The 57671-nt window shown below is 42.7% G+C and carries 61 protein-coding genes (1 of these 61 running past the window's edge); 36 read left to right on the top strand and 25 right to left on the bottom strand.

The window, feature by feature from the left end; translation table 11 throughout:
- From FTU42_RS06530 to FTU42_RS06520, 3 genes are all read left to right on the top strand, one after another.
- On the top strand, positions 1–2091 hold the final stretch of the coding sequence (locus FTU42_RS06530; RefSeq protein WP_180083187.1) for a translocation/assembly module TamB domain-containing protein. Its footprint begins 2433 nt before the window's first position; 2091 of the gene's 4524 nt are visible here — the last part of the coding sequence; the start codon falls outside the window, past its left edge; its stop codon occupies positions 2089–2091.
- Positions 2092–2426: 335 nt separating this feature from the next.
- Complete coding sequence (locus FTU42_RS06525) at positions 2427–2627, top strand: hypothetical protein (RefSeq protein ID WP_005170554.1); 201 nt, start codon at positions 2427–2429, stop codon at positions 2625–2627.
- Between the two features lie 313 nt (positions 2628–2940).
- Positions 2941–3144 (top strand): hypothetical protein, encoded by a 204-nt coding sequence (locus tag FTU42_RS06520; RefSeq protein WP_005097198.1) that lies wholly within the window; start codon positions 2941–2943, stop codon positions 3142–3144.
- Between the two features lie 88 nt (positions 3145–3232).
- Here FTU42_RS06520 and xseB read toward each other — a convergent pair whose 3' ends face one another.
- Together xseB and xseA are read right to left on the bottom strand one after the other, a co-directional pair.
- Positions 3233–3427, bottom strand: a complete 195-nt coding sequence (gene xseB, locus FTU42_RS06515) for an exodeoxyribonuclease VII small subunit (RefSeq protein WP_005170556.1) — start codon at positions 3425–3427, stop codon at positions 3233–3235.
- The gene (gene xseA / locus FTU42_RS06510) at positions 3417–4688 is read right to left on the bottom strand and encodes an exodeoxyribonuclease VII large subunit (protein WP_180078538.1); all 1272 of its coding nucleotides are present in this window, start codon (positions 4686–4688) and stop codon (positions 3417–3419) included. The genes xseB and xseA overlap by 11 nt, the downstream gene beginning before the upstream one ends.
- 395 nt (positions 4689–5083) lie before the next feature.
- On the opposite strand from xseA, the gene FTU42_RS06505 reads away from it, so the two are divergent.
- The 6 genes from FTU42_RS06505 (at position 5084) to gltS (ending at position 11446) form a co-directional block, all read left to right on the top strand.
- A complete protein-coding gene (locus FTU42_RS06505; protein WP_005170565.1) occupies positions 5084–5518 on the top strand; it encodes an I78 family peptidase inhibitor in 435 nt (144 codons plus the stop codon).
- 114 nt (positions 5519–5632) lie between these two features.
- A complete protein-coding gene (locus FTU42_RS06500; protein ID WP_005097193.1) occupies positions 5633–5992 on the top strand; it encodes a hypothetical protein in 360 nt (119 codons plus the stop codon).
- Positions 5993–6207: 215 nt separating this feature from the next.
- Positions 6208–6477 carry a hypothetical protein gene (locus tag FTU42_RS06495; protein ID WP_005097192.1) on the top strand — a complete coding sequence of 90 codons (270 nt, stop codon included), beginning with the start codon at positions 6208–6210 and terminating at the stop codon, positions 6475–6477.
- Between the two features lie 297 nt (positions 6478–6774).
- Entirely contained in the window at positions 6775–9414 is a 2640-nt protein-coding gene (locus FTU42_RS06490; RefSeq protein WP_074383209.1) for a bifunctional aconitate hydratase 2/2-methylisocitrate dehydratase, read from the top strand.
- 462 nt (positions 9415–9876) lie between these two features.
- On the top strand, positions 9877–10098 hold the full coding sequence (locus FTU42_RS06485; RefSeq protein ID WP_180083186.1) for a hypothetical protein: 222 nt from the start codon (positions 9877–9879) through the stop codon (positions 10096–10098).
- 124 nt (positions 10099–10222) lie between these two features.
- Positions 10223–11446 (top strand): sodium/glutamate symporter, encoded by a 1224-nt coding sequence (gltS, locus tag FTU42_RS06480; RefSeq protein ID WP_100357037.1) that lies wholly within the window; start codon positions 10223–10225, stop codon positions 11444–11446.
- 152 nt (positions 11447–11598) lie between these two features.
- Here the strand turns inward: gltS and FTU42_RS06475 are convergent, their stop codons facing one another.
- Complete coding sequence (locus FTU42_RS06475; RefSeq protein ID WP_074383206.1) at positions 11599–12462, bottom strand: alpha/beta fold hydrolase; 864 nt, start codon at positions 12460–12462, stop codon at positions 11599–11601.
- 117 nt (positions 12463–12579) lie between these two features.
- On the opposite strand from FTU42_RS06475, the gene FTU42_RS06470 reads away from it, so the two are divergent.
- Positions 12580–13038, top strand: coding sequence for a hypothetical protein (locus FTU42_RS06470; RefSeq protein WP_005097113.1), 459 nt, complete (start codon positions 12580–12582; stop codon positions 13036–13038).
- An 82-nt stretch (positions 13039–13120) separates the two neighbouring features.
- Here FTU42_RS06470 and FTU42_RS06465 read toward each other — a convergent pair whose 3' ends face one another.
- Complete coding sequence (locus FTU42_RS06465) at positions 13121–13339, bottom strand: hypothetical protein (protein WP_005097112.1); 219 nt, start codon at positions 13337–13339, stop codon at positions 13121–13123.
- A 584-nt stretch (positions 13340–13923) separates the two neighbouring features.
- Positions 13924–15210 (bottom strand): branched-chain amino acid transport system II carrier protein, encoded by a 1287-nt coding sequence (gene brnQ, locus FTU42_RS06460; RefSeq protein WP_100535316.1) that lies wholly within the window; start codon positions 15208–15210, stop codon positions 13924–13926.
- A 350-nt stretch (positions 15211–15560) separates the two neighbouring features.
- On the opposite strand from brnQ, the gene map reads away from it, so the two are divergent.
- Positions 15561–16355, top strand: a complete 795-nt coding sequence (map, locus tag FTU42_RS06455) for a type I methionyl aminopeptidase (protein ID WP_074383204.1) — start codon at positions 15561–15563, stop codon at positions 16353–16355.
- A gap of 232 nt (positions 16356–16587) precedes the next feature.
- Here the strand turns inward: map and FTU42_RS06450 are convergent, their stop codons facing one another.
- Positions 16588–17487: a LysR substrate-binding domain-containing protein gene (locus FTU42_RS06450; RefSeq protein WP_005097107.1), complete on the bottom strand. Its 900-nt coding sequence runs from the start codon at positions 17485–17487 to the stop codon at positions 16588–16590.
- Between the two features lie 310 nt (positions 17488–17797).
- Between FTU42_RS06450 and FTU42_RS06445 the strand changes: the two genes are divergently transcribed.
- A complete protein-coding gene (locus FTU42_RS06445) occupies positions 17798–18706 on the top strand; it encodes a polysaccharide deacetylase family protein (protein ID WP_180083185.1) in 909 nt (302 codons plus the stop codon).
- Positions 18707–18866: 160 nt separating this feature from the next.
- Here the strand turns inward: FTU42_RS06445 and FTU42_RS06440 are convergent, their stop codons facing one another.
- The 3 genes from FTU42_RS06440 to FTU42_RS06430 are packed head-to-tail and all read right to left on the bottom strand — an operon-like array spanning position 18867 to position 21083.
- The gene (locus tag FTU42_RS06440) at positions 18867–19565 is read right to left on the bottom strand and encodes an NAD-dependent deacylase (RefSeq protein WP_180083184.1); all 699 of its coding nucleotides are present in this window, start codon (positions 19563–19565) and stop codon (positions 18867–18869) included.
- An 18-nt stretch (positions 19566–19583) separates the two neighbouring features.
- Positions 19584–20516, bottom strand: a complete 933-nt coding sequence (locus FTU42_RS06435; RefSeq protein WP_180083183.1) for an alpha/beta fold hydrolase — start codon at positions 20514–20516, stop codon at positions 19584–19586.
- A gap of 30 nt (positions 20517–20546) precedes the next feature.
- Complete coding sequence (locus FTU42_RS06430; RefSeq protein WP_100329579.1) at positions 20547–21083, bottom strand: PadR family transcriptional regulator; 537 nt, start codon at positions 21081–21083, stop codon at positions 20547–20549.
- 164 nt (positions 21084–21247) lie between these two features.
- Between FTU42_RS06430 and FTU42_RS06425 the strand changes: the two genes are divergently transcribed.
- From FTU42_RS06425 to FTU42_RS06415, 3 genes are all read left to right on the top strand, one after another.
- Positions 21248–23272, top strand: coding sequence for an NADPH-dependent 2,4-dienoyl-CoA reductase (locus FTU42_RS06425; RefSeq protein ID WP_005097099.1), 2025 nt, complete (start codon positions 21248–21250; stop codon positions 23270–23272).
- Between the two features lie 146 nt (positions 23273–23418).
- Positions 23419–23829 (top strand): nuclear transport factor 2 family protein, encoded by a 411-nt coding sequence (locus tag FTU42_RS06420; RefSeq protein ID WP_005097098.1) that lies wholly within the window; start codon positions 23419–23421, stop codon positions 23827–23829.
- A gap of 69 nt (positions 23830–23898) precedes the next feature.
- Positions 23899–25011 carry a YheT family hydrolase gene (locus tag FTU42_RS06415; RefSeq protein WP_005097097.1) on the top strand — a complete coding sequence of 371 codons (1113 nt, stop codon included), beginning with the start codon at positions 23899–23901 and terminating at the stop codon, positions 25009–25011.
- Between the two features lie 57 nt (positions 25012–25068).
- Here FTU42_RS06415 and FTU42_RS06410 read toward each other — a convergent pair whose 3' ends face one another.
- On the bottom strand, positions 25069–25503 hold the full coding sequence (locus tag FTU42_RS06410) for a hypothetical protein (protein WP_005097096.1): 435 nt from the start codon (positions 25501–25503) through the stop codon (positions 25069–25071).
- A gap of 226 nt (positions 25504–25729) precedes the next feature.
- On the opposite strand from FTU42_RS06410, the gene FTU42_RS06405 reads away from it, so the two are divergent.
- From FTU42_RS06405 to rodA, 6 genes are all read left to right on the top strand, one after another.
- Positions 25730–27370, top strand: coding sequence for a CTP synthase (locus FTU42_RS06405; protein ID WP_005097095.1), 1641 nt, complete (start codon positions 25730–25732; stop codon positions 27368–27370).
- A gap of 31 nt (positions 27371–27401) precedes the next feature.
- Positions 27402–28259 carry a 3-deoxy-8-phosphooctulonate synthase gene (gene kdsA, locus FTU42_RS06400; protein ID WP_005106657.1) on the top strand — a complete coding sequence of 286 codons (858 nt, stop codon included), beginning with the start codon at positions 27402–27404 and terminating at the stop codon, positions 28257–28259.
- Between the two features lie 59 nt (positions 28260–28318).
- Positions 28319–29608 (top strand): phosphopyruvate hydratase, encoded by a 1290-nt coding sequence (gene eno / locus FTU42_RS06395; protein WP_005097093.1) that lies wholly within the window; start codon positions 28319–28321, stop codon positions 29606–29608.
- A 7-nt stretch (positions 29609–29615) separates the two neighbouring features.
- A complete protein-coding gene (locus FTU42_RS06390) occupies positions 29616–30008 on the top strand; it encodes a septum formation initiator family protein (RefSeq protein WP_005097092.1) in 393 nt (130 codons plus the stop codon).
- Positions 29977–30690 (top strand): 2-C-methyl-D-erythritol 4-phosphate cytidylyltransferase, encoded by a 714-nt coding sequence (ispD, locus tag FTU42_RS06385; RefSeq protein ID WP_180072845.1) that lies wholly within the window; start codon positions 29977–29979, stop codon positions 30688–30690. Before FTU42_RS06390 ends, ispD begins: the two co-directional genes overlap by 32 nt.
- A gap of 111 nt (positions 30691–30801) precedes the next feature.
- Positions 30802–31941, top strand: a complete 1140-nt coding sequence (gene rodA / locus FTU42_RS06380) for a rod shape-determining protein RodA (protein ID WP_180083182.1) — start codon at positions 30802–30804, stop codon at positions 31939–31941.
- Between the two features lie 198 nt (positions 31942–32139).
- On the opposite strand, the gene FTU42_RS06375 is transcribed toward rodA, so the two are convergent.
- From FTU42_RS06375 to FTU42_RS06330, 10 genes are all read right to left on the bottom strand, one after another.
- On the bottom strand, positions 32140–32442 hold the full coding sequence (locus FTU42_RS06375) for a cyd operon YbgE family protein (protein WP_005170606.1): 303 nt from the start codon (positions 32440–32442) through the stop codon (positions 32140–32142).
- Positions 32443–32445: 3 nt separating this feature from the next.
- On the bottom strand, positions 32446–32547 hold the full coding sequence (cydX, locus tag FTU42_RS06370; RefSeq protein WP_004278713.1) for a cytochrome bd-I oxidase subunit CydX: 102 nt from the start codon (positions 32545–32547) through the stop codon (positions 32446–32448).
- Positions 32548–32572: 25 nt separating this feature from the next.
- Positions 32573–33718, bottom strand: a complete 1146-nt coding sequence (cydB, locus tag FTU42_RS06365; protein ID WP_074383199.1) for a cytochrome d ubiquinol oxidase subunit II — start codon at positions 33716–33718, stop codon at positions 32573–32575.
- Positions 33715–35298, bottom strand: a complete 1584-nt coding sequence (locus FTU42_RS06360; RefSeq protein WP_180083181.1) for a cytochrome ubiquinol oxidase subunit I — start codon at positions 35296–35298, stop codon at positions 33715–33717. The genes cydB and FTU42_RS06360 overlap by 4 nt, the downstream gene beginning before the upstream one ends.
- Positions 35298–35489 (bottom strand): cytochrome oxidase putative small subunit CydP, encoded by a 192-nt coding sequence (cydP, locus tag FTU42_RS06355; RefSeq protein ID WP_100329574.1) that lies wholly within the window; start codon positions 35487–35489, stop codon positions 35298–35300. The genes FTU42_RS06360 and cydP overlap by 1 nt, the downstream gene beginning before the upstream one ends.
- A gap of 435 nt (positions 35490–35924) precedes the next feature.
- Positions 35925–37040, bottom strand: coding sequence for a porin (locus tag FTU42_RS06350; RefSeq protein WP_180083216.1), 1116 nt, complete (start codon positions 37038–37040; stop codon positions 35925–35927).
- Positions 37041–37344: 304 nt separating this feature from the next.
- Positions 37345–37758, bottom strand: coding sequence for an HIT family protein (locus tag FTU42_RS06345; protein ID WP_180083180.1), 414 nt, complete (start codon positions 37756–37758; stop codon positions 37345–37347).
- A 31-nt stretch (positions 37759–37789) separates the two neighbouring features.
- On the bottom strand, positions 37790–38059 hold the full coding sequence (locus tag FTU42_RS06340; protein ID WP_005170626.1) for a YARHG domain-containing protein: 270 nt from the start codon (positions 38057–38059) through the stop codon (positions 37790–37792).
- Between the two features lie 86 nt (positions 38060–38145).
- Positions 38146–39018, bottom strand: a complete 873-nt coding sequence (locus FTU42_RS06335; RefSeq protein WP_005097081.1) for an NAD(P)-dependent oxidoreductase — start codon at positions 39016–39018, stop codon at positions 38146–38148.
- A 62-nt stretch (positions 39019–39080) separates the two neighbouring features.
- The gene (locus tag FTU42_RS06330) at positions 39081–40178 is read right to left on the bottom strand and encodes an alpha/beta fold hydrolase (protein WP_180083179.1); all 1098 of its coding nucleotides are present in this window, start codon (positions 40176–40178) and stop codon (positions 39081–39083) included.
- Between the two features lie 142 nt (positions 40179–40320).
- Here FTU42_RS06330 and FTU42_RS06325 point away from each other — a divergent pair, with 142 nt between their 5' ends.
- The 9 genes from FTU42_RS06325 (at position 40321) to trpB (ending at position 48024) form a co-directional block, all read left to right on the top strand.
- Positions 40321–41508 (top strand): O-succinylhomoserine sulfhydrylase, encoded by a 1188-nt coding sequence (locus FTU42_RS06325; RefSeq protein ID WP_074383193.1) that lies wholly within the window; start codon positions 40321–40323, stop codon positions 41506–41508.
- Between the two features lie 28 nt (positions 41509–41536).
- Entirely contained in the window at positions 41537–41866 is a 330-nt protein-coding gene (locus tag FTU42_RS06320) for a YbaB/EbfC family nucleoid-associated protein (RefSeq protein ID WP_004731251.1), read from the top strand.
- A 13-nt stretch (positions 41867–41879) separates the two neighbouring features.
- On the top strand, positions 41880–42476 hold the full coding sequence (gene recR / locus FTU42_RS06315) for a recombination mediator RecR (RefSeq protein WP_180083178.1): 597 nt from the start codon (positions 41880–41882) through the stop codon (positions 42474–42476).
- A 178-nt stretch (positions 42477–42654) separates the two neighbouring features.
- Entirely contained in the window at positions 42655–43797 is a 1143-nt protein-coding gene (locus tag FTU42_RS06310) for an HRDC domain-containing protein (protein WP_005097077.1), read from the top strand.
- A 130-nt stretch (positions 43798–43927) separates the two neighbouring features.
- Complete coding sequence (locus FTU42_RS06305; protein WP_100355325.1) at positions 43928–44233, top strand: YcgL domain-containing protein; 306 nt, start codon at positions 43928–43930, stop codon at positions 44231–44233.
- 21 nt (positions 44234–44254) lie between these two features.
- Positions 44255–44638 carry a hypothetical protein gene (locus FTU42_RS06300; RefSeq protein WP_074383190.1) on the top strand — a complete coding sequence of 128 codons (384 nt, stop codon included), beginning with the start codon at positions 44255–44257 and terminating at the stop codon, positions 44636–44638.
- 21 nt (positions 44639–44659) lie between these two features.
- Positions 44660–45511: a MoxR family ATPase gene (locus FTU42_RS06295; RefSeq protein ID WP_005097074.1), complete on the top strand. Its 852-nt coding sequence runs from the start codon at positions 44660–44662 to the stop codon at positions 45509–45511.
- A 13-nt stretch (positions 45512–45524) separates the two neighbouring features.
- On the top strand, positions 45525–46712 hold the full coding sequence (locus FTU42_RS06290; protein WP_159138293.1) for a VWA domain-containing protein: 1188 nt from the start codon (positions 45525–45527) through the stop codon (positions 46710–46712).
- A 103-nt stretch (positions 46713–46815) separates the two neighbouring features.
- On the top strand, positions 46816–48024 hold the full coding sequence (gene trpB, locus FTU42_RS06285; RefSeq protein ID WP_180083177.1) for a tryptophan synthase subunit beta: 1209 nt from the start codon (positions 46816–46818) through the stop codon (positions 48022–48024).
- A 156-nt stretch (positions 48025–48180) separates the two neighbouring features.
- Here the strand turns inward: trpB and FTU42_RS06280 are convergent, their stop codons facing one another.
- The 3 genes from FTU42_RS06280 to FTU42_RS06270 all read right to left on the bottom strand — a co-directional run bounded on the left by FTU42_RS06280 (position 48181) and on the right by FTU42_RS06270 (position 49483).
- Positions 48181–48612: a CBS domain-containing protein gene (locus FTU42_RS06280; RefSeq protein ID WP_005097071.1), complete on the bottom strand. Its 432-nt coding sequence runs from the start codon at positions 48610–48612 to the stop codon at positions 48181–48183.
- Positions 48613–48716: 104 nt separating this feature from the next.
- Positions 48717–49097 carry a DUF2750 domain-containing protein gene (locus FTU42_RS06275; RefSeq protein WP_180001733.1) on the bottom strand — a complete coding sequence of 127 codons (381 nt, stop codon included), beginning with the start codon at positions 49095–49097 and terminating at the stop codon, positions 48717–48719.
- Between the two features lie 152 nt (positions 49098–49249).
- Positions 49250–49483 (bottom strand): hypothetical protein, encoded by a 234-nt coding sequence (locus FTU42_RS06270; protein ID WP_005097069.1) that lies wholly within the window; start codon positions 49481–49483, stop codon positions 49250–49252.
- Between the two features lie 224 nt (positions 49484–49707).
- Here FTU42_RS06270 and FTU42_RS06265 point away from each other — a divergent pair, with 224 nt between their 5' ends.
- Positions 49708–50067, top strand: a complete 360-nt coding sequence (locus FTU42_RS06265; RefSeq protein WP_035337940.1) for a hypothetical protein — start codon at positions 49708–49710, stop codon at positions 50065–50067.
- A gap of 97 nt (positions 50068–50164) precedes the next feature.
- Complete coding sequence (locus FTU42_RS06260; RefSeq protein WP_005097067.1) at positions 50165–50488, top strand: hypothetical protein; 324 nt, start codon at positions 50165–50167, stop codon at positions 50486–50488.
- On the opposite strand, the gene FTU42_RS06255 is transcribed toward FTU42_RS06260, so the two are convergent.
- Entirely contained in the window at positions 50412–51989 is a 1578-nt protein-coding gene (locus tag FTU42_RS06255) for a pitrilysin family protein (protein ID WP_180083176.1), read from the bottom strand. The genes FTU42_RS06260 and FTU42_RS06255 overlap by 77 nt on opposite strands.
- An 11-nt stretch (positions 51990–52000) precedes the next feature.
- Positions 52001–53395 carry a pitrilysin family protein gene (locus tag FTU42_RS06250; RefSeq protein ID WP_180083175.1) on the bottom strand — a complete coding sequence of 465 codons (1395 nt, stop codon included), beginning with the start codon at positions 53393–53395 and terminating at the stop codon, positions 52001–52003.
- Between the two features lie 179 nt (positions 53396–53574).
- Between FTU42_RS06250 and ftsY the strand changes: the two genes are divergently transcribed.
- The 4 genes from ftsY to FTU42_RS06230 all read left to right on the top strand — a co-directional run bounded on the left by ftsY (position 53575) and on the right by FTU42_RS06230 (position 57182).
- Positions 53575–54681 carry a signal recognition particle-docking protein FtsY gene (ftsY, locus tag FTU42_RS06245; protein ID WP_005097061.1) on the top strand — a complete coding sequence of 369 codons (1107 nt, stop codon included), beginning with the start codon at positions 53575–53577 and terminating at the stop codon, positions 54679–54681.
- A gap of 173 nt (positions 54682–54854) precedes the next feature.
- On the top strand, positions 54855–55544 hold the full coding sequence (locus FTU42_RS06240; protein ID WP_100355321.1) for a nitroreductase family protein: 690 nt from the start codon (positions 54855–54857) through the stop codon (positions 55542–55544).
- Positions 55545–55735: 191 nt separating this feature from the next.
- Positions 55736–56329: a nitroreductase family protein gene (locus FTU42_RS06235; protein ID WP_005097059.1), complete on the top strand. Its 594-nt coding sequence runs from the start codon at positions 55736–55738 to the stop codon at positions 56327–56329.
- A gap of 199 nt (positions 56330–56528) precedes the next feature.
- The gene (locus FTU42_RS06230; RefSeq protein WP_074383185.1) at positions 56529–57182 is read left to right on the top strand and encodes a DUF2057 domain-containing protein; all 654 of its coding nucleotides are present in this window, start codon (positions 56529–56531) and stop codon (positions 57180–57182) included.
- Positions 57183–57671 lie beyond the last annotated feature (489 nt).

The raw sequence follows: 57671 nt of genomic DNA, 5'->3' as shown, positions 1-57671 counted from the left end.
GCAAATCTTTCGATTGATAATTTTGCCTTTAAAAACCTGATGAGTGTGCAAAAAATTCGTGTCCGCGGGCAGTTGCCGACCTCGCAGACCACAGCAACCTTATTAACTGCCACAATGGATCGCTTGCGTAGCGGTTCACGGGAAATTGTACGCGGGGAAATATCACTTGCCGGTACTCGTGCGGCGCATATCCTTAAAGTTCAGGCAGAAAATAAACTGTCAAAATTCTTTGTGCAGCTGGCCGGTGGCTTTAATGCACAAAATAACTGGCTGGGTCAGATTCAAAAAGGTGATTTTGACTCTTTGCGTGCTCATTTAGTACAGCGTCAAAATGCGGCAGTGATTTATAATGCGGCCCAGTCTGATCTGTTTGTCGGTGCACATTGCTGGATGAGTCAGCAAAGCCAGTTGTGTTTTGATCAACCGATTCGGGTCAATAAAACCCGTGGCAGCGTATCCTTTGTGACCCAAAACCTGGATCTGGATGATTTCAGTGCATTCCTGCCTGAAGGGCTGGCATTGACCGGTAAAGTGAACGGTTATGCCAAGGCAGCCTGGGCGCAAGGTGCTAAACCAAAAATCGATGCGCGTCTGGTCACCCGAAGTGGTGTGGTCGGCTTATCTTCGGAAGACCCGGATTATTTAGGTTCTACCCTAAAATATGATGAAGTGGGTCTGGTGGCAAAAAGTGTCGCAGAAGGCTTACAAGTTCGACTGGATGTAAAAACTCCGGATATCGGGACAGGGTATGCCAATGTCATTATTGATCCATATCGGGACAGTAAACCGATGCGTGGCGAAATTGCCTTTAATCAGGTACAGCTTAAAGTCTTTAAACCCTTTATTCAGGACATCCGTAATCTGGATGGCACCTTGTCCTATGCCGGAAAAGTGAGTGGAACCTTAACTGATCCTTTGCTGGAAGGTGAGGTTCGAGTCAAAGATGCTTCGATCAGCATGATCTCCTTGCCGGTGAATCTGACCAATGTGCAGTTGTATTCATCGATACGTCAGAATTCTGCCAGTATTAATGGTGCATTTAACAGTGGTCGTGGCGTGGGTAAATTGACCGGTTCAGTCGACTGGAAAGGTGATCCGCGAGTGCAGTTAAAACTGCAAGGTGAAAATCTGCTGATTCGTCAGGCACCTTTAATTACTGCCGTGGTTACGCCCGATTTAACTTTGGACATGTATCCATTCAATAAAAAGCTGAGTCTAAGTGGTACGGTTGATGTGCCACGTGCACTAATTTCTATGCCTGAAGCCTCAGAACCTGTGGTTGGACTTTCTTCAGATGTACGTGTCGTGCGTGAAGGTGATGACCAGCTGGCTATTCTCAAATCTGCCCGTCCTTGGGATATTCGGGCTGATGTGGCGGTTTCTCTGGGCAATCAAGTGATATTCCAGGGCTTTGATAGCCGTATTCCGCTATTGGGCCGGGTCAATCTGTCACAGCGGGGTCTGGAAACTGCGATGCGTGCCAATGGTGCGATCGGGGTATCACAGCGGGTGAAAATCGAAGCTTATGGTCAGAGTCTGGATCTGAATCGTGCCATTGCCCGTTTTAATGGTGAGTTGACCAATCCGACGCTGGATGTTGATGCCAATAAGTCGGTTCAGGGAAGTACGGTCGGGGTACGGGTGACGGGCACTGCTTCAAGCCCAAATATTCAGATTTATAATGATGCTGGCTTGTCAGAGCAGGAAGCTTTAAATGCCTTGATTACTGGTCGTATCAACGAAGGTGCATCCGGTTTAAGTCAGGCTGAAGGATTCAGATCTGATGTGAATAATACCATTGCCGCAGCAGGTATCAGTCTGGGCCTGGGTGGAACCCGCGCGCTGACCAACCAGATTGGACGGACGTTTGGCTTGAGTGGTTTGGCACTAGATGCACAAGGAACAGGGGATGATACCCAGGTGTCGGTGACCGGCTATATTACCCCTGATTTATATCTTCGTTATGGCGTCGGAGTTTTTACCCCGGTGAACAAACTGACTTTACGTTATCAGGTGAATCAGCGTCTTTACTTGGAAGCGAGTCAGTCCTTAGAACGTGCAATTGACTTGTTCTATAATTGGCGTTTCTAATCATAAGGACAGATAAATATTTTTAAATGATTGCTAGATTTCATTAGATATCTTTAATTGATCAAGAAATGGTCAATTTATTCATATTTAAATAGATGCTGAAAATACCCTCATCCTTCTGGGATGAGAAGCACTGCTTCGCAAGAGGATGAGGGTATTTTATTTATAATGATTAAAAAATGACTTATCAAAGAACGCTATTATTTATTGATATGTATCTGGCTTGAACACCGCAATATAGATCCGGTTACACAAATGATCATGCTTGACCCTTGAATGAAACGATCAAATGTTTGAGCATGATATTTTCTGGGTTATAAAAGTGATGGATCGCCATGATAGATGAAGAAAAGCCGTTAAACTTCGATGATGACAATGAGCCTCAAGATTTCGAAGATGAAGAGTTTATCGATGATAAGAAAGAGGATGAGCTGTACAACACGATTACCAAAGATGGTTCAAGTGTTGATCCTGCAGATGATGGCACGCGGCATATTCACCCTGAAGATGGTGATCCCATAGAAGTTGAAGAGTAAAGACAAAAGCCCAATTCAATATTGGGCTTTTTATGTTCGTGATTTTCTTTGTCATGAAGTACAGTGCTTTTGGTATACACCTGTAGAAGCAATGAATATCAGAATTTAAGCGCAATGGGCTGCAAAAAAGTTGTGAAATATGGCTGAAATTATGTTTCTGTTACATCCTTAAGAAAAATGAATGAAGCAATAAATCAGCGCTAAAATATAAAAAATCAATCAAATCAGATCATAATAAATTGAAAATCAATAAAGCCTTAATAAAATTAGGTGTATATTGAAAGTACAATTTCACTCATCAGAGTATGTTCGCATGGCGACTAAATTTATAATCCGTTTTGCAATGATTCTATTCGCTGTACTTATTTTGACTGCGCTTTCGATTCAATTTTTCTTTGATCCAGAAGTGACTGTGGTTTTATGGATCTTCGCTGTACCCTTTATTCTGGGGGTGCCAATTTTAGCCTCTGTCGTATTGGCAAGTAATGAGGAACTGGATATTCATAGCGTAAATTAAATTGAAAAAAGCCCTCATTTTTTGAGGGTTTTTTATGATATAAAGATGCTTAAATAGCCTAAGCTACTCAACTAGAGTCATTCAATCACTAATCTTTAAATGTGTCATTTAGCGCACTTTGCACCGCTTCAACACGTGCCTTACAGGCTTTATAGGCGCTCATGGATTCTTCCACGATTTTCATCAGATTATCAATGTCCGGTTCTTGCTGAGATTCGAGCAATTCTGCATTCTTTTTCAGGATGTCATAGCCTTGCTGGAAGCTTAAAGTATCATGAGTCATGGGGAAGTACCTGTATAAGTTGTGCTGAAAAAATGCCATCCTGCAGTTCTACCTGAACCGGATCGCTGGGCTGAATCTGGTTGATAGAACCCACCACATGTTCTTGCTGACGTACGATGGCATAACCTTTCGATAAAACATGTCGTGGATTTTGCAATAGCGTTTCCCGCATTAGGGCATCTAGCTGCTGATTGATTAGTTGGGTATGTTGCTGAGCCAGACTGGAGGTATTGGCCTTGATCTGTTGCAGACGTTGCAGGGCATCCATAATCTGGCTGTTGGCCAGACTTTGAATGAGTTTTAAGAATTGATCATTCTGATTTTGGTAGGCCTGAATTTGCTGTTGAGATAAACGCTGAATCCGCTGTAAATAATTCAAGACATCTTGTGTGAGTTCGACTATATGATTGCGAATTCCGGCGATGACTTTACTCGGAGTATCAAAGGAGCGATGCGCAATCTCATCCAGAATGGTGCGGTCTTTTTCATGTCCGATGCCCACCCAAATCGGAACCGAGCGTTTACAGAGCAGGGCAGCCAGATCATAATCATTTAAATAAGCCAGATCATTGACTGCTCCGCCACCCCGAATAATGACGATCAAATCTGGCGCAGTGTCATAGGTTTGCGCCCATTGTTTCAGTGCTTGTGCCAGACTCTGCATAATGCTTTGCGGGGCAGAATTTCCCTGAAAAGTCGCAGTGTGATAGATAAACTCGCAAACTTGCGCACGATGTAGTGCATCGGCATCTTTTCTGAAATCTCCGAGACCTGCTGCGTTTTCGGGAGCAATCACCAGAATCCGGTTCAAATCAAAAGGACTGGGCAGGTTTTTATTACGCTGAGTCAGCCCTTCAGTGCTTAGTCTGTCAATAATCTGCTGATAACGCCGGGCAATATCACCCAAGGTATAACCCGAGTCAATCTCAACGATATTTAAAGAAAAACCATATTGTGGATCAAAATTGGCTTTGACTTTAATCAGAACTTTGAGATCACGACTTAATTCAATCCCGCTTTCACGTTCAAATTGAGTGACAATTTTCTGGGCGCTAAATTTCCAGATGGTGGCTCGGCAACTGGCAATGACCTGATCGCTATCAGCCTCTTTTTCTGCCAGTTCCAGATAATAATGACCTGCTTTGATACTAAGGTTACGAATCTCAGCTTTGACCCATACCGGCGTATCGAAAGTGAGTTTGACCACTTCCTGAACTGTCGCAAGATATTCCTTGAGGGAGAGTTGGAGATCGTCTGTCATGCCAGTAGAAAGTTTAAAATTCAATCAAATAGTAAATCAATCTGGCAAAGATCACAAATCTAAAAATGCAGTTATTTAAACTTTATGTAATGACATTGTGTTGATAATGGAATGAAGAATTACTTAATTGAGAACGCTAAATTAGTATTCGTCTCAATTTAAACAGATTCCACGCATCTCTAGCTTCAGCAATCAAATAGTTGGCAAGATAGCAATACTGAATTTAGCAATACTGAATTTAGCAATACTGAATTTAGCAATACTGAATTTAGCAATACTTTTATTCTTAAACTTTATTGAAGGTGTTTGATTAACAATGTACACAGACTTGTGCCTAGAAAAGGTATGGAAATATGCTAAATTAGTGCAGAATTATTGAAGAAGAATACACGCTCATGAAAAAAACAATGCTGTTCGGTTTGCTGGCGGTTGCTTTAAGCGCCTGTACCACTACACCACAATCAGAAACGGAAGCGCCTAAAATAGGTATGCCAAATCCGGCGAGCACTTATTGTGTCAATCAGGGTGGCAAGCTTGAAATACGTAATGAAAGTAATGGCCAGGTTGGATATTGTCATTTAAAGAATGGACAGGTGGTAGAAGAATGGGAGTTGCTGCATATGAACCAGCCTAAATGTATTGCCGATCAGGCGATGACATTGGTTGGTCAGTCCAACCTGACTGAAGCGCAAATCAAACAGAAAACCCAGGCGCAGATTGTACGTATGGTCGAGCCGGGCCAAGCAGTCACCATGGATTATCGTGAAGAGCGTGTGACAGTAACTGTAGATCCTGCCAGCAAAAAAATTCTTCAGGCTTCATGCGGTTAATCATTTAAAAAACAAAAGCCCATTGATGGGCTTTTTAAAATTTAGAGTCATACTGGCATTTTAAATGACAAATCTTCCCCGATCTTTTATATTGCCCCTCGGAAGGAGAAACTCATGAAAAAGTTATTGGCTTTATCGTTTATGCTGGCTCTGGCCGGTTGTGCCGAGAAGAAACCCTTAACCCCTGAAGAGCAGTGGCAAGGTTATTGTCGAAGTGTGGGAAATGCCGCGCGAACCATTATGCTGGATCGTCAGAATGCGATTGAGAAAGAGAAAGCAATCGAGCATGCCCTCAAGATCGATGATGAAACCACCAAAGGTTTTATTCTGAACATTATTGATGAAGTCTACGCACTTCCAGCCGAAGAGATTAAGGCAGATGTAAAAGCAGCCCGTGAAAAAGTCCGCGCTGAGTTTACTGAAAAATGTATTGCCACGCCGCATGATGAATTACCAGATTACAAACCGTTCTAGGGAACGGTTTTTTTAATGGCTGAATCAGGCATAGCAACATCTCTTTAAAAAAAGTATCAACCCGAATAAAAGACAAAAAAACCTCTACTTAATAATAAAAAAATAGCCTAAGCAAAATGTACACTTTGTGACAATTTCTAAATCTAAAATATAGAAATACTTATCTTTATATTGAATAATGAATTTAACTCCAATTACCCGAGGAGTAACACAATATGCAAGTCGTCAGATATTTACATCATTCTGATCTGCTCTTAGAAGATGAACATGGTGTAGTCATTATTGCTGGTAGTCGCTATGTCCTGAGCGTAGGCGACAAAGTATTTTTAAAGAAGGTGCTAGAACAAGAAAAAAAGCTGTATCAGGTGGATATTTCCTTTGCCAGCAATAATCACAGCACGATGTGTGAAGATGAATGCGTGGTGAAATTCAAAGGCTGCCGGGATTCATATCAGCAATATTTAAACTCGACCACTGTACACTAAGGTGGAGTATCTTTTTAACTTCAAATCAGGCAACATCATGGTTGCCTTTTTTATGCATTAAATTCAGTTAAAAGGGCCTGCTCATAGGCTTGTTTCTTGAGATCTGATCTAAAAGTGATTATTGAATAATCATTAAGAGCATCATTTAGTTATAAAATAACGAGCATCACAAAGAAACACTTGAGTTGCATTAACTTTTAACTGGAAATTTAGTAAAATTTCGGAGTCCATATTATTTGTGAAGCTTGGAATAAGCAGGAATTCATAAGTAATTTTTTAAAAAAGAGGAATAACACTGTGCTAGAAGCTTACCGCCAACACGTTGAAGAACGTGCCGCACTCGGAGTCCCACCGAAGCCACTTGACGATGCCCAAACCGCTGCATTAGTTGAACTACTAGTTAACCCGCCAGCTGGTGAAGAAGCATACTTGGTAGATTTGCTTGAAAACCGTGTACCAGCAGGTGTTGACCAAGCTGCATATGTAAAAGCTGCGTTCTTGGCTGCATTGGCAAAAGGCGAAGCAACCTCTCCACTTATTTCTAAAGAACGTGCGGTTTACTTGCTAGGTACTATGCTTGGTGGTTATAACGTAGCGCCTTTAGTTGAACTTTTAGACAACGCTGAACTTTCTGAGCTTGCTGCTGAAGCGCTTAAGAAAACGCTTCTTGTATTTGATGCATTCCACGATGTCGCTGATAAAGCAAAAGCGGGTAATGCAAATGCACAAGCTGTTATGCAGTCTTGGGCTGATGCTGAATGGTTTACTTCACGTCCAGACGTTCCTGAAGAAATCAAACTGACAGTTTTCAAAGTCACTGGCGAAACCAACACTGATGACTTGTCACCTGCACAAGATGCTTGGAGCCGCCCGGACATTCCATTGCACGCAAATGCAATGTTGAAAAACGTACGTGACGGAATCAACCCGGAAGTTCCTGGTGAAGTTGGTCCATTAAACCAAATCAAAGAATTGATCGCGAAAGGCAACCAAGTTGCTTACGTAGGTGACGTTGTTGGTACAGGTTCATCTCGTAAATCTGCAACCAACTCTGTGCTTTGGTTCTTTGGTGATGACATTGCTCATATCCCGAACAAAAAAGACGGTGGTTACTGCCTAGGTTCTAAAATTGCGCCAATTTTCTTCAACACGATGGAAGATGCGGGTGCATTACCGATCGAGATCGATGTTGGCAACATGAACATGGGCGATGAAATCGTTCTTAAAATCGATCATGCTGCTGCGAAAGTTTCTGCATCTAAAGACGGTGCTGTAATTGCTGAAGCTGATCTTAAAACACCTGTACTTCTAGACGAAGTTCGTGCTGGCGGTCGTATTAACCTGATCGTTGGTCGTGGTTTGACCACTAAAGCACGTGAAGCTTTAGGTCTTCCAGTATCTACGTTGTTCCGTACTCCGGTTCAACCTGCTGCAACTGGCAAAGGCTTCACTCAAGCACAGAAAATGGTTGGTCGCGCTTGTGGTCTTCCTGAAGGTCAAGGCGTACTTCCAGGTACTTACTGTGAACCTAAGATGACCACTGTTGGTTCGCAAGATACCACTGGTCCAATGACGCGTGACGAATTGAAAGACTTGGCTTGCCTAGGTTTCTCTGCTGACCTTGTTATGCAGTCTTTCTGTCATACCGCTGCGTATCCAAAGCCAGTTGACGTTCAAATGCAACACTCGCTTCCTGATTTCATCATGAACCGTGGTGGTGTGTCTTTACGTCCAGGTGACGGTATTATCCACTCTTGGTTAAACCGTATGCTTCTTCCGGATACTGTGGGTACTGGTGGTGACTCGCATACTCGTTTCCCAATCGGTATTTCGTTCCCGGCGGGTTCTGGTCTAGTAGCTTTTGCTGCAGCAACTGGTGTTATGCCACTTGATATGCCTGAATCTGTACTTGTGAAGTTCAAAGGTAAAATGCAGCCTGGTATCACACTACGTGACCTGGTACATGCAATTCCTTACTACGCAATTCAAGCGGGTGACTTAACTGTAGAGAAGAAAGGTAAGAAAAACATCTTCTCTGGTCGTATCCTTGAGATCGATTTGACAGAAATGGAAACTGACCTGACTGTTGAGCAAGCATTCGAATTGTCTGATGCTTCTGCTGAACGTTCAGCTGCTGGTTGTTCGATCACGCTTTCTGAAGAGAAAGTTGCTGAATACCTTCGTTCAAACATCACTATGCTTAAGTGGATGATTTCTGAAGGTTATGGCGATGCGCGTACAATGGCTCGTCGTGTTGAGAACATGGAAAAATGGTTAGCGAATCCATCACTGCTTAAAGCGGATGCGGATGCTGAATACACGAAAGTGTATGAAATCGATCTAGCTGACATTAAAGAACCTGTTCTTTGCTGCCCGAACGATCCAGATGATGCAAAACTTCTTTCTGACGTTCAAGGCGTGAAAATTGACGAAGTATTCGTTGGTTCTTGTATGACAAACATTGGTCACTTCCGTGCGACTGGTAAATTGTTAGAGAAAGTTCCAGGTGGTGCATTGTCAACTCGTTTGTGGATTGCTCCGCCAACGCGTATGGACGAACATCAGTTGATGGAAGAAGGTTTCTATAATATTTATGGTAAAGCTGGTGCGCGTACTGAAATGCCAGGTTGTTCATTATGTATGGGTAACCAGGCACGTGTAGCTCCGAACACAACTTGTGTATCGACGTCTACACGTAACTTCCCGAACCGTTTAGGTCAGGGGGCTAACGTTTACTTGGCTTCTGCTGAACTTGCATCTGTTGCTGCTGTATTGGGTAAATTACCAACTCCAGAAGAATACCAACAATATGCAGCTCAAATTGATAGTATGTCAGCTGACATCTATCAATACTTAAGCTTCGACAAGATGAGCGAATATACTAACGCTGCTGCGAATGTTGATACGAAGAAAATTGCTGCTGCTCAATTGACTTAATGAGCTAGGATTAAGAAAAGCCGAAAGGCTTTTCCCTAGCGCAAGAGCAAATCTATGATTTGCTTTGTTAATTAAGTAATAAGCGGTATAAAATAAGGGCTGATTTGTCAGCCCTTATTTTTTTTATGAAAATAAGAAATTAAAATTAGAACTCAAAAATTAGGTATGGAAAATAATAGAGAATTTTTTAAATATGATGAGGCCTTAGAGTCATTAATAAATAAAAAATTAATACGTGATATTGGTAATAAGGGGGAAATATTTGAATTGATACAGAAAGGGTGGGAGTTGACATCTAATTTAAATTTTGCAGCATGAAATTCTGTATCTTTTCACAACTTCAGAATTAAATTTTTGAGTATGTCCAATATTGAAAAACTTTTATTGGTAATGCTTTACACTTTATCCAATAAATCGTTTAATCCCCACATTGAAAAATGATTTAGCAAGTTGACCTAAAACATGCCTAAACAATCTCGATTCCTCTGTATTGGTGGTTTCCTCAATGGAACCCAAGTCAAAGACCAAGGTGACAGTTTTATCTGTGTCGAAAAAGGCAAAAATGTCACTTATACCAAAAAGGAAATCTTCCATCCTGATTCATGGGATCACGACTATTATGTTTGTGAAACGACCACAGACAAACAGGCACGAAATTGGGTTTATGATATTCCATCACGTTAATTGCGTCTATTCAGGCTATAAATTAAACAATTATTAGAAACAGTAACTTGCATTACATTTCTGTGATTGATTTTTCATCTCTCTTTCCCAAAACTGTATGAAAATAAAGCCAATAGGGAATGTTATGACTTATGAAATAGATGCCTTTGGCACTCTAGTAATTGCTGTTTTTTTTCTTTTTATTGGGCGGTATCTTGTTAGTAAAATTAGCTTCTTTAGGAACTATAACTTACCTGAACCTGTAATCGGTGGTTTAGTCGCAGCGATTACGGCCTTTATTTTCTATAAATTGTTTAATATCAGTGCCACATTTGACGCACAGATTCAAACCATCCTGATGCTGATGTTCTTTACTTCTGTTGGCTTAAGTGCAGACTTTTTGAAACTGAAAGAAGGCGGAAAATCGCTCCTGATCTTTCTGGTCTGTGTCATTTTATTTGTAGTCGTGCAAAATGCGGTTGGTATGAGTTTAGCCACAGTGCTTGGACTTGACCCATTGATCGGGTTGATTGTTGGTTCTGTCACCTTAACGGGTGGTCATGGTACCGCCGGTGCCTGGGGCGAGGTTCTGGAGACTCAATATGGAATCCAGGGAGCAGTTGTTCTCGGTATGGCAAGTGCCACATTTGGCTTGATTATTGGTGGACTTGTAGGCGGTCCAGTTGCCAAGTTCCTGATTAAACGCAACCAACTGGCTGATACGGTAGCACAAGAGACCAATGAACAACAGCTCGAATCGCACATTAACACCGCACCCTTTGAGTATCCAAAGAAAACCCGATTGATTACATCCAGTAATGCCGTGTCGACTTTGGGGATGTTTGCCCTGTGTATTTTTGTCGCCAATCAGATGACAGACTTCAGCCAGGGAAGATGGTTTGAATTGCCCACTTTTGTATGGGCTTTAGGCACAGGTGTGATTGTGCGTAATGTCTTGGAGCATGTGCTGAAAGTCGATATCTTCGACCGTGCAATCGATGTATTTGGCAATGCGTCTTTATCCCTGTATTTATCTATGGCTTTACTATCACTGCAACTCTGGTTACTGGCAGATTTGGCAGGTCCGCTCATTACCATTTTATTGGCGCAGACAGCGGTATTGATTTTATTTACCGCAATTGTGACCTTTAGAATCATGGGCAAAAATTACGATGCAGCAGTATTAGTGGCAGGGCATTGTGGTTTTGGTATGGGGGCAACACCGACAGCGATTGCCAATATTCAGGCGGTGACCAATAGCTATGGTCCATCACATAAAGCTTTTTTAATTGTACCGCTGTGTGGTGCATTTTTTATTGATATTGTGAATGCTGTGGTGATCCAAAGCATCATTGCATTTTTCGGCTAAATGTTAATACGTTTTTAAAATCATACATGCAATAAAAAGCCCCATGGTTAGGGGCTAGTCGTATATAGGTCAAGCCCATATACTGTAAGAGGCTCATCTCAAACTGAGTGTATTAGAACATAGCAGCTTGCAAATAACCATCTAAATCTGATTTAAACCGTCAATTGTTGTTCAATCACCGGCCATAAGTTTTGATGTGATTTTTTAAACATCAGCATATGGCCAATGGCTTTATGCGCATATCTTTTAGGTTGAAGCTCAATCATCTGAGTGTCTGCATTGGGGTATAAACGCAGTAAATCTTTTACATTTGCTTCTGTTGCAATTTCATCATCCGATGACCAGATCGAAATAATCGGGCAGGTGATTTGAGCATGAAAATCTGAGCGTGGTAATAGGGTTTTACCCATTGCATTCATGACATAGCCCGGTTTGCTACAGAACTGTGCCCATTCACGCGCCACATCTTTAGGCAGATTTTCGCCCATGCCAATCGCTTGAGTTGGAGCATATCCTTTGCTCATACGGGCCAGTGGGAAAATGAGATTGAACATGACCGGCGCCAGCAGTTTGGTTTTACCTTTAAGTCCTTTGATATGTCCGGTTGAGCCAGCAACAGCCACCACTTTTGCAACTTTGTCATAATTCGGTACGATCCCCAGAAGCTGACCACCAGCACTATGCCCCAGCAAAATCACTTTTTCTGCATGAGTACGTGCTAATAAAGCATCAATCGCGGCGGGAATATCCAGTTGACCCCATTGCACAATGCTCGCTTTGGACTGTTTTAAAGGGCCTGCGAGTGACTCACCAATTCCCCGAAAGTCAAAGACCAGTACCGCATAGCCCTGAGCTTGCAACCAGATGCAGAAATGATGATAAAACTGTTGGGTAATACCTGTGGCAGGACAGACCAATACCGGACGTTTTTCAGATTCTGAAGAAGCCGCATAAAAGCGTGCACTTAAGTGATAGCCATCCTGGCACTGTAGAGTCAATGTTTCAAATTCAGACATACGATACACTATGATTTTAGCTTCCTGATGAAGCTTTAACTTTATACAGTTTTTGAAGGGATGCTTGCGCAAAGCATGACTTAAAAGTCAGTAAAATAATAGATATGGAATGAGCTTATGCTATCAATGGAACTTGCACTGGCCGTTAAAATCGCCATTATTTTTAGTGGAATATTCTTGTGGATTGGGATGTTTACCGGGGTCTGGAAGTATTGGCAGATCCGTCAATCACCACAGTCACGCGCACATTATTATGTCGATATTGCCCATCGTAGCAGTCTGCTATATGCACCAGCGACGCTAATTCTGGCAGTTCTGGCATATTATTCCGATTTATCCAGTGCCATGAATTTGATCTGCGTACTGGTGAATATCGTATTTTTTAGTTTTTCGATTGCAGCTTATATGCTGCATGGTTTCCTGCAAGATACCACCAATCAGTTTAAGCAACCGCATCAACTGGGTCGGTTTCATCTACCTGGCAGTCTGATGAGCTTGGCAATGCTGGGATTAATTATTGCAGAACTTGGAGGAACGGGGATTTTACTCTATGGCGCATTTGGTGGGCTATTTTAATTATTCTTAAAAGTAATATTTTGGTTTTTTTACCAGATGGATGACTGGCCACATCATCCATCTGGGCTAATTTAAAATTTGATTATCGGTATTTCTGGTCTATGGCAGCCCACAGGAAGAAAGCAGCTGAGACGATCAGCGCATAACCAAAGTATTCAAGTTTTAAATTACCTTGAATTAAGCAATGGACGGTTAAAGTCAGCATAAGTGCAAAAGTGGTGCATATAAATGTCACCAGATTGGTGTCGTTGGCTTTAAGAGCGTCAATGAAGACTTGCTTGTTGAAATGTAATGATAACATCTCCATCCCTCCCATTTATTTATGTTATTGAAGACTAAAGCAGATTAAGTTAGTCAGAATTGAACATACAGTTGTACTGTTTAATATCAGCCTTTGCAACCATCGGGCTGCACTTTCAAGGTCAAAATGGCCTTCTTTAGTCGTAAAAATGCATAATCAATTGATTAGTAAAGCATTATATATTCAGATTACACCTCCATATCGTCATGAAAACAATAGCTAGCAATTGTTTGATGTGAGCAGATAGAAAATGCAAATTCTACGCCAAAGATATGTAGTGTTAATCAATAGAATGTAAGACTGTGTATAAGTCAGAGGGCAAGATGGTTTAAGTCAGCAACAACAGGTATCTAAAAGCTAAAATTCAAAAAGTTATTTATATTTATATTAAAAATAGGATCATTCGAGCCTGATTATGAATCACACTTTCTGGAAAAAGCACGAGTAAATAGACACACAGCGATGATTTGATATTGTCTGTAAGAAGCAATAAAAGTCCGTTTTGGTAAAACCTGACAATTATTGATCACGCTAAAACCGGATTTTGGGTAAAAATACGATCTTTATCAGACAGCCTAGAAAGATTAGTTTCTAATACGGTCAATCACAGCTGCAATTAGCAATACAATCATGGATGGAATAAACCAGGCCAGATTCTGTTCTGAGAGCGGCAAATTTTGTAGTACGGCAGGCAACTCAAAACCAGCAACTTTTATTCCATCAAAAATACCGAAGATAAATGCCACTAGCGTCACTGGTGCAATCACATGAGACGGTTTTTTGAAGAAGCTAGCGCAGAAGCTCAATAAAATCACACTAATTGCAGGTGGATAAATCGCGCTCAATACGGGCACCGAAACGGCAATCAGTTTGGTTAAACCCAGATTTGAAATAATCAGTGAGAAACCGACCAGAATAAATACAAAAATCTTGTATGGAATTTTAGTCAAACTGGAGAAATATTCGGCACAGGCGCAGGTCAGGCCAATCGCAGTCACCATACAGGCAATAAAAATCATGCCGGACAGGAAGTAAGCACCCATATCACCAAAGGCATGTTGTACATAGGCATGCAGGATAATGGCACCATTGGCTGCGTTCGGTGCAATTTCGTGGCTACCGAGTCCGAGTTTAAACAGACTTAAATACACCAGAGTTAAACCAATACCAGAAATAATGCCGGCATTCACCGCATATTTGGTAATCAGTTTTTTATCGGTTACACCACGTGAAGTAATCGCTTTCACAATCACGATCCCGAAAACCAAAGCACCTAAAGTGTCCATGGTCAAATAACCATTGACGATGCCTTCAGTCACCGGACTGGTAACATAATTATTGATCGCTGCCGGTGGATTGCTGGCAGGAATCATTACGGCTGCCACACCCAAAATGATCAAAGAAATAATTTTAAGCGGTGACAGGAAATAGCCAACTGTATCCAGAATCTTGTTTGGATATAAAGACACCACAGTGACTATAGAAAAATAGATGATGCTGTACATGAGCAGGCTGCTCGATTCATCACCAAAGTAAGAAGAAAAACCAATTTCATAAGAAACGGTTGCAGTACGCGGTGTTGCAAATAAAGGGCCAACAGCTAAGTAACACACCACAGTCAGTAAAATACTGGCTGCTTTACCAAGTGGCGAGCTTAGTGCCTGAATGGAGCCTTCAACGCGCGACAACGCAATAATGGTAATTACAGGTAAGCCGACTGCAGTAATAAGGAAACCTAAAGCAGCGAGCCATACATGTTCACCAGCTTGTTGAGCCACAATCGGGGGGAAGATAATGTTGCCCGCACCAATAAACAGTGCAAAGGTCATAAAACCTAGGGCGACAATATCCCGGGTACGCAGACTTGTCATAAAGGGAGATCAATCGACCAAAAGAAAGCGATTTTAGTGTATATGTCCATCTTTTTGGAGCTTATTTTAAGGCTGCAGACCTTGAATCTATTGATTTTGCTGCTCAGATAACCATTCATTCAAATTTTGGTAGAAATATCTGATTGATAATCAGCTAAAAAATAGATGATCTAAGCCCACTGTATGGATTGATCTGAATTTTCTTTAAAATTCTCAGATTATTTTTTGTATGAATAAGCAACAGTTGAAATTCTGATTTCCAGAAAAATTGCGGTGATGAAATCCACTAACTGTGACATATGTAACAAAAAAGGGACTATAATTCAGATATTCATAGTGAGGATAGGTATATGCGAGCTCCAGCGATTAGTCTTAAAACTGAGCAAGATGTTGAAAAACTGCGGATATCTGGGCGTTTGGCCGCAGAAGTTTTAGCGATGATCGGGGAGCATGTCAAGCCAGGTGTCACGACCGAATATCTGGATGATCTCTGTCATGATTTTATTATCAATACTCTAAAAGTAACACCGGCCAATATTGGCTATTATGGTTATACCAAGACCACCTGCATTTCGCCGAATGAAGTAGTCTGTCACGGTATTCCATCCTCAAAAACCGTGTTGCAGGATGGTGATATTATCAATATTGATGTGGCGATCATCAAAGATGGTTATTTCGGTGATACCAGCCGGATGTATTATGTGGGAACGCCATCTCCAGAAGCCAGACGTCTGGTCAATACCACCTATGCAGCGATGCTGGCCGGGATTCATGCAGTGAAGCCGGGAGCTACCTTAGGCGATATTGGTTATGCAATTCAAACCGTTGCACAGCGTGAAGGCTATTCGATTGTGCGTGAGTATTGCGGTCATGGCATCGGCAAGGTTTATCACGAACAACCGAATATTCTGCATTATGGACAGCCGGGTCAAGGCATCAAGCTGGTGCCGGGTATGGTCTTTACCATTGAGCCGATGGTAAATATGGGTAAAGCTCGTGTCAAAGAACTAAAAGATGGCTGGACTGTGGTTACCACGGATAAATCGTGGTCTGCACAATGGGAACATATGGTTTATGTGACCGAAACCGGATTTGAATTACTCTCTCCATGGCCTGAAGGCACGGGTGATTATCCGGAAATTTAAAATTTTGACGGGATTTCTGTTAAAAACTTTTGACTTGCCAAATTTACAAGTTCATCGTTTTTGCTGACAAAAATATACAAAACACTACAGCAAAACAATGGTTTGAAAATAGAAGTCTGGTTAGACTGAGAATCAGTTACAAAGTTTCCTTTTTTATTCACTGTGCTGTAGTGACCTGTTTCTCTAGCTCATTTTTCCCCAAGAATGAGCTATTTTTTTGTCCATATTTTTATTAGCTATGGTTTAATTCTGCGACCAGATAGTCAATAAATACCCGGACTGCAGGCAGCAGACCGCGACGTGAGGGATAAACCGCATGAAAAATACCATGCGGTGCTTTCCAGTCAGGTAAAACCCGTACCAGTTCGCCACGTGCCACATACTGCTCTACCACGTTATCTGGCAATAAGGTCACCCCGCAGCTTGAAGCCGCAAGTTGCGCCAACATATTGAGGTCTGAACCCAATACAGTTGGACTGACCCGAATTTTCTTTTGTTCTTGCTGCTCGTTTTGTAAGGTCAGAAATTGTTCGGTATGATCTTCTGCCATAGTCAGAATCTTATGTTCAGCCAGTTGCTCGGGGGTTTTTAGCTCACCAAACTGATTGAGATAACCTTGACTTGCAAACAGATGCTGTTCAATTTTTTCAAACTGACGGATGACCAGATTCGGATCGTCATCCAGATTGGAGCGTACCCGCAGTGCCAGATCACAGCCTTCATTAATGATATCGACCCGGCGATTGGTGATCATCATCTGAACTTTAATTTCTGGATATTGCTTGAGGAAGTTTGGCAGGATTTTGGCGATTTCATTCTGGGCAATTAAAACCGGCAAACTGACTTTAATCGTACCACGCGGTTCGGTACTAAGATGATCGACCAGATCATGTGCTGCCTGTGCTGCATTTAACATGACTTGTGCATGGCGGTAAACGTTCATGCCAATATCGGTGACCGCAAAATGACGCGAGCTGCGTTGAATCAGGCGGACACCTAGACGTTCTTCCAAGTTATGGACACGACGGCTAAGCTTGGATTTAGGGATGTCTGTTGCACGTTCGGCTGCGCTAAAGCCGCCATGTTCCACCACCTGTGCAAAGCAGTAAAAATCATCAAGATCAGTCAGCATTCCAAAATTCCATTTATGCAACAATCTGCTGATTAAAAATTGATTGTTACGTTCTGTCAATTAAAAAAATATTGAAGTTACTAAAATTTAAAAGCCAACACACTCGATAATGTGATACATAGGCGCTCATTTATAATGTCTGGAATCTCATTACACCACAGCTAAGTGGTGATTCATTAAAAAAATTGCCATTCAATATATAAGCTTAGATAATAAATAAATTTCGTATTAGCCGTCGATGTAAAGTTCAATCAGTTTGAATAATTATTAGGTTAAAAGGTATTTATTTTCTAAGCTCTAGCACTCATTTATGATTAAAAAAATTGTCTTAAGCCTATGTCTCTGTGTTTCTCATGTGGCTTTTGCTCAACAGATCGCCTTCAGTTTCGATGATGGACTAGACCCAGCCAATAACCCAGATGCTTGTCATATCAATAATGACATTCTAAATACCCTAAAACAAAAGCGAATTTTGGCTATTGTCTATCCAAGCGTCAGTAAAATTAGCACAGAAAAAGGGTTGCAGATGATTTCAGAGTGGGGGAAACAGGGGCATCGAATAGGCAATCATGGAAATTTACATCTTAACCTAAATAAAGATGACATTAGCTTGAAAAATTATTTAAAAGACATAGAGCAAGGACATCAAATATTTTCTACATTACCCGGATTTGTACCACGTTACCGATTTCCATTTCTTAAAGAGGGAAATACGCTAGAAAAAAGGGAAGGAGTACGACAATGGCTGATAACCCATCATTATCAATCGGGAACTGTTAGCATCGATGCGAGTGATTGGTATTACAATCAACTGTTTTTGCAGTATCAGCAAGCACAAGATCAAGAAAACCTGAATAAATTAAAACAAGCCTATCTGTTTCATTTGCTTGATCGAGCACAGTATTACGATAATTTAGCACAACAAACATTAGGACGTTCCCCCAAGCATGTGCTTTTACTTCATGTAAGAGCCATTAATGCGGCTTGGCTAGAAGACATTATTGATTTGTTTAAGCAACAGGGCTGGAAATTTGTTGATAGTGATAGCGCTTATCAGGATTCAATTTATAAAATTCAGCCACAAACTCTACCTGCGGGTGAAAGTATTTTATGGAATATTGCACAAATTTATGGGCTCGAGTCATTACGTTATCCAGCTGAAGATGCCCCCTATGAATATCCAAATTTGAAAAAATTTGGTTTAAGTGTGGCGCCTTAGATACGGCTATTTCACTTTAGAAAATCACGAGGTGTATGCTATAGACAGTAAGAGTTAGATAGTATTTAGGCTGTAACCAATATGATTAAGTGTCGCTACGTTTTCTAAATACCTGAATAATCATCATCGAACATGACACAGCATATGTCTTGTGATGAAATTATTTTTCTAGGAGCTGAATCAACTGTTGCACACCGTCAGTAGCCGTTTGGGTGATCTTGTGAAATTGTACCGGCAATTGTTGTTGGTCTGCTCTGGGGTCAATATAATAGGCCTGGCAAGATACCGGAATGTCATGAATCAATCCCGCCACTGGATAAACTTGCAGACTGGTGCCAATCACCACAAAAATATCGGCATCTTGTACACAACTTTGGGCTTCTGCATAGGCAGGAACGGCTTCGCCAAACCAGACCACGTGTGGACGCAGTGGATAACCTGCTGTGCAAAAGTGCTTGTTTAAATCTAATTCAGTTTCTTCAACCGGATAGAATCGGGTCGTACTTTGTGCATCTGGACCTGAGGTTTTAGCCAGTCGGATATTGCCATGAAGATGAATCACTTTGCTGCTGCCGGCACGTTCATGCAGATCATCGATATTCTGGGTAATGACATGCACATCATAATCTTGTTGCAGTTGCGCAATCTGGAGATGTGCAGTATTTGGCTCTGCCTCCAGAATATTTTTTCGGCGTGCATTGTAAAAGCGCTGTACCAGTTGCGGATCTCTGGCCCAGGCCTGTGGAGTGGCGACATCTTCAATCCGATACTGTTCCCAAAGACCATCGCTGTCACGGAAGGTATTGATGCCACTTTCTGCGCTCATACCCGCACCTGAAAAGACCACCAGTTTGTTCATTATTTTTCTCCTGAATATTTAAACTGCCGAAGTACTCGATTGTGAATTCTCTTTCAAGAAGACACCGAGTTCTCTGGAAAATTTTAGCGGTTCAGTCAGCAAGGGCGTATGACCGGATTTTTTAAAAATCACCTGTTTGGCTTGAGGCAGGCTTTCTGCAATCAGGCGCTGTCCTTCAAAAGGATAGAGCCGGGATTGCGCGCCGCTAAAGAAAGTCACCGGACATTGAAGTTTGGTTAATGCTTCACGGTAATCTTCTCGATGATACAGATAATTGTTGATATACCACGCCATATAGTCCATACGGCTGGATGGCAGTAATAAACTTTGAAAGCGAGGTTGATGCAGTAAAAACTCAAATACTTTAAGACTATAGGGATGACTGTTTTGCAGCTGGATAAAGCGCAGCCACAATGCGCCAATCTGTTGGCGTACCGTTTGATCTAGATCGCGAATAAATTGAATTTGCGGATGTGCAGCGAGGAGAACAGACAGTTGCTGCAAAATCTCCCTAAATTCGTCATGTTTTGATCCAAACAGACCAAAAGCCCAAGTATCATCTACCGGTATTTTGGGTGTCTGATCAATATGCAAATAAGCCGTGATCCGTTTAGCGAAATGATCAGAGTGCAGACCATGCATAAGTGTGGTTGCCCCCATAGAGTAGGCAATGACTATGACTCGATCGAACTTGAGCTGATCTACCACTGAGCGCACATCCTGCCAATGACAGTTAATTGCATCCAGATTTGCTGGAATTTTACAGTCTTTGGATGCACCGAAACCACGCCATTCTGGAATAATAAAACGAAACCTGTTTTTATGCGGATATAAAAAGGCCGCCCATTGCCAGCTCAACATGCCCAGACCAGACAACACTAAAACCGGTTGACCCTGACCGTATTCACGTACAAACAGCTGTTCGCCGTCTGGCATGCGATAAAAGGGCATGAATATTCTCCTTATTTTTATCCCGATCGTTTATTTAAACTGTTTGAGTCGCGGAATAACGGTTTCCAGCCAGTGAATCCAGCCAAGTTCTTGATCAATGCCGAGTTGTAAAATCATTTTATGAATATACAGGGTGCGATCATTTTCATCAGCTTGGGCAAAGTCTTTGGCAAAAATTTGCTGATAGGTGTTGAGTTTTTCTTTGTGCAGGACTAAATGCCGTTCCAGTTCCGCTAATGTGTTGTTGCCACCAAGCTGCGCTTCGGCACGTAAGCGTACCATCAATTCTTCGCGCAACTGTGCCGGTGGACTTTGCTGTATCATCCAGTGAGCCAATTCTTCACGACCGGGCAGTTCAACCTGATAGGTTTTTTTACGTGAATGTGCATCTTCTTCTTCGAGTGTTGAAATCCAGCCCTGTTTTGACATGGCATTTAGCTCTCGATAGATTTGCTGGTGGGTCGCATTCCAGAAGAATCCCATTGAGCGGTCAAAGCGCCGCGCCAGTTCTATTCCGGTACTGGGTTTTTCAATCAGGCTGGTCAGTAGCACATGCGATAAAGACATAAACGTCTCAAAAAAATGACTCGGGATTATTATGCAACATGTTGCATAAAAATCAATTCTGATTTATATATTAGTGCAACAAGTTGCATAATTCTGATCGATAAATGCAATATCTGATCAGCTGAATAAAAATAGCCAGCACATCAGCACGCTAAGGAGTTAAAATGTCTAAATATCCGAATTTACTTGCCCCGCTTGATTTAGGGTTTACCACACTCAAAAACCGGGTGCTGATGGGGTCAATGCACGTGGGGCTTGAAGAAGCACCCGGCGGATATGAGCGGATGGCAGCTTTTTATGCAGAGCGTGCCAAAGGTGGCGTGGCCTTAATCGTGACGGGTGGTATTTCACCCAATGATCATGGGGTGACGTTTCAGGGCGGCTCCAAGCTTGACAGTGTCGAAGAAGCTGAAAAGCATAAAGTGATTACCCAAGCGGTGCATGATGCAGGCGGGAAAATTGCCCTGCAAATTTTGCACACGGGCCGTTATTCCTATCAGGCAGAAAATGTTGCACCCTCTCCGATTCAGGCACCCATTAACCCGGTCAAGCCGCATGCCTTGAGTTCAGCTGAGGTTCAGCAAACTATTGATGACTTCGCCAATTGTGCCAAGCTGGCGCAGTATGCCGGTTATGATGGCGTAGAAATTATGGGCTCAGAGGGTTATTTGATTAACGAGTTTATTGCAGCGCGAACCAATCATCGTGATGATGAATGGGGCGGCAGCTATGAAAACCGCATTCGTTTCCCGATCGAGATCGTGCGCCGTACCCGTGAAATGGTCGGTGAAAACTTTATTATTATTTATCGTCTGTCTATGCTGGATCTGGTGGAAGGTGGCTCAACTTTAGATGAAGTAGTACAACTGGCTAAAGCCATTGAAAAAGCCGGTGCCACGATTATCAATACCGGCATCGGCTGGCATGAAGCACGTATTCCGACAATTGCCACCAAGGTTCCTCGTGCAGCCTTTACCTGGGTTACCCGTAAGCTCAAAGGTCTGGTAAAAGTTCCTCTCATTACTTCTAACCGCATCAATACACCTGAGATGGCTGAGTATGTACTGGCTTCTGGTGATGCCGATATGATTTCCATGGCACGTCCAATGCTGGCTGACTCTGAGTTTGTGCTTAAAGCGGAACAGGGTCGCAGCGATGAGATCAATACGTGTATCGGTTGTAATCAGGCCTGTCTGGATCATATCTTCTCGATGAAAATTGCCACCTGTCTGGTCAATCCACGGGCCTGTTATGAAACCGAACTCATCTTCAAAGATGTTGGCGAAGCGAAAAATATTGCCGTGATTGGGGCAGGTCCTGCCGGTTTAAGTTTTGCAGTCTATGCAGCGAATCGTGGTCATCAGGTCACGGTATTTGATGCGGCTGCACAGATTGGGGGACAATTTAATATTGCCAAAACCATTCCGGGCAAGGAAGAATTTTATGAAACCTTGCGCTACTTTAAACGTCAAATCGAGTTGCAGCCACGCATCAAGTTAAAGTTAAATCATACTGCCAGTTTTGCAGAACTTGAAGCGTCAGCATTTGATGAGATTGTCGTGGCAACAGGGGTAACCCCGCGTCAACTGGATATTCCGGGGATTGATCATCCAAAAGTCTTATCTTATCTCGAGGTGTTAAAAGAGCGTAAAGCTGTGGGACAGCGTGTGGCGATTATTGGTGCGGGGGGTATTGGTTTTGATACCGCGGAACTTCTGAGCCATGAAGGGGAAAGTGGCAGTATCAATCCAGAAAAATTCTATGATGAATGGGGCATCGATACCAAATATGATCAGGTCGGTGGTTTAAAAACTCCAGTTCTGGAAAAATCATCCCGTGAAATTTACTTATTGCAACGAAAAGCTGCTTCTGTGGGTTCTAGTCTGGGTAAAACCACGGGCTGGATTCACCGCACAGGGCTTAAACATCGTGACGTGAAAATGATTGCGGGTGCCAGCTATGACAGGATTGATGATCAGGGCTTGCATATCACCGTCAATGATAAGCAAATGGTGTTGGAAGTGGATAATGTCATTATTTGTGCTGGTCAGGAATCTTATACCGCCATGTTTGATGAGTTAAAATCTGCTGGTAAAAGTGTACACCTGATTGGTGGCGCCAAAGAAGCGGGTGAGTTAGATGCTAAACGTGCCATTCGTCAGGGGGCTGAATTGGCAGCGGTGATCTAAAAATATTAAAACCTGCTTTTTTTCCTCTCCTTTATTAAAGGAGAGGATTTATAAGAAAGAATCTCCCTTGTGAAGCAGTACTTCTCACCTTTAATAAAGGGGGAGCGCTCTGTATTTAAAATATCAAAACAAAAAAGGAACCTCAAATGAGCATCGAAACTACAAAAAAATCCATTGATCGTTGGCACGAGATGTTAGCAACCCGCGATATGTCGATCTTGAATGAGTTACTTGCTGAGGATGTTGTATTTCGCTCACCTGTGGCTTTTCATCCTTATCCTGGCAAACAGGTGGTCTTTTTTATTCTGAGCAATGTGATCCAAGTCTTTGAAAACTTCACTTATCACCGTGAATTTATAAGTGAAGATGGTAACAATGTCGTACTTGAGTTTTCTGCTCAGGTAAGCGATAAAAAACTCAAGGGAGTTGACATGATTCAGTTTAATGAAGAAGGTCAGATCATTGATTTTGAAGTGATGATCCGGCCTAAGTCTGGACTTGAAGCCTTAGCGGTACAAATGGGCCAACGGATGCAGTCATTCCAAGTTAAAACTTAATTCGAATTATTGATTCAAGTCGGCATGAAGTTTGTAAATCACAGCTAGTCGAACTAGAGAGGATGACAGATGAAAATGTTGCTTAAAAAATTGGGTCAGCTGTCCAGTGAATATCTGGATCGCTTCAGTGGCGCAGATGAACCGACCCTGTATTACCATCCAAATGGTGTTTTTTCAGGACTCATTGAACGCTTACCGCAGCTGCAACAAAAATATCGTCCTACGCCGTGGTTAGCCAATGCACACGCACATATTCTATATTTGGATCTTATTAAAAAACATACGATTAAACTTAAATATGATGTACTTGAACAGCTAAAAATGTCGGATGGCGGGATTACCGGTATTGCCTGGTATGGGCTGGATTTGCCAGCAAATACACCGACCATTGTCTTATTACATACCATCACCGGCTCTCCAGAGTCGATGCGTGAACTGGTACAGGATCTGCATAAACATACCGGTTGGCGAGTGGCCTTGTGTTTGCGCCGTGGGCATGCAGACCTGCCCATGCCTGTAGCTAAAATGAACCTGTTCGGCTCGACCCAAGATCTACGTGAACAACTGCTGTATATACAGGATAGATTTCCTCAGTCTGAGCTGTATGGGGTCGGATCTTCTGCGGGTACAGGCTTGCTGGTGCGTTATCTCGGAGAAGAGGGATCACAAACACCGTTAAAAGCGGCTTTTGCCTTATGTCCAGGCTATAACACCGAAACTGGATTTGCCCATGTACATCCGTTTTATAGCAAAGTCATGGCCAAAAAACTAATCAAACGCTTTATTCATCCTTATCAGGAAACCTGGCAAATTTATCCTTCCTGGAAGCAATTGCTGGAGGTAAAAGACTTATCGGAGTTTGAACAGCGTTATTATCAACTGGCCGGTTTTTCAGACTATGAGAGTTATAGTAAGGCCACGAATCCAATTTATGTATTTGAAAACATTAAAGTTCCATTAATGATTTTAAATGCGGAAGATGATCCGGTGTGTCATATCCAGAATCTGGAACCTTATAAAGAAAAAATTCGGGCAATGTCGAATATCATGGTGATTACCACCAAAAAAGGCAGTCATTGCGGATTTTATCAAGGTCTGATGCAAACAGAATCGTGGGCTACGCGATTAATGGCAGACTATTTGATGCACTTGTCTCGTAATTCTGCACCGACATCTGCTTAAAAAAGAGTAATAAAAAAAACCCAGCAAAAGCTGGGTTTTTTTGATGAATTCTCTTGATTAATCAAGCGCTGGCATCGCTGCTGCAATGGCATCAGCCACAGCGTCTTCTTCAGATTTGTTTGAATCAGAGTTTGATTTAGGCGTTGCTGCAGGTTTTGAAGGCTCTGGAGCTGGATTGTTTTCTGACGGCGTTCTTGTTGGAGCTGGTGTAGCTTCAACAGGTTCAGGCTTCTTCACTTCACGACGAATTTCAGTCGTCGTGTTAGCTGTCTGTTCACGTTGAATTTCCACAGTTGTCTCTGGAACTTCTTCAATTACCGCTTCTTCTACCGGCTCAAGCGGTTCAAATTGTGCTGGTTCAGGCGTTACAACTTCAGGTGCTGGATTAACCTCAACTTGTTCTTCTTCTTTAGGTGCTTCTTTTTTTACACACGCAGTCAAGCTCAGGCCAGTCAGGATTACGGTACAGAGTAAAAATTTCTTCATCATCATTGCATCAAACAGAAAAGTGTGGAGGGGATTACACTATTATAGCAGCAAATTACAAGATAGAAATCATATGAACTTACAGTAATTTTTTATTGGAATTGCTGTTAGAATAGTCAATTGTTTATTGTTCTTTGAATTGATGCGGATTGACTTTGCTTTCTAGGTACAAGGTAAAGTAAAATTGCGCAACATTGCAGGCCGATTTAGGCTCGATTGTACGAGAAACCCAATGACCCATTTTATTTTCGTTACTGGTGGTGTAGTTTCATCACTAGGTAAAGGTATTTCAGCTGCTTCTGTTGCTGCACTTTTAGAAGCTCGTGGTTTAAAAGTGACCATGGTAAAAATGGATCCATACATTAATGTCGATCCAGGGACGATGAGCCCATTCCAACATGGTGAAGTTTTTGTTACAGAAGACGGTGCTGAAACAGACTTAGATTTGGGTTACTACGAACGTTTCTTGCGTCGTGCGAAAATGACCAAACTGAATAACTTCACATCAGGTCGTGTTTACCAAGATGTTCTGAACAAAGAACGCCGTGGTGACTATCTGGGTGGTACTGTGCAAGTTATTCCACACATTACTGACAATATCAAAGAGCGTGTCCTGCGTGCAGGCGAAGGCTATGATGTTGCGATTGTAGAGATCGGCGGTACAGTAGGTGACATTGAATCTCTCCCATTCATGGAATCTGTACGTCAGCTAATGGTTGAACTTGGTCATAAACGTACCATGTTAATGCACTTAACGTTACTCCCATACATTAAGTCTGCAGCAGAATTAAAAACCAAACCAACACAGCACTCTGTTAAAGAACTTCTGTCGATTGGTATTCAGCCAGACATTCTCATCTGCCGTACCGAGTACGATGTAGATGCAGATACTATCCGTAAAATTGCATTATTTACCAACGTTGAAGCACGTGCCGTTGTGGTATGTAAAGATGCACGTTCGATCTATCAGATTCCACGTACTTTCTACGAACAGAATGTTGATGATTTAATCTGCGAACGTTTTGGTTATAACGACCTTCCTGAAGCGGATTTAACCGATTGGGATAACGTGGTAGAAGCATTATTGAACCCAGAATACACCGTTCGTGTAGCGATGGTCGGTAAATATGTAGAACTTCCAGATGCGTATAAATCTGTGAACGAAGCACTTTTACATGCCGGGGTGAAAAACCGCGTTAAAGTCCAAATTGACTATGTCAATGCAGAAGAACTTGAAAGCCAGGACGTGAACGAAGTATTGAAAGATGCCGATGCGATTCTGGTTCCAGGTGGTTTTGGTGAACGTGGTACTGAAGGCAAAATGCAGGCGATTCAATTCGCACGTGAAAACGGTGTACCTTTCCTTGGTATTTGCTTAGGTATGCAGTTGGCTGTAATCGAATATGCACGTAATGTTGTGGGCATTAGCGATGCAACGTCGACTGAATTTAACCGTTCGACCAAATCTCCATTGATTGGCTTGATCACTGAATGGTTAGATGAGCGCGGTGAAGTTCAGCAACGTTCTGCTGACTCTGATTTGGGTGGCACCATGCGTCTAGGGGCTCAAAAATCTGAACTGGTTGCAGGCACAAAAACAGCTGAAATCTATGGTTCTGAAGAAATCATTGAGCGTCACCGTCACCGTTACGAAATGAACAACCGTTATATCCCATTGCTTGAAGAAAAAGGCATGAAGATTTCTGGTTATTCACCGGTACAGCATCTGGTAGAAACAGTTGAAATTCCTCAACATCCTTGGTTTATTGCGGTACAATTCCACCCGGAATTTACCAGCTCACCACGTGAAGGTCATCCATTATTTGCCGGTTTCATTGATGCTGCGAAAAAGCAGTACCAAAAAACTCAATAATCGGTGTGTAGGACACAACTAGGAAGTTTAAATGTCGCAATTAAAACCACAAGAAATTGTACGTTTGGGCGATATACAAATGGCAAATCATTTGCCATTTGTATTATTCGGCGGAATGAATGTACTTGAATCTAAAGACTTGGCTTTTGAGATCGCTGAGACTTATGTCGATATTTGTACACGTTTGGGTATTCCCTATGTGTTCAAGGCCAGCTTTGATAAAGCCAACCGTTCAAGCTTGAATTCGTTCCGTGGCCCAGGCCTCGACAAAGGTCTCGAGTGGTTAGCTGACATTAAAAAACACTTTAATGTGCCAATCATCACTGATGTACACGAGCCGTACCAGGCGGCGCCTGTTGCAGAAGTGGCGGACATTATCCAGCTGCCGGCTTTCTTGAGTCGTCAGACGGATCTGGTGGAAGCCATGGCAAAAACCGATGCCATCATCAACATCAAAAAAGCACAATTCCTTGCACCACACGAAATGCGTCATATTTTGCATAAGTGTCTGGAAGCAGGAAATGACAAACTGATCATTTGTGAGCGTGGTTCAGCATTTGGCTATAACAATCTGGTTGTAGACATGCTGGGCTTCGATATCATGAAAGAAATGAATGTGCCTGTGTTCTTTGATGTGACGCATGCCTTGCAAACTCCAGGTGGCCGTGCCGATTCTGCTGGCGGACGCCGCGCCCAGATTACCACATTGGCGCGTGCAGGTATGGCAACCGGTCTTGCAGGTTTGTTCCTGGAAGCACATCCTGATCCAGAGAAAGCCAAGTGTGATGGCCCATGTGCATTGCGCATGTCTCAACTTGAGCCTTTCTTGGCACAGCTAAAAGAATTGGATACCTTGGTCAAAGGTTTCGAAAAGTTAGATACACACTGAGTTTATCACTCTTGCGCTGCCCTAAAGGCAGCTCATATTAATCAACTGAGGAATAGTTCATGAGCCAAATCGTTGACATTCGTGCACGTGAAATTTTGGACTCTCGTGGTAACCCTACCATCGAAGCAGACGTAATCTTAGCATCTGGCGTAGTTGGCCGTGCATGTGCACCATCTGGTGCTTCAACTGGTTCTCGTGAAGCTTTAGAACTTCGTGATGGCGATAAAGCACGTTACTTAGGTAAAGGTGTTAAAACTGCGGTAAATAATGTAAACACCTTAATCCGTGATGCTTTGCTTGGTAAATCTGTATTCGAACAAAAAGACATCGATAACACGATGATTGCTTTAGACGGTACTGAAAACAAAGAAAAACTGGGTGCAAACGCAACTTTAGCTGTATCTTTGGCTGCTGCACGTGCTGCTGCTGATGAAAAGAAAATTCCTCTTTTTCAATATATTGCAGACCTTCGCAACAACTCGATTTTGACCATGCCTGTACCAATGATGAACATCATCAATGGTGGTTCACATGCAGACAATAACGTTGATATTCAAGAATTCATGATTGAGCCAGTGGGCTTCACTTCATTCTCTGAAGCTTTACGCGCTGGCGCTGAAATCTTCCATTCTTTAAAATCAGTTTTAAACAAAAAAGGTTTAAACACTGCTGTGGGTGATGAAGGTGGTTTCGCACCAAACCTTCGTTCTAACGAAGAAGCAATCACGGTTATTCTTGAAGCAATTGGTCAAACTGGCTACAAAGCAGGTTCTGACATTATGCTGGCGCTGGATTGTGCATCTTCAGAATTCTACAAAAATGGTCAGTACATTCTTGCGGGCGAAGGCAACAAAGCGTTCACCAGCAACCAGTTCTCTGACTATTTGGCTGGCCTTGTAAACCAATACCCAATTATTTCAATTGAAGATGGTTTGGATGAGTCGGATTGGGAAGGCTGGTCTTACCTGACTTCGATTCTTGGCGACAAGATCCAGTTGGTAGGTGATGACCTGTTCGTAACGAATCCTAAAATCCTGCAACGTGGTATCAACGAAAAAGTAGGTAACTCGATCCTGATCAAATATAACCAGATCGGTACCTTGACTGAAACTTTAGATGCGATCTATCTTGCCAAAGAAAATGGTTACTCTACTGTGATTTCACACCGTTCAGGTGAAACTGAAGATTCAACCATTGCGGATCTTGCAGTCGGTACAGCAGCAGGTCAAATCAAAACCGGTTCACTTTGCCGTTCTGACCGTGTAGCGAAATATAATCAGTTACTTCGTATTGAAGAATTGACTAATGCTGCATATCGCGGTAAAGCTGAGTTTAAAGGTTTGAACTAAGCGACTTATGTCAATGTTAAATGTATTCGACTCGACTGCGAGTAAAGTACTGTTGGGCCTTGCGATCATTTTGATCGCAGGGTTTCAATATTTATACTGGTTTGGTGAAGGTGGTTATCATGATCATCAGCAGCTGACCCAGAAAATCCAGCAGCAAATGGAATTGAATGATGAGCTGAAAGAACGTAATCGCGTTCTGGCGGCAGAAGTCTACGATTTAAAGAATGGTATTGAAGCCATCGAAGAACATGCGCGTTTAGATCTTGGCCTGATTAAGCCACGTGAAACTTTTATTCAAATGAGCACGATCAGTACTCAATATAAACCCATCTATCTTAATCCAAATTCTAAAGTAGATCTGCGAACCAATGAGTCACCTGAGCCAACAAATACCCCGTAAATTATGGGTCATTCTTCCTGCTGCAGGTTCAGGTAGCCGTTTTTCTAAAACAGAACTCAAGCAATATCAGACGCTTCAACAACGAACTGTTCTTGAACATACCGTTGCACGTCTGAATCAATTGCCTTTGACTGGTTATGTATTGGCGATTGGTACACAGGACAATGTCGCAAAAACTCTGCCATTTTCCGATCTGGAAAAAGCACATTTTTGTTTGGGCGGCGCAGAGCGAGTGAATTCGGTGCTGAATGCATTAAATTATTTATCTGCAATGGCCTCTGAAGATGACTGGGTCATGGTGCATGATGCGGCACGCCCTTGTGTCAGTCTGGATTGTCTTCAACAGTTGGTCAATACGGCAATTGCACAGGATCGGGCTGCGATTCTGGCGATTCCGGTACGAGATACACTTAAGCGTGTAGTCACCGGTTCTGATATTGAGGAAACGGTGGATCGCTCCATGCTCTGGCAGGCACAAACGCCGCAAATGGCCAAGCTGGGCACATTAAAACGGGCGATTGAACAGGCTTTGCAGGATGGTGCTAACATTACCGATGAAGCCAGCGCACTGGAACATATCGGTGAGCAGGTGAGTGTGGTGCAAGGACGTTCCGATAATATTAAAATTACCTATCCAGATGATCTGGAACTGGCCAAGCTGATTTTACAAGCTCAGGCTTAAAAATATATTCGATAAAATTTGAATAAAAGCAGAATAAATCTGGCTATAGCGATCTATTCCCTATAGCTTTCACTTATAATTTTGCCATCATTCTTTTTCACCTTTTGGCCAATGATACCTTCACAGCAGTATCGGTTTTTACGTCATTCTTTGCGTGATGGACGTAGTATTAACCCGCAAGATTCCTCCCGGTGGACCAAGTTGCACCTTGATCCCTGGTTGTTGTGCTTTCTGGTTCTCAATGCAATCCTGGGGTTGATGGTGGTGTATAGCGCGACCTCTGAAGACTCCGGGATGGTTGTTCGTCAGGCAATCAGTTTCGGGATTGGTTTTGTGCTGCTGTTTATCTGTGCGCAGATTCCACCGAAAGTCTATCAGGCGATCAGTCCCTACCTGTATGCCTTTGGCATATTCATGCTGCTCTTGGTGTTTGTGATTGGTGAAAAACGCCTGGGTGCAACGCGTTGGATTACTTTGCCTGGTATTGGGAGTATGCAACCGAGTGAGGTGATGAAATTTGCCATGCCTTTGATGATGGCCTGGTATTTTGCACGTAAGCCATTTCCTCCCAAATTTGTACATATTGTTGGTGCATTAATTTTACTGGCTATACCATTTGTTTTGGTTGCACTCCAACCTGACTTGAATATTGGTTTGGTGATTCCGGGTGTTTTTGTCTTGTTTTTAAGTGGGATGTCGTGGCGTCTGATTGTTGGTGCGGCCGCAGCACTGGCTGTAGCAGCACCGGTTTTATGGATGTTCGTACTACAAGAGTATCAAAAGAAACGTATCACCACGATGTTTGATCCGGAGTCGGATGCATTGGGTGCAGGCTGGAATATCATTCAGTCCAAAATCGCGATTGGTTCAGGTGGTTCCACAGGCAAAGGCTATACTGAGGGGACCCAATCGCATTTGGGTTATCTGCCCGAGCATCATACCGACTTTATTATGTCGACTTATGCCGAAGAATTTGGTTTTATCGGTGTTTTCCTGCTGTTCAGTTTATTCACCGCCATTATTATTCGCTGTCTGATGATTGGTTTAAACAGCTTTCATAACTTTGGCCGTTTATATGCTGGAGCCATGGGACTGACTTTCTTCTTTTTTGTATTTCTAAACTCAGGCATGGTCAGCGGGATTTTACCTGTGACGGGAGACCCATTGCCGCTCATGAGTTATGGCGGAACGGCGGTGATCTCAATGCTCGCAGGTATGGGAATTGTGATGTCGATTCATACCCATCGATAAATTATTCTAAAAGTCGGATGTGTTCCGGTTTTACAAATATTGTTAAGACATGCGGGTAAAGAAAAGTATCTTCATTATATTCATGCTCAATGTGGAAATTGCTTCCAAATGCAGAGTGATATAACCATACAACAAAAAGCAGAAATGGATAAACGATATAAAGAAGCCCTCAATCGAGGGCCTCTTTAGTCTTAAAATTTAACTGAAAAACCAGGTGTAATAGCCCCAGATCATCAAAGGCCAAGCCAAAAATGGACTAAATAGCCATTTCCAGAACCAGTGGCGAGGTACGAAACCGACACCATGTACAAAGCCTCCAGAAATACCAATCATGATATACATCATGGCACTATGGCTATATTCACCGTTGGCATCCAGCATTGCAGAGGGATGAACCAATAACACTGCGGCGAGAGGAAAAGCCAGCAGGCAGGAAATCATCATCGCAAATTTGTTTGGTTTCTTGTCTACAACGGTTTTCTCAAGCGCAGCTTCGGTCATATTTTATTCCTCATCCAGGTCTTGGTGTTGTTCCATATAAATTGCAGCAATCACACTGGCAAAACACGCCATCAGTACACCCAGAATCCAGGCAAAATACCACATAATTTTGTCTCCTTAGTGCACAGCCTTAATACAGGCTGTGTGAATTGTCTTCAATATGTTTGTTGGTAATCACGCCCCACATCTTGTAATAACACCAAGTGGTATAGATCAGGATCAATGGAACAAAAATACAAGCTGCAACTGTCATGACAGTTAAGGTGTTTTTACTGGATACCGCATCCCACATCGTCAGACTGACAGTCGGATTTAAGCTGGATGGCATCAGGAACGGGAACAGGGCAAAACCGGCAGTCAAGATTGCACCGACGACTGCCAGAGAAGAACCCAGGAAGCTCAAGCCAGCCTTGTTTTTACCTGCAGCCAGTACAATGATTAATCCCCCTAGAATGCCGGCAATTGGAGCTGCCATTGTAATTGGATAAGTTGAATAGTTGTTCATCCAGCCCGGATTGGCATTGGTCAGTACTTCTTTTGCTAATGGGTTGGCAACACCATTGGTGTCAAAAGGCATCACCAGGCTATAACCCTGGATGTTTCCAAAATACAACCATGCACCCGCAGCAAGGAAAGTCGCCAAGTAGACCAGACCCATGATTTGTGTCGCTTTGGCAGAACGTTGACGCAGGTCGCCATCAGTACGCAGCATCAGCCATGCACCACCATGTGCGCATAACATCGATAAACTGACCAGACCACACACAATCGCAAATGGATTCAGCAGGGCAAAGAAACTTCCTGTGTAGGTAGAACGTACGGTTTCATCCAGGGTAAAAGGCACACCGAGGAACATATTACCAAACGCTACACCAAAGACTAATGCCGGAACTGCACCACCAATCGCCAAGCCCCAGTCCCAGGAAGTACGCCATTTGGTATTTTCCAGTTTAGAGCGGTAATCGAAGCCGACCGGACGTAAGAATAAGGCAAACAGTACCAGTAATAATGCCCAGTACATGCCAGAGAAGGCTGTTGCATAAACCATTGGCCAGGCAGCAAATAAAGCCCCCCCGGCAGTAATGAACCAGACCTGGTTACCATCCCAATGCGGGGCAATGGTATTGATTGCAGCACGGCGCTCGTTATCATTTTTGCCCACAAATGGCATGATCGCCATAGAGCCCATATCGAAGCCATCGGTGAGGGCGAAGCCAATCAGCAATACGCCGACCAGCACCCACCAAATTATTTTGAGTAATTCATATTCGATCATGCTTGAGTCTCCCCATTTGCCTTTTCTGCTGCAAGCTTTTCAAAGTGGTATTTACCGGTATGCAGGGAACTTGGACCAAGGCGTGAGAATTTGATCATCAGATACATCTCGATAATCAATAACACCGTGTAGAAGGCTGCCAATGCCAGGATTGAACCCCATACATCGCCAGTACTTAAGCTGGAGGCTGAAAGATGCGTCGGTAAGACTTCACCAATCGTCCAAGGCTGACGACCGACTTCTGCTACATACCAGCCAGTTTGTGCAGCCACCCAAGGTAAAGGCAGTGCAAATAAGGCAAATTTTAATAACCAAGGTTTGTTTTCAGCATTGCGTTTTGCGACTGCAACAGTTGCCAGAATGAAGAGAAGCAGCATCAAGAAACCAGAACCCACCATGGCGCGGAATGCCCAGAACAGGCTTGGTACATGTGGAATGGTGTCTTTAGCCGCTGCTTTGATTTGCTCATCAGAGGCATCAACAACATTTGGTGTGTATTTTTTCAGCAGCAAGCCATAACCGAGGTCTTTTTGTGATTCATCAAAAGCCGCTTTAAGCTCAGGTGATTTATCTCCTGCACGGAGCAGCTCTAACTGTTCATACGCCACCATACCGTTACGGATCCGCTGTTCGTGCTGAGTAATCAGATCTTTAATTCCGGTCACTTGTTCAGTGGTGGAGCGGGTTGCAATCAGACCCATCACATAAGGAATCTTGATCGCATAGTCAGTGGTTTGGGTTTCTGCATTTGGAATCCCAAATAAGGTGAATGCTGCTGGTGCAGGATGCGTATCCCATTCTGCTTCAATCGCCGCAAGTTTGGTTTTTTGGACATCGCCCAGCTCATAACCTGATTCATCACCCAGTAAAATCACTGAAAGTGTAGACGCAAGCCCGAAGATGGCTGCAATGGCAAAAGAACGGCGTGCAAACGGCAAGTCACGTTTTTTCAGCATGTAATAACTTGAAATGGCCAGTACAAAAATAGCACCTGTGACATAACCTGCAGACACTGTATGTACGAATTTTACCTGAGCAACCGGGTTAAAGATCAGTGCGGCAAAGTCCACCATTTCCATACGCATGGTTTCGTAGTTGAATACAGAACCAACCGGGTTTTGCATCCAGCCATTGGCGATCAGAATCCACAGCGCAGACATGTTCGAACCTAAAGCTACCAGCCAGGTAACTGCCAGATGTTGCACTTTGGACAGGCGATCCCAGCCAAAGAAGAACAAGCCAATAAAGGTCGATTCAAGGAAGAAGGCCATCAAACCTTCAATCGCCAGCGGTGCACCAAAAATATCACCGACATAATGCGAGTAATAAGCCCAGTTGGTTCCGAACTGGAACTCCATGGTCAGGCCTGTGGTTACCCCTAAGGCAAAGTTAATACCAAACAGTTTTCCCCAGAACTTGGTCATGTCTTTATAGATTTCTTTGCCGGAAATCACATAGGTGGTTTCCATAATGGCAAGCAGAAAAGCCAGGCCTAAAGTCAGTGGAACAAAAATAAAGTGATACATCGCGGTCATGGCGAACTGGAACCGCGAGAGATCGACCACGCTTTCAGAAATCATCAACGTGTCTCCTGGATTTGGGAAGGATTGCCGGCGATACGCTCGGCGACTTGGTTATCAAAATTTTTAGGAATCGTAGGCGCATCAAACCAGATATTTTTAATGATCATCAGTAAAATAACCTTGATAATTAAAATAGCGGTTATTTCTCTAACCACTCTCTGGTTTAGATTGTTGGGAACTAAGCTCATTCGACTAAGCCTGTCTGTGACTTGTTGTATATTATTAATCTATTGTAACTAAAAAATAAATAGAAGATACAATTTAAATAAATATATATTTATAAATATTTGAAAATAATAAATATATATTTATATGAGTTAAAATTTATTCTAAATATTTTTTATTATTTTATGTAATTTTATTGTTTTTTTAAATCCGACTAAAATGCTTATATTTATATATTTGAATGTAGATTGTTTTAGTTGGATTAATGCTTTTTAATCTGATTGAAATGCTTGGTTTTAAAATAAAGAATAAAATTAATCAAACTATTTTGGTTGGTTTTATAAGGGTTGAATATCAGTGTCACAATCTTTCTCATCATTTTATATTGATAAAAAACACGCCAAAAAAAGAACATGCTGGAAACATGTTCTTTTTAAGCTTGGTGAGGGAGACTGGACTTAGAAGTCGTAACGCATGCCTAGAGAAAGACCGGTTGCATCTTCACCGCGTGTACCGCCTACGTTGTTTGTACGCGCTTGTGCCCATGGTGTAACATTTGAATTCTCATCATTTAGTACAGTTGCCAGGTTTGCATATACACGTACTGTTTTGTCTAAACGGTGTTCAACACCCAGTGCCAATAATGTTGCATTTGCATCATCTGCATCTACATCACGGTGGAACACTTGGCCACGGAGATACGTTTTTGGTGCAAATTTATAGTCAGCTGCTACGCCAAATACATGTGTATCTTGTTTTGAAATTAATTTATCTAAAGCACTACCTTCGGCTGCCGCAAGTTCTGCTGCTGTACCTTGTCTATCAAACGTAGTGTATTGATATAAAGCACCTAAATTAAATTCTGGAGTAATTTTGTAGGCTGCTGCAATACGGAAGCCATTACGCTCACCACGATTAGCATTTTCTTCATAGTGCTCGTAGGCAGTAGCAAAATCAACTTTACCTTCTTTATAGGTAAGTGCTAGATCATATGCTTTATCTTTGTCATTGTTATCTTGCTTAGCGGCATCATCAGCTGAAGGGCTGTTATCTTCATGTAGTGACATTGCACCTAATACATTAAAACCACCGCCAAACTTTGGTGATTTATATTCAATGGTATTTTCATTACGTTCATCAAAACGCTGTTCACTTACACGTGTTACGTTTCGGATATCACCCACCATGTCACCAAAAAAGTTGACTGGACCACGCGCTACTTTAAACGGGCTATCAAAACGACCTACACGAGCTTGACCAAAGTCACCTTTTAAACCAACAAAGGTATCGCGTGTTGCAAAGTCAACACCACTATTATTTTGAGAACCGCTAGCAAAGTTAATTTCTTGCTCAACCTGACCAAAAACAGTCATGCCATTTTCTAATTTTTGTTCAGCTTTAAAGCCTAGGCGTGAAGAGTTTGAAGAAAGTCCAACTTCGTTATAATCTGCACCATCATCAAGATAGTCTAATGATACGTGTGCACGACCATAAATTTTAACGTCAGCAGCAGCTGCCATGACTGGTGTTAAAATTGTTGCCCCAATTGCTAATGCAGATAACGTTTTTTTCATGTGTTGCTCCAATAAAGACTTTTTATTCATCGTCTTAAAACAAGTTTCAGTCATGTGTTGAAACATGTACCGCTCTATTGGTGCTAAGTATCGATTACAAATAAGACAGTAAGATTAAGGAAATATTTCAAATCTGTTAAATGTTGTATTTTGTAAGTTTTGTAATATTACACATTCAATTTTTTGTATTTAAAGATAATTTGGTTGCTATTATCTTAATGATTCGCATTTATTTCTAAAGTTTTATGCTTTAAGTAGAATAAAAAAATGGAGCCGAAGCTCCATTTTTTTTATTCAGTTAAACTTAAAGTGCAGCTTTGATTTTTTCAGCCAGCGCTTTAATTTTTTCCTGATCACCCATCTGGGCAGCATGTTTACCCAAGTTGTGCAGAGAAGTCGGCACTAGATGAAAATGAATATGCGGTACAGTCTGGCCAGCAGCAGCACCTGATAATTGCATCAGGACAATGCCGTCAACGCCTAAAGCTTTTTCAATGGCTTTTGCGACTTTCTGTACGATCTGAATCGTATAGGCTGCAGCTTCAGGATCTAGATCTAGTAAAGTGATGGCTGGTGCTTTCGGAACGACCAGAGTATGACCATCTGCTTGCGGCATGATGTCCATAAATGCAAGAACCTGGTCATCTTCATACACTTTAATCGCAGGAAGTTCACCGCGTAGAATTCGTGCAAAAATATTCTGATCATCATAAGTCATAAGTACATTCCTTGAGCGTTATTGAATTGAATTATTTACAGTTCAATTCTTTCTGACGATCTTTGATCACGTCAAGACGTTGTTGCTCTTTTTCCGAGAATTTTGGCTTGGTTGTATAGCAATTGTCATTGCCGAACTTCGCTTTTGCTTCTGGATCTTTAAAACAGAATCCTTTAGACGCATAAATCACGTCATGATCATTTTTCAATTTTTTGCATTCCTGTTCAGATGCAAGAACCGATGTTGAAGCCCCGAACAAAGTTGCTAAGCCAATTAATGCTGCAACAGAAAATTTCTTCATGCGAGTTTCCTCTGGGTTATCCACTATATGTGCCTGCCTACTAGTCACAATATGAGGTTTTGTTATCATTATTCAATGGCGAGATATTACTCGATGGTAATATTACTCCATGATTCATACATTTTCACGGCACTGGAAAAATCACTGTTTTTATCCGATAGATCACTGGCCGCCTGAATTAGATTCTGGGTTAATGATAGCACAGGCGCAGACAGTTTAGCCTCACGCGCCAGATCGATTGCGATGCCGGTATCTTTGGCCAAGAGTGGCAGGGCAAAGGTTACAGGAAAACTGCGATTTAAAATACGCTGCGGCAATACGGTTTCGGTCACCATGCTTTTACCACTTGAAGCATTAATACAATCCAGTGCTTCATTCAGGTTGACTCCATGTGCTTTCAGCGTAGTAAAGCCTTCTGCGACCGCACACAGGTTTACAGCCATTAACATATTATTCACAGCTTTCACTGCAAAACCTGCGCCAGATTCACCGACATGCTTAATCAGTGTGCCAAAAGCCTGCATCGCGGGAAGGGCTTTTTCAAAACCTTGGACATCGCCGCCTACCATCACTGTCAAGGTGCCATTTTCAGCACCAATGGTTTGACCGCTGACCGGTGCATCCAGAAAGATCGCACCACGTTCAGCCAGTTGTGCTGCCAGTGTTTGCGCGGAATCCGGTACACCACTGGTACAGTCGACCCAGACTGAGCCGGATTTAAGCGACAAATTTTCCAGAAGTTGTGCTACATCGGCACTGGTCGGCAAACATGAAAAGATAATATCTGCCTGAACGGCCTGTTCTAGCGTAACGGCTTGGGTGCCATATTCAGCAGCATGTTGCTCTGCTTTGTCAAAATTGCGGTTCCAGACATAGACGGTATCAAACTGCTTGGGTAAATGTGCTGCCATACGATAACCCATGGCACCTAAACCGATAAATGCTACTGACTGAATCATGCTGTATCCTCTGAATATGTAAGTAAATTTTAATGTTTTTTAGCGATGCTGACGCAGATACGCTAAGCATCAAGACGTGTAGAGCGCTGCGCCAGCCAGGTCGTCATTTTGGGCCAGAACGTATTGGCTGTTTTCTGGTTGGACATCAGGCCCAGATGACCACCCGGAATCAGAGTAAACGTCTTATCCTGGCTACTTGTCAATTCTATCAAAGGCTTAGCTGACTGTTCTGTGACAATCTGATCGGTTTGGCCGGCACCGACCAACAGCGAGCAGCTGATATTCTTAAGGTCAACAGTAAGACCATTTAAGGTGATTGAACCTTGTTTTAAAGGATTTTGCAGCCACAGATGTAAGACCATGTCCTGATTAATCCCGCCCGGATAATCAATCATCTTATTCAGAAAATTTCCCATGGTGGCATGTTCATAGACATTTTCGACATGATCCAGATTCAGCAAAAACTGCTTCTGGCTTTTTAGCCAGCCGATCGGATCCAGTAATTTAAAGCCCAAGGCATTCACAATGCCGGGCGTATGAATATATTGCTTTGGAATATGACCCTGATGAATGGCCTGTTGCAGATTTTTATTTTTAGAAATCAGTTTATTGGTGGTCGAAAACAGTTTGCCGACCCGTCCTGATGCATAACTGTCGATGGGGCTGCCAACGACCATCAAATTTTTGACATGTTCAGGCGAATGCAAGGCGGTATAAAGCGTGACAAATACCCCAGCCATACTCCAGCCGTGTAGGGAAATGAACTGACTGTTCGAATGCTTGCAGATGGTTTCAATAGATTGAGGAATGGCTGCATCAATAAAAGACAAAAAGTTTAAATGACGATGTCTAAAGTTAAAACGTTTCCATTCCACCAGATAGACATCAAAACCGCTATGCTGAAAATGCTTGACCAGCGAACGATAGGGATACAGATCATAGATATCCATATTGATGGCGAGAGGGGCGACAAATACCAACGGCTCCCTATATTTCTTCTCGGGTGAGGCGTAATAGCGAATCTTGCAAAACTCGGTGCTGGCAATATATTCAAAAGGCGTTTTTTGCGAAAGAATCAGAGAGGAGGCATTAAACATCCGGGCACTGAAATGTTTCAATTTTTTTTGCTGGCGCTGAAAGTTTTGTTTTAACTGAATCATGTAAATAAAATATCCGTATCCGGGGAAGGATTGATCGAAGTCTAAGCAATAATTGCTTATTATGCCTTGACCTGAAATAGCATAGGCGCTCAAAATGTTGGCAATTTTTTACAAAAGGCAGCCTTAGGGCTGAGGTAGAGCGATGAGCCAGCAAGACGATATTTCATATCAATTAGAAACTTTAGCCATCCGTACAGGTCATACCCGTAGCTTTGAGGGTGAGCATGCTGAACCCATTTTTCTAACATCGTCATTTGTTTATGAAAATGCCGCCGAAGCTGCTGCGAAATTTTCAGGTCAGGAACCGGGCAATATCTATTCTCGCTTTACCAACCCAACCGTTGCCATGTTTGAAAAACGTCTGGCGGCACTCGAAGGTGCAGAGCGCGCCGTTGCTACCAGTTCAGGTATGGCTGCCATTATGGCAGTGACCATGGCTTTTTTGAAAGCAGGTGATCACGTCATCTGCTCACGTGCAGTCTTTGGTTCGACTGTTTCGCTATTTGAAAAATATGTCGCAAAATTTGGGGTTAGTGTCGATTTTGTAGATTTGACCGATCTTGATGCATGGAAAAATGCCATCCAGCCTGAAACCAAATTACTGTTTGTTGAATCTCCATCAAACCCGCTTGCAGAAGTGGCTGACATTCAGGCATTGGCTGATATTGCCCATGCCAATGATGCTTTACTGGCAATCGACAATAGCTTCTGTACACCAGTGTTACAACAACCCCTCAAATTTGGTGCAGACCTGGTGGTGTATTCTGCGACTAAATATCTGGATGGTCAGGGCCGTGCCTTAGGTGGAGCTGTGGTTGGAAACCATAAACTGCTGGAAGAAATCTTTGGTTATGTGCGTACCACAGGTCCTTCAATGAGTCCGTTTAATGCATGGGTATTCCTGAAAGGCTTGGAAACGTTACGTTTACGTATGCGTGAGCATTCAGCAAGTGCGCAGCAACTGGCTGAATTTCTGGATCAGCATCCAAAGGTAGAGAAGGTTTATTATGCCGGTCTGCCTGCGCATATCGGTCATGCGCTGGCAGTGAAACAGCAGACGGGTTTTGGTGGCATTGTGTCTTTTGAGGTGAAAGGCGGTCGTGAAGCCGCTTGGACAGTCATTGACAATACCCGGTTTATCTCGATCACCGGTAACCTGGGGGATGCGAAATCAACCATTACCCATCCGGCAACCACCACACACGGTAAATTATCGCCTGAAGCCAAAGAAGCAGCAGGTATTCGCGAAGGTTTAATTCGTGTTTCTGTTGGTTTAGAAGAGATTGGTGATATTATTCGTGATATTACTCGTGGTTTAGATCTTATCTAATTTTATAAATTTATGTTCGGAGATATTTATGAACATTAATATGTTGATGCAGCAAGCTCAGCGCATGCAAAAAGAAGTTGAAAACAATGTAAAAAAAGCCAAAGAAGAGCTGGCACAAACTGAAGTGCATGCCGAAGCGGGTGGTGGTTTGGTCAAAGTCACCATGACTTGCCGCAATGTGGTGAAGCGTATCGAAATCAACCCTGAATTACTTCAGGATGATCCAGATATGATTGAAGACCTGATTGCAGCTGCAATGAATGATGCTGCGCGTCAGGCAGAATTGGTCTCTGATGAAAGAATGAAAGCAGCAAACTCGGGTATGGGTTTACCACCGGGTCTGGCAGGTATGTTCTAAGGAAGAATGCGCAATGTTTAGTGATCGTTTTGATCAACTGGTTCAAGCATTACGCATTTTGCCAAGCGTTGGGCCGAAATCGGCTCAACGTATGGCTTTGCATATGATCATGAAAAATCGTGAAGGTGCAATTGATCTGGCGCATGCGTTGACTGAGGCGACCAACTACATTCATGAATGCTCAGTCTGTCATTCATTGACTGAAGATGAAGTGTGCAATATCTGTACGTCGCTAGATCGTGATGATGAATTGCTCTGTGTGGTGGAATCACCTGCAGATGTTATGGCGATTGAGCAAAGTGGCAGTTTTAGAGGGAAATACCATGTACTGGGCGGGCATTTGTCACCGCTCGATGGGATTGGGCCTGAAGAAATTGGCATTCCGTATTTGTTGCACCGTTTGGCCAATGGTCAGGTGAAGGAAGTCATTCTCGCTACTAATGCGACGGTAGAAGGTCAGGCCACGGCACATTATCTGGTGGAAGCCAGCAAGCATCTGCCGATCCAGATGACTCGAATTGCCCAAGGTGTACCACAGGGCGGTGAACTGGAATATGTCGATAGTCATACCTTGAGTCAGGCCGTACATAACCGGATGCGCATGAAGTAAGATAGACTTAAAAATCTTGTTAGTTTTAATATAAAAAAGATATTATTTAAAATCTAGAGCCTAATAAATAAGGGGTATTTTTGCTAGATAGAGCAGAATCAGCGTTATTTTTTATACAAAAATTCTATAGATCAGTTAATATGGATCTATCGAGAATCTAATTTTAGACTCAGTCTTTATGTTTCAATTTATTCAACATCAAAACGATTTATACCCTGTGCTGAACCTGATGGATCAGAGTTCTGTTTACGGGCTGGATACCGAATTTATCAAGGTCGATACTTTGTGGCCGAAACTGGGTGTGTTTCAGATCAATGTAGACAACAAGGTCTATTTGCTGGATGGAACCACCCTGGATCTGACTGAGTTCTTCAATAAAGTTTTTAACGCCCAGCAGAATATTTTTCATGCTTGTAGCGAAGATATTGATCTGCTTTATCACTATACCCAAAAGAAATCACTGACCAATGTGTTTGATACCCAGGTCGGCATGTCTTTTCTGGGGCATGGTCTGCAAGTCAGCTATCAGAATGCGCTCAAACAGATGCTGGAAGTCGATATCGAAAAAGACCAGACCCGTTCTAACTGGCTGGCACGTCCTTTAAGTTCAGAGCAATTACTTTATGCGGCCAATGATGTGCATTATCTGGTCAAGCTGTCTGACAAAATCAAACAAGAGCTAGATACGAAATACCTACTGGATTTTGCCTTGCAAGACTGTCGTTTCTTGACTCAGGAAATTGGTGAAGATACACCAACGGCCTTGTTATATCAGGATGTGGGGAATTATCGCCATTCACGCCGTCAGCTGATGCAATTACAGCAATTGATGGTCTGGCGCGATCAGATTGCCAAAGCACTGAATCAGCCACGTAGTTTTATCTTAAAGAATGTCAGTATGATTGATCTGGTCGAGAAGTTCCCGCGCAATAACTTCCAGTTGAGTCAAGTCAAAGATATCCGTTCAAATGTGGTTCGTGAACATGGTAAAACTATTTTAGATTTATTGAAATTCTTGCCGGAACCGGAAAGCTGGCCGTTACGTCTGGCGCGTCCAATCCGTCATTCCTCCAAAGATATCGGCGAAAAGATCGATAACATCATTCAAAATGTAGTCGATGAAACCTCAATTCCAAAAGAAGTGCTGATGCGTAAAAAATGGCTGAATGCCTTGTATCAGCATGTGGTCTTTCATAAGGATGAGCAGGATCTGCCGGATTATCTGCTGGGCTGGCGCTATGAACTGTTAACCCAGCCACTGATTCAGGTGCTGCATCAGGATGAATCTTATTTATCGACCCAGATGAAAGTCAGCGAGTGATCGCTTGCAGGATTGGTTAAAGATAGAGCAATTATACAAAATCACGACTGATGCATGAGACGTGGCTAATGTTTCTGTCTTTTTTTTGATGTATCCTTGCGGATGTTTTTCCAGAAAAGTCGTTTGAAACATGCAAGTGTCTATCTACAAATCCAGCAAAAAAAGTGAAATGTATCTGTATGTGGCGCGTCCTGCGAATGAAAGCGAAGCTGAAATATTCGAGCCACTCAGCGTATTGTCTGAGCCCGTACAAGCCGCATTTGGACGTGCGACTTTTGTCATGCATCTTGAACTGAGCGAATCGCGTAAACTGGCACGTGCCAATGTATTGCATGTGATGGATTCTATTGCTACACGTGGTTTCTTTTTGCAAATGCCGCCAGAAGGCTTGATTGATCCGAATGCAGTCGCTCCAGAAGGATTGCGTGGCGCTTAATGTTAATTCAGGAGTTGTGAAATGAATGGTTATGTTGCTGTCTTAGACTCAATTCCTGAACAGAGCATTGCTGTTGCGGTTTATCTGCTGGGCAGCCTGATTGCTTTATGGTGCTGGTATGGCGTAACCAAGCGGCTGCCTAAGCCGCTTGGTGGTTTTTTGTGGATTTTAGGCTTTGCCATTCTATTGACACCGACGGTATCCGAGGGGCCGAATGCCTCTATCGCACCTGCAATCTTTGGCTTGCTGTTTGGTGTGTTGACCAAAGAGCAAGCTCTGATTTGGATTAATGCGTCACTTATTTTATTTGTCATTGGGATTGGATCTGTGATTGGCTATTGCTGGTCGACCTATGTGTCGAACAAGGGCAATCTTCGTGTTCACAAGAAAAGTTCACCGTTGTAAGTAAAAAAATAAGGTTAAATCATGTCTGCTGATCATCAACAATTTTCAGGTACAGCTCAGTACATTGCGACTGACAGTTTAAAGTTGGCGGTTAAAGCTGCCCGTAGTTTACAAAAGCCGTTATTGGTCAAAGGTGAGCCTGGTACAGGGAAAACTTTATTGGCTGAGCAGGTAGCAGAAAGCCTGGGCCTAAAACTGATCACCTGGCATATCAAGTCCACCACCAAAGCACAGCAAGGCCTGTATGAATACGATGCGGTGTCGCGCCTGCGTGATAGTCAGCTTGGTGATGACCGTGTCTATGACATCAAGAACTACATCAAGCCGGGTAAACTGTGGGAAGCATTTACCAGCGAAGAACGTTGTGTCCTGCTGATTGATGAAATTGATAAGGCAGACATCGAGTTTCCGAATGACTTGCTACATGAACTCGATAAAATGTCGTTCTATGTGTACGAGACCGGGGAAACCATTACCGCAACCCAGCGTCCAATCGTCATCATTACCTCAAATAATGAAAAAGAATTGCCCGATGCATTCCTGCGCCGTTGTTTCTTCCACTATATCGAATTTCCGGATGAAGCGACCATGCGCGAAATCATCGATGTACATTTCGAGAATATCTCTGCCACATTGGTCAATGAAGCCTTGCAGGTTTTCTTTAAATTGCGCCAGATTCCGGGTTTGAAAAAACCACCATCAACATCTGAGCTGATTGACTGGCTCAGCCTGCTCATGGCTGACGACATGCCGGAAGATATTTTGCGCAATACTGATAAATCCAAAGCGATTCCACCCTTGTACGGCGCCTTGATCAAAAATGAGCAAGATGTACAGTTGCTTGAACGTCTAGCCTTTATGTCACGTCGTTAAGGGAGAAACACGCATGTTTGTGCGACTGTTTTATACCTTACGCAAATACGGCGTACCGGTCTCAACCCGTGAGCTGATCGATTTGAATCAGGCGGTTGCGGCTGGACTGGTCTTTGCCGATCAGGATGAGTTCTATCAGCTGGCCAAAACTGTAATGGTTAAGGATGAGCGCTATTTCGACAAATTCGATCGCGCCATGAAAGACTATTTTGATGGTATTCAGAGCTTTGATATTGATGAACTGCTGAATCAGGTACATAAGCTGCCCAAAGACTGGTTCGATCTTGAACTGCTTGAAAAGCATTTGACTCCTGAACAGCGCGAAGAGCTGAAAAAAGCCGGATCATTAGAAGAGCTGATGAAAATGCTGGAAGAGCGCTTGCGCGAACAGCATAAAAAACATCAGGGTGGCAACAAGATGATTGGTACCGGCGGCACTTCGCCTTTCGGTGCCTATGGCGATCATCCGGAAGGGGTGCGTATTGGTGGGCCGGGACGGAAACGCTCTGCGGTGAAAGTCTGGGAGCAGCGTCAATATCGCAACCTCGATGATGAGCAGATTCTGGGAAGTCGTCAGATGCAAATGGCACTGCGCCGTTTGCGTAAATTCGCGCGTCAGGGTGCAGCCGAAGAGCTGGATATCGATGGCACGATTCGTGAAACCGCCAAGCAGGGTATTTTAGACGTACAGCTGGTGCCTGAGCGCCGTAACCGCATTAAGGTGCTGATGCTGTTTGATGTCGGCGGTTCCATGGACTCACATATTGCCCAGTGTGAAAAACTGTTTAGCGCAGCCAAAACCGAATTTAAAACCCTGGACTATTTTTATTTCCATAACTGCCTGTATGACTATGTCTGGAAAGACAATATCCGCCGTTCCAGCTCGCGCATGAATACCTGGGATTTATTCAATACCTATGGCCGTGATTACCGGGTGATTGTGGTTGGTGATGCCAGTATGGCGCCTTATGAAATCACCTCGGTCGGTGGTTCGGTTGAATATATGAATGATGAAGCAGGACAGGTCTGGTTGCAGCGTCTACGTCAGCATTTTGATAAAACCGCATGGCTCAATCCCGAAGAAGAAAACTATTGGCATTACACGCATAGCATTGGTTTGATTAAGCAAATCTTTGAGAACCATATGTTTCCAATGACTTTGAAAGGCATTGAAGATATGACCAAATATCTCGCGCGTTAATTTTATTTTTCTGTTAGTGGCTTTATCTATAATTATGAGTGGGTTAACCACATTATTTTAGGATAAAGTCATTTGTTGTACATTCCAAAGTTCAGGAATTATTATGGCTCATCAAATTAATGGTATTGCTTTACCCAATGAGGACGGCTTTTTTGGTCAATATGGCGGTCAGTTTATTCCGCCCGATCTAAAACAGGCGATGGACGATATCAATGTCGCTTATCAGGAAATCCGCCATACTCCAGAATTCCAGAACGAGCTTAAAGACCTGTTTGCCAACTATGTGGGTCGTCCAAGTCCTTTATTTCATGCCAAGCGTCTGTCAGATCAGTTAGGCGGTGCACAGATTTATCTGAAACGTGAAGATTTAAATCATACAGGTGCACACAAGATCAATCATTGTCTGGGTGAGGCTTTGCTGGCCAAATACATGGGCAAGACCAAAGTCATTGCAGAAACTGGTGCGGGTCAGCACGGCGTCGCATTGGCAACTGCCTGTGCCTTGGTTGGGATTCCATGTGAAATTCACATGGGTCAGGTGGATATTGAAAAAGAGCATCCAAACGTCGTAAAAATGAAGATTCTGGGTGCGCGCCTGATCTCTGTGACGCGTGGTACAGCAACCCTGAAAGATGCAGTTGATAGTGCATTTGAAGAATACTTGAAAGACCCGAAAAATTATATCTATGCCATTGGTTCGGTGGTGGGGCCGCATCCATTTCCAATGATGGTACGTGATTTCCAGTCCATTATCGGTGATGAAATCAAAGTGCAAAGTAATGACCGTTTTGGTGCAAACCCGGACTATGTGGTGGCCTGTGTTGGCGGTGGTTCCAATGCAGTGGGTGCATTTACCGCGTTTTTAAATGAACCGGAAGTAAAGCTGGTGGGCGTAGAGCCGGGAGGTCATGGCCTGGACACCGATATGCATTCGGCGACCTTAACACTGGGTAAACCAAGTCAATTGCATGGTATGGCCTGCTATGTGCTGGAAGATGAGCAGGGTGAACCTTTACCGGTACATTCGATTGCTTCTGGCCTGGATTATCCTGGTGTGGGGCCGCAGCATAGTTTGCTTAAAGACTTAGGCCGGGTAGAGTACACCACAGCGACCGATCAGGAATGTCTGAATGCTTTCATGACCTTGTCACGTGTCGAAGGTATTGTGCCGGCATTAGAAAGTTCACATGCAGTCGCTTGGGCGATTCGTGAGGCGGGTAAGTTGCCAAAAGAAGTCAAAATCGTGGTCAATCTTTCTGGACGTGGTGATAAAGACTCAGATTATGTGGCAGAGAAACTGGGTTTAAATTAAGCTTGCTGACAATATTGATATAAAAAATCCCGGTCATGTACCGGGATTTTTTATAGGTGAAATCTGCGTCTTTGTCATGACTTTATTATTTAAATTAAGGGCCTTTAAACTTGATTTTTGCCATGTTTCAGATCTTTTAAAAACACTAAACTGCTTTTAACCTGAAATATATTGCTGTAATTGATCAATCAGTTTGCGTTGGTCATCCATTGCTGCTTTGACCAAATCTCCGATTGAAATCAGACCAAGCAGTTTTTCATCTTCTACCACTGGCAGATGCCGTAGATGGCGCTCAGTCATTAAGGCTAAACAGTCTTCTACAGTCGTCGAGGTATTTACGGTAATCACTTTAGAGGTCATGATTTCATTGACTGTGGTATCGAAAGAGGTTCTTTGCATCAGGGCGATTTTACGAGTGTAATCCCGCTCCGACAAAATCCCTACCACGTTATCTTCATGCGTTACCACAAGTGCCCCGATTCCTTTATCAGCCATCAAGGTGATGGCCTCTAAAACAGTAGAATCTGGACGGATGGTATAAATAGCTTGATGCATTTTTTCATTCAGCACCTGTGCCACATTGGTCATGCTTCATCATCCTTACTGGTCAATTTATTATTAATCCTAGAGTATGCCTTCAACCTGAACATCTCTAAGTGTTTAGGTTTTAGTCTTTATAAATAGCATGTTATTTACGCAATGTGCAGTCTTTGTTGTGAAAAAAATAGGTGACGCATCTGTGCAGTGCTCAGTTTAAGTCTGGTGCCATTGGTATTGCACAGGGCTGGGGTGACATTCAGGCGCGACAAGGTCGGCAATAATGCATTTTCAAAATCTTCAGAATTGATTTTACGCGGAGCATAATCAGGCCAATGTTGCTGGGCATAATTTTTGGCATCGAGAGGATTTAGCCAAAACGGGAAAATACAGTCTTCCTGATCACGCATCATTGCCCAGCCTTGATGATATGCGCCCCATAGCTCGCCACAATTCCTTAAAGATTTCAGCATGGTGATCTTGAAAAGGGATTCTTTACAGATCGGATCAATTTGAATAATTTTTCGTGGTTTCATTAGAATAAAGTGCTATTGGATGTCAGACCTTATTCTAGGAACTTTATAAGTAATTACTGTTTCAGCTTTGCAAGGATTGGTAAGAAAATATGTATTTATTGCTATTTATCGAAAAAAAGGGCTGAAAAAAACGCCACCTAGGTGACGTTTCATTATGCTTGCAGGGTGGCCATGTTCTGCCAGTACTGCGCTTTGAGTGAATCCCGTTCTACACGGAAACCTTGATAATAAAGTTCTGCTAAAAAAAGCGCTGCTTTACCATGACCTGCACGAGCTGCATCTTCAAGCTGTTTTACCGCATCCACAAAGTTCATTTGGGATTGGATGGTATTCACGGCATCTGCATACAGATGTTCCAGATCGTGTTGAGAGAGTTGTTGTATCATATAAAAACTCCTTAATTTTAATTATGATTACAGGACAGACTAATCAGTCTAAATACAAATATAACTTAGTATTGTTAAACTAATATTACAAAATAATGGAAAAGTCAACTATTCGATTTTATTCGTTTACTTTAGTTATAGTTTACATGACTAAACTATACACACTTATAAATATTATTAAGATAAATTGTAAATAGAGATCAAACAATAAGGAGAAAGCCATGATGACAAGAACTTTAGATGGTGTAAATTTTGATATGCCACCAACTGCTGGGCAAATCCTTGAACTTGCACATTTGCATCGCAAGAAACTGGATGACGCTATATTTAGTAAATATACGCATCTAGGTAATTATGGACTGGCACAACGTAAAGAGGTGTATGACTTTACCCGTGCTCTGGACGTCAATCAGCGTGAGCAGTTCTATAAACTCTATAATGGCGAGTTGGTTCGAATTGCAGATGAAGATCGCCTGCATCCCCCTGAAGCAGAAGCGGGGTTAAGTAAATTTGCTGTTGCACTGGTATTGGTGATTGTAGCATTGGTGCTCTATTCCACTATTCTGAGCAGAATGATGAGCTAATCCGCAGAGTCGTGGATTTTAGCCCTGCTAAATATGGCGCTACTGACTTGAACTTATATAAGCCTAACCATACACTACCTTTAACTTGAGGTAGTGTATGTCTATAGATACAGAAAAGTTAATTCAATGGTTCAGCAGAATCAAGCTGGAACAGATTTATAATATTGTTGTCATTTTTATGGTTGTGGTAATTTTATTTTTAGCCGCATTGGCTCTCTATCGTCCGCTTAGCATCTCTCAAATCACTCAGATTCGGCAACTTTCTGAACAGCAGAATTTGCCCCAAACTCAGGATCTGGCACTGGCTCTATTAGAGCAGCAGCATATCCGTCGTGGGCAGTATCTTAAATTGATGCAGGCCTATCAGCAGGAGTCTCTGCGGGCGCGTCAGCTGCCACCGCTCTCGGTGGAGATGCCTTAGGCACAGGGTTTGCTGGCAAATTGAAATTGGCATCCATTAAATTCTGCTCCAAACGCATTTTCAAGGCATCTTTATCCAGTTCTTTATTGACCACGACCAGCGTTAGGCGGTCTGGATGTAAATGTTTGCGTATTGCATTTTGCACATCCTTTGCGCTAATTCTGGCCAGACGTTTCGGATAACTGGATAAATAATCATTTTGCTCACTATAAAAGCTCATATTGCCTAACTGGGCATTAATGGTGGCATTGCTGCTGTAATTGTTAGGGAAGGCGCGCAGCATGCCTGCTTTGGTTTCTTCCAGACGTTGAGTGTCAATCGGTTGGCTGACAAAATTGATAAATGCCTGATGTGCAACCTGAATACTCTCTAGTAGCTGATCCTGCCGTGTAGAATATTTAAAGCTGAATACTCCGGGTGCCTGACTAAAGCTGAATGAGCTATAAGCGCCGTAGCTAAAACCACGTTTGACCCGCAGTTCCTGCATGAGTACTGCATTAAATCCACTCCCGCCAAACATGCGGTTGGCGACTTCTAGGGCCAGTCGATCTTCAGTAAAGCGTGATGGCCCTATATGTCCAAAAGTGATATGCGCCTGAGACGAGTTATAGGGTAAATGCACCACTTCAAAACCAGATTTAATTTCAGGCTGTGGTAATGCAGCTGCTTTTTGACCTTGAGTTAAATTGCCGGCAATCCGTTCTGACAGTTCCAGCGCCTGTTTGGGGCTGAGTTTACCGGTAATAGCAATATTCATATTTTGCGCCACCAGAAACTGATCACGGAATTGTTTTAATAATTCGGCATTAATTTTCTTGGTACTGCCTTGGGTGCCACTGATTGGTTCTGCATAAGGATGCTGACCATATAGAGTGCGATAAAAACGAATATCCATCAGCCGGCTTGGATTTTCCTGTAATTGCTTTTGTCCCACTTGGGTATTGCTTAAAGCCAGATTAATACTGGCGGGTTTAAATGACGCATTCTTTAGAACTTCCATCATCATTCCGAGTGCCGGTTCCAATTTATTTGGATCTGAAAGCGTACGCAGCCGAACCACAAACATGTCCCGATAGGCCTGTACGCTAAATTGTGCTCCAGTCTGGTCAAAAATTGCCGCGACCTGATTCGCACTATATCTGTCTGTGCCTTCACGCATCAACTTGGCTGCCATACTGGACAGGCCATAGAGTCCTTTAGTAATTTCCTGATCACGCGCCGAGCCGGCATTAAAGGTCAGCTGGATATCCACCATTGGAAGATCTTGGGTTTCAACAAATAGCGTACGTACCTGATAGCGATTGTTCAGGTCGTGAATATACGGTGCCTGAAATTCACGCTGCGGATTGAGATTTTTCAGGCTTTGCAACAGAGGGATAGACTGTAACTGACTCGGATTATCGTTTTGATCGGGTTGAGGGTCCAGATAATTTTCTGCATGAACAGCAGAAGCAAAACTTAAAATAAAAATAAGTAAAAAAGGGCGAAGATGATGACGCATTGCAATCCCCATTATTGGGCTTTTTGTTCAGGTGAGAGATAAAGTGTGCTGAGATTGTCTCGGACGAAATAGGCATTGGCGACACGCTGGATATCCTGAACACTAACACTTTCAAAATGTTTGGGTAGTTCATCCATCAGCCGATAACTCAGTCCATTGACTTCCAGATTGCCAATCATTTTGGCCTGGCCGGCAATATCATCCTGACTATAAATCAAACTGGAGATAAAGCGGGTGCTGATACGATCTACTTCCTGTTGGGTCATGGCGGTGGTTTTGAGTACATCCACTTCATCCTGAATCGCTTGTTGTGCCTCTTGCAAAGATACGCCTGACGCAGGTAAGGCAGAAATGCCAAACAGGCTGTCACCACGATTATAAGGATCATAAGAAACGCTGACAGAGGTCAGAATTTTACGATCACGCACCAGACGGTCTTGCAGGCGTGAAGATATACCGCTGTCCAAAAGGCTACGAATAATGGTCAAGGCATACGCATCTTGTGGGTTTTTGGCAGTGCCGAGGGATTTCACATTCCAGGTCATGTACAGATTGGGCACCTGAACATTACTGTTAATTTCCATATGCCGATAGCCTAAGCGCTCAAACTCCAGCACATCATTACGTGGCGGTGTTGGACGCGCAGGGATATCTCCAAAATATTTTTGCACTTGCGCTAAAGCCGCTTCCGATTCCACATTTCCGACAATTACCAGAATGGCATTATTGGGGCTATACCAGTCCCGATACCATTTTTTGACATCATTTAACTGAATATTATTTAGAGTTTTCATATGTCCAATCACCGGTTGGCGATAATGGCTGGTCGGATAACTGATCCATTTAAAGCGTTCAAAGGCCTGAGCGCGCGGGTTGTCATCGGTACGCTGGCGCCGTTCTTCCATCACCACTTTAATTTCTGGCGCAAAGTCCTGCTGCCGCAGTAATAAATTGCTCATGCGGTCAGATTCAAGTTCCAGTGCCATGGGGAAATAGGCTTTAGGATAGAGCTGATAATAATTGGTGTAATTGGTAAAGGTGGCGGCGTTGATGCTGCCGCCATAAATCCGGCTCAGACGGGTAAATTCGTCATTTGGAACTTTATGCGTACCTTTGAACATCATATGTTCAAGTGCATGCGATACCCCCAGAATATTGCCAGATTCATCACTGCTGCCGACTTTATACCAGATCTGGGTCATCACCATGGGCGCACGATGGTCTTCCCGAATAATGACTTTTAATCCATTACTTAAAGTGGTTTCAAAAGTGGTGCGTGATAATTCACTACGAGTCTGGGCTTGGGCCTGATTAATACTTAATCCCAGCAATAGGACACCAAGTGGATAAAGCGTTTGTTTAATCATTCTGGAAACAGAGGAGACAGTCAAAAAGGTAGCGGACACTAGATCTCCCAAAAAATAGGCATTTGTATTTAGGGTTATTTTTAATAAATGCGGAGATGAAAGCAACCAAGAGCTGTAGCTTTTTGGTATGTTTGTCCAGCATTTGCATTGCTAGCTGCAAAGCAGGCAAGTTATGGTAGAATCTGGGTTTTTAACGCAATGCTTTTCAAGGATTCGGCATGCAACAGCAATCTAATGGGCAAAACAAATTTTTGATTGATGCTGATATCGGAGATGATGATGTCACATTACCGAGCTTACCTGCGGTCAATGTGCCTATCGTAGAAACGCCAAGCGAAGCAGCTGTAGTTTCTGCACCTGTCGTAACAGAAACTGAAAATGAAGATTCTGCGGCGAAAGGTGGCTTCTTTAGCCGTATGAAAGAGGGTTTAACCAAAACCCGTAAAAACCTTGCCGATGGGATGGTCAATATCCTGATCGGTGGTAAAGAAATTGATGATGAATTATTAGAAGAAGTCGAAGAGCAGCTGCTGGTGGCCGATATTGGTGTGGAAGCCACCAAGACCATCATTGCTAACCTGACCGAGCGTACCGAACGTGGTGACTTGATCTACTCGCATTCACTGTATAAGGCGCTTCAGGAAGAACTGGTGGCTTTATTGGCACCCCGGGTAAAACCGCTACACATTGATCCGAATAAATCGCCTTATGTGATTTTAGTGGTCGGTGTAAATGGTGTAGGTAAAACCACCACGATTGGCAAACTGGCCAAACGTCTGCAAGGTGAAGGCAAGACTGTCATGCTGGCGGCAGGTGATACTTTCCGTGCAGCTGCAACGGAGCAGCTACAGATCTGGGGTGAGCGTAATAATATTGCGGTCGTGGCTCAAGGCAATGGTGCAGACTCGGCTTCAGTCATTTTCGATGCTTTTGAAAGTGCGCGTGCCAAAGGCGTAGATGTATTAATTGCTGATACAGCTGGTCGTTTGCATAACAAAGGTCATTTGATGCAAGAGTTGACCAAAGTAAAACGTGTCATGCAGAAAATTGATGCGACTGCACCACATGAAGTGATGTTGGTTGTCGATGCCGGAACAGGTCAGAATGCCATTAACCAGGTCGAAATGTTTGATGAGGCGGTAGGCCTAACCGGTTTGACCATTACCAAGCTCGATGGGACTGCCAAAGGTGGCGTACTGTTTAATATTGCCAGTCGTACTCATGTGCCGATTCGCTTTATTGGTGTGGGTGAGAAAATTGATGACTTGCGTCCTTTCTCTGCCAAATCTTTTGTTGCTGCATTGTTTGAAACTGAAAATAAATAATGCGTGATAATTCACACAAACTCCGCTAAGTGCGGAGTTTGTTGTTTTTGAGGGGTTTGAATGCTTTAAAAATCAGCTAGAAAATATGAACCAGATCTATCTACCGTAATAAAGCCATTATACTTGTATGGGATTATTCGAGCTGTTTTAGCTGGGTTTTGTGGGGGGAAGAAATGGCATTGCTAAATAAAATTGGTCAGGTATTAACAAGTGATATAACCAAGGACTTTAAATTTTCGAAAAAAAACAAATCCGATGATGATTTGAAACTGACTTTTGTTGATCAGTTGAAAAAGCGCCGTAGTATTTATGAACTTGGCAAGCGCGTACATTATAGTCAGGCGTATCTGAGTGAAATGCTTCAGGCAGCAGTGCGCAGTTGTCCTTCAGCCTATAATTCCCAAAGTACGCGGATTGTAGTGTTATTTGCGGATTCTCATTATAAGTTTTGGGAACTTGTCAAACAGGTTCAGCGCCAGCATGTGCCCACACATATTTACGAAGGTGCAGAGATCAAGTTAAATCAGTGTGCCGCGGCATATGGCACGATTTTATTTTACGAAGATCAAGCCGTGATTCAGCAACTACAAAAGAAAATGCCGCTCAATGCAGAAGATTTCCCGATCTGGTCTGAACAGACATCAGGAATGGCGCAATTTGCCGTGTGGACTGCATTGGCAGATTCGGGTTTAGGTGCATCTTTACAGCATTATAATCCGCAGATCGACACTTTAGTCGCCGAGCATTTTGACATTGAAAAGAGCTGGTTGTTACGTGCCCAACTTTGCTTTGGCTCGATTGAGCAGGCAGCAAAAGAAAAATTAGAACAGCAAGATCAGCACTTTTTTAAAGTATTGGGTTAAAAACCGATGAAGGACGGTATAGCAGCATGGATGCTGCGAATGAAATCTAATACAAATATTCTATTCAGATCTAAGTCTGATTGTTCTATAAATAAAACACATTGTTATGGGAATGCACCTGTTTTAAGTGCTCAAAACACGTAGTATGACTTTATCAGTTTTTAATAATCAAAATACATAGAGGTGAATTTATGGCATTTTTAGATCAAATCAAACAGCGCCGAAGCATTTATACCATTGGGAAAAATGTGAGCCTGGAGCAGGCTGAAATTGAAAATCTCATTAAAGATGCAGTTAAACACAGCCCATCATCTTTTAACTCGCAAACTTCTCGTGTGGTAATTTTATTTGGTCAATCACATGATACTTTCTGGCATATTGTGCGTGAAACCTTGCGTGATCTTGTTTCGACAGATGCATTTGAAGCAACCAATAATAAAATTAATGGTTTTGCAGCAGGTTATGGCACCGCATTGTTTTATGAAGACCAGAATGTGGTGAAATCGATGCAAGAACAGTTTGCACTCTATGCCGATAACTTCCCGGTCTGGTCAGAGCATTCTTCAGCCATTGCGCAGTTTGCAACCTGGACAGCTTTGGCAGAGAAAAATATCGGTGCCTCGTTGCAGCATTACAATCCAATTATTGATGAAGAAGTTGCACAAACTTTTGAAGTCCCATCGCACTGGAAGCTTCGCGCACAATTAGTTTTTGGTTCTATTGAAGCACCTGCAGGCGAAAAAACCTTTATGGATGATGCGGAGCGTTTTAAAACCTTTGCATAAATCGGGTTTCAGCTAAAAAGAAGTGCTTTTGTGCTTCTTTTTTTATTTGTACTGGCTAATAGCAGATAATTTAAAATTGCTAGTCAAATAAATGCTAAAAGTTCAGGTGAAATAAGAGAAGTTTTTGTCATAAAATTGTCATTTCGACGCGGCATAGTGCAGCTCAACTTTAATAATTAACTTGAAATGAGTAGATGATATGGATTTTCGTATTGCGGCAACTGTAGCGGCACTGTTGTTTAGTACCTCGGTTTTTTCAGCGGTGACTATTACAGTACCTGAAGAAATTAAGATCGTTGCGGTAAATAATCAGGAAATAAAATCAAGTCTATTACGTTCTAATTCAACTTATAAACTGGATGCTGGAATGAATAATATCAGCGTCCGCTATAATGAGTTTTTTCAGCACTCTGATAATTCACATGACATTTTAAAGTCGGGAGTGCTTACTGTAAAAACTCCAGAGCTTAAAGATGGTGAAACCTATCGTTTAGCGTTAATTAATGCACCTCAGAATTTTGACGAAGCTAAAAAGTACCAGGATCAGCCCATCATTGGCTTATATGATGCAAAAAATCAGCTGCTTGTTCAGCAAGCGGGCGCTAAAGATGCAGCGAGAACATGGTTTGCAAATAATGTATTGACCAAAACAGTCGAGATGAGTAGCAAGTCAGCAACATCACTTAATCAACCAGCACCTGTATATGCTCAGGCAGCTAGTGTAGCTACGGTCGCCACTCCTCAAACTCAATTCGTCGGGCAGAATGATCAACAACTCATTCAATTATGGCAAAAGGCCTCCAAAGCTGAACGTCAAAAATTTATGACTTGGTTGGCTGAACAGACGAATTAAAAGATAAAGTATGAAGGATCAAATGGTATTGATGCTTTTTTAATAGGTAGAGTGCAGAGATTTATATTTGGTTATACTTTTAATGCAAAAAATCTGGAAAATCTCTCAGAAAAGGCTAAAAATAACATTTTAGATTAAAAAATAAACGTACAAGTCACTTTTTTGAATCTTTTTGAGAAAAGCCCTTGCGCTTGTTTCTAAAGTGTATAGAATACGCTGCATCAAGGCGATACAGCAAAACGAACTTGGCTGATTAAGTTAGGTTGTTGTGTGAGTTGTCTGGTAGCTTGTTTCTGACGAAGAGCAAGAAGATCATTAAGAGATTATGAAGAACAACTTGTGTGGATTTTTACTGGTTGATTGATCGAAATTATTTTCATTGATTGATGGTAGAAATGACTCGAAGTTTATTTGAGAAATATTTGTCAGAAAATTGATGAGCCAAGATTGGTGTCCTTTAGGCACTACTGATTTTAAACTGAAGAGTTT

The organism is Acinetobacter sp. YH12102 (assembly GCF_013419125.1).
Lineage (GTDB): Bacteria > Pseudomonadota > Gammaproteobacteria > Pseudomonadales > Moraxellaceae > Acinetobacter > Acinetobacter pseudolwoffii.
Note: the sequence above shows the minus strand (reverse complement) of the source record. Positions and strands in the feature narration are given on the sequence as shown.

Bases quoted from the DNA above. Each gene is read 5' to 3' on its own strand.
- FTU42_RS06525 (WP_005170554.1), top strand. From the start codon at position 2,427: ATGATAGATGAAGAAAAGCCGTTAAACTTCGATGATGACAATGAGCCT.
- FTU42_RS06520 (WP_005097198.1), top strand. From the start codon at position 2,941: ATGGCGACTAAATTTATAATCCGTTTTGCAATGATTCTATTCGCTGTA.
- xseB (WP_005170556.1), bottom strand. From the start codon at position 3,427: ATGACTCATGATACTTTAAGCTTCCAGCAAGGCTATGACATCCTGAAA.
- xseA (WP_180078538.1), bottom strand. From the start codon at position 4,688: ATGACAGACGATCTCCAACTCTCCCTCAAGGAATATCTTGCGACAGTT.
- FTU42_RS06505 (WP_005170565.1), top strand. From the start codon at position 5,084: ATGAAAAAAACAATGCTGTTCGGTTTGCTGGCGGTTGCTTTAAGCGCC.
- FTU42_RS06500 (WP_005097193.1), top strand. From the start codon at position 5,633: ATGAAAAAGTTATTGGCTTTATCGTTTATGCTGGCTCTGGCCGGTTGT.
- FTU42_RS06495 (WP_005097192.1), top strand. From the start codon at position 6,208: ATGCAAGTCGTCAGATATTTACATCATTCTGATCTGCTCTTAGAAGAT.
- FTU42_RS06485 (WP_180083186.1), top strand. From the start codon at position 9,877: ATGCCTAAACAATCTCGATTCCTCTGTATTGGTGGTTTCCTCAATGGA.
- gltS (WP_100357037.1), top strand. From the start codon at position 10,223: ATGACTTATGAAATAGATGCCTTTGGCACTCTAGTAATTGCTGTTTTT.
- FTU42_RS06475 (WP_074383206.1), bottom strand. From the start codon at position 12,462: ATGTCTGAATTTGAAACATTGACTCTACAGTGCCAGGATGGCTATCAC.
- FTU42_RS06470 (WP_005097113.1), top strand. From the start codon at position 12,580: ATGCTATCAATGGAACTTGCACTGGCCGTTAAAATCGCCATTATTTTT.
- FTU42_RS06465 (WP_005097112.1), bottom strand. From the start codon at position 13,339: ATGTTATCATTACATTTCAACAAGCAAGTCTTCATTGACGCTCTTAAA.
- brnQ (WP_100535316.1), bottom strand. From the start codon at position 15,210: ATGACAAGTCTGCGTACCCGGGATATTGTCGCCCTAGGTTTTATGACC.
- map (WP_074383204.1), top strand. From the start codon at position 15,561: ATGCGAGCTCCAGCGATTAGTCTTAAAACTGAGCAAGATGTTGAAAAA.
- FTU42_RS06450 (WP_005097107.1), bottom strand. From the start codon at position 17,487: ATGCTGACTGATCTTGATGATTTTTACTGCTTTGCACAGGTGGTGGAA.
- FTU42_RS06445 (WP_180083185.1), top strand. From the start codon at position 17,798: ATGATTAAAAAAATTGTCTTAAGCCTATGTCTCTGTGTTTCTCATGTG.
- FTU42_RS06440 (WP_180083184.1), bottom strand. From the start codon at position 19,565: ATGAACAAACTGGTGGTCTTTTCAGGTGCGGGTATGAGCGCAGAAAGT.
- FTU42_RS06435 (WP_180083183.1), bottom strand. From the start codon at position 20,516: ATGCCCTTTTATCGCATGCCAGACGGCGAACAGCTGTTTGTACGTGAA.
- FTU42_RS06430 (WP_100329579.1), bottom strand. From the start codon at position 21,083: ATGTCTTTATCGCATGTGCTACTGACCAGCCTGATTGAAAAACCCAGT.
- FTU42_RS06425 (WP_005097099.1), top strand. From the start codon at position 21,248: ATGTCTAAATATCCGAATTTACTTGCCCCGCTTGATTTAGGGTTTACC.
- FTU42_RS06420 (WP_005097098.1), top strand. From the start codon at position 23,419: ATGAGCATCGAAACTACAAAAAAATCCATTGATCGTTGGCACGAGATG.
- FTU42_RS06415 (WP_005097097.1), top strand. From the start codon at position 23,899: ATGAAAATGTTGCTTAAAAAATTGGGTCAGCTGTCCAGTGAATATCTG.
- FTU42_RS06410 (WP_005097096.1), bottom strand. From the start codon at position 25,503: ATGATGATGAAGAAATTTTTACTCTGTACCGTAATCCTGACTGGCCTG.
- FTU42_RS06405 (WP_005097095.1), top strand. From the start codon at position 25,730: ATGACCCATTTTATTTTCGTTACTGGTGGTGTAGTTTCATCACTAGGT.
- kdsA (WP_005106657.1), top strand. From the start codon at position 27,402: ATGTCGCAATTAAAACCACAAGAAATTGTACGTTTGGGCGATATACAA.
- eno (WP_005097093.1), top strand. From the start codon at position 28,319: ATGAGCCAAATCGTTGACATTCGTGCACGTGAAATTTTGGACTCTCGT.
- FTU42_RS06390 (WP_005097092.1), top strand. From the start codon at position 29,616: ATGTCAATGTTAAATGTATTCGACTCGACTGCGAGTAAAGTACTGTTG.
- ispD (WP_180072845.1), top strand. From the start codon at position 29,977: ATGAGTCACCTGAGCCAACAAATACCCCGTAAATTATGGGTCATTCTT.
- rodA (WP_180083182.1), top strand. From the start codon at position 30,802: ATGATACCTTCACAGCAGTATCGGTTTTTACGTCATTCTTTGCGTGAT.
- FTU42_RS06375 (WP_005170606.1), bottom strand. From the start codon at position 32,442: ATGACCGAAGCTGCGCTTGAGAAAACCGTTGTAGACAAGAAACCAAAC.
- cydX (WP_004278713.1), bottom strand. From the start codon at position 32,547: ATGTGGTATTTTGCCTGGATTCTGGGTGTACTGATGGCGTGTTTTGCC.
- cydB (WP_074383199.1), bottom strand. From the start codon at position 33,718: ATGATCGAATATGAATTACTCAAAATAATTTGGTGGGTGCTGGTCGGC.
- FTU42_RS06360 (WP_180083181.1), bottom strand. From the start codon at position 35,298: ATGATTTCTGAAAGCGTGGTCGATCTCTCGCGGTTCCAGTTCGCCATG.
- cydP (WP_100329574.1), bottom strand. From the start codon at position 35,489: ATGAGCTTAGTTCCCAACAATCTAAACCAGAGAGTGGTTAGAGAAATA.
- FTU42_RS06350 (WP_180083216.1), bottom strand. From the start codon at position 37,040: ATGAAAAAAACGTTATCTGCATTAGCAATTGGGGCAACAATTTTAACA.
- FTU42_RS06345 (WP_180083180.1), bottom strand. From the start codon at position 37,758: ATGACTTATGATGATCAGAATATTTTTGCACGAATTCTACGCGGTGAA.
- FTU42_RS06340 (WP_005170626.1), bottom strand. From the start codon at position 38,059: ATGAAGAAATTTTCTGTTGCAGCATTAATTGGCTTAGCAACTTTGTTC.
- FTU42_RS06335 (WP_005097081.1), bottom strand. From the start codon at position 39,018: ATGATTCAGTCAGTAGCATTTATCGGTTTAGGTGCCATGGGTTATCGT.
- FTU42_RS06330 (WP_180083179.1), bottom strand. From the start codon at position 40,178: ATGATTCAGTTAAAACAAAACTTTCAGCGCCAGCAAAAAAAATTGAAA.
- FTU42_RS06325 (WP_074383193.1), top strand. From the start codon at position 40,321: ATGAGCCAGCAAGACGATATTTCATATCAATTAGAAACTTTAGCCATC.
- FTU42_RS06320 (WP_004731251.1), top strand. From the start codon at position 41,537: ATGAACATTAATATGTTGATGCAGCAAGCTCAGCGCATGCAAAAAGAA.
- recR (WP_180083178.1), top strand. From the start codon at position 41,880: ATGTTTAGTGATCGTTTTGATCAACTGGTTCAAGCATTACGCATTTTG.
- FTU42_RS06310 (WP_005097077.1), top strand. From the start codon at position 42,655: ATGTTTCAATTTATTCAACATCAAAACGATTTATACCCTGTGCTGAAC.
- FTU42_RS06305 (WP_100355325.1), top strand. From the start codon at position 43,928: ATGCAAGTGTCTATCTACAAATCCAGCAAAAAAAGTGAAATGTATCTG.
- FTU42_RS06300 (WP_074383190.1), top strand. From the start codon at position 44,255: ATGAATGGTTATGTTGCTGTCTTAGACTCAATTCCTGAACAGAGCATT.
- FTU42_RS06295 (WP_005097074.1), top strand. From the start codon at position 44,660: ATGTCTGCTGATCATCAACAATTTTCAGGTACAGCTCAGTACATTGCG.
- FTU42_RS06290 (WP_159138293.1), top strand. From the start codon at position 45,525: ATGTTTGTGCGACTGTTTTATACCTTACGCAAATACGGCGTACCGGTC.
- trpB (WP_180083177.1), top strand. From the start codon at position 46,816: ATGGCTCATCAAATTAATGGTATTGCTTTACCCAATGAGGACGGCTTT.
- FTU42_RS06280 (WP_005097071.1), bottom strand. From the start codon at position 48,612: ATGACCAATGTGGCACAGGTGCTGAATGAAAAAATGCATCAAGCTATT.
- FTU42_RS06275 (WP_180001733.1), bottom strand. From the start codon at position 49,097: ATGAAACCACGAAAAATTATTCAAATTGATCCGATCTGTAAAGAATCC.
- FTU42_RS06270 (WP_005097069.1), bottom strand. From the start codon at position 49,483: ATGATACAACAACTCTCTCAACACGATCTGGAACATCTGTATGCAGAT.
- FTU42_RS06265 (WP_035337940.1), top strand. From the start codon at position 49,708: ATGACAAGAACTTTAGATGGTGTAAATTTTGATATGCCACCAACTGCT.
- FTU42_RS06260 (WP_005097067.1), top strand. From the start codon at position 50,165: ATGTCTATAGATACAGAAAAGTTAATTCAATGGTTCAGCAGAATCAAG.
- FTU42_RS06255 (WP_180083176.1), bottom strand. From the start codon at position 51,989: ATGCGTCATCATCTTCGCCCTTTTTTACTTATTTTTATTTTAAGTTTT.
- ftsY (WP_005097061.1), top strand. From the start codon at position 53,575: ATGCAACAGCAATCTAATGGGCAAAACAAATTTTTGATTGATGCTGAT.
- FTU42_RS06240 (WP_100355321.1), top strand. From the start codon at position 54,855: ATGGCATTGCTAAATAAAATTGGTCAGGTATTAACAAGTGATATAACC.
- FTU42_RS06235 (WP_005097059.1), top strand. From the start codon at position 55,736: ATGGCATTTTTAGATCAAATCAAACAGCGCCGAAGCATTTATACCATT.
- FTU42_RS06230 (WP_074383185.1), top strand. From the start codon at position 56,529: ATGGATTTTCGTATTGCGGCAACTGTAGCGGCACTGTTGTTTAGTACC.